Annotated in this window: 47 protein-coding genes, 1 pseudogene and 2 riboswitches (1 of these 50 running past the window's edge); of the genes and pseudogenes, 22 read left to right on the top strand and 26 right to left on the bottom strand. The window is 71.6% G+C overall.

Annotation, left to right across the window (positions count from 1 at the left end):
• The 7 genes from gatA to ACZ5Y0_RS32450 all read right to left on the bottom strand — a co-directional run.
• On the bottom strand, positions 1–642 hold the 5' portion of the coding sequence (gene gatA, locus ACZ5Y0_RS32480) for an Asp-tRNA(Asn)/Glu-tRNA(Gln) amidotransferase subunit GatA (RefSeq protein WP_469132244.1). The gene continues 852 nt to the left of window position 1, outside the view; the window shows 642 of its 1,494 coding nt (coding positions 1–642); it begins with the start codon at positions 640–642; its stop codon lies off the left edge, out of view.
• 5 nt (positions 643–647) lie between these two features.
• Complete coding sequence (gene gatC, locus ACZ5Y0_RS32475; protein WP_018531282.1) at positions 648–944, bottom strand: Asp-tRNA(Asn)/Glu-tRNA(Gln) amidotransferase subunit GatC; 297 nt, start codon at positions 942–944, stop codon at positions 648–650.
• Positions 945–1,651: 707 nt separating this feature from the next.
• Positions 1,652–3,904 (bottom strand): putative bifunctional diguanylate cyclase/phosphodiesterase, encoded by a 2,253-nt coding sequence (locus tag ACZ5Y0_RS32470; protein ID WP_469132243.1) that lies wholly within the window; start codon positions 3,902–3,904, stop codon positions 1,652–1,654.
• A gap of 257 nt (positions 3,905–4,161) precedes the next feature.
• Entirely contained in the window at positions 4,162–6,357 is a 2,196-nt protein-coding gene (gene ligA, locus ACZ5Y0_RS32465; protein ID WP_469132242.1) for an NAD-dependent DNA ligase LigA, read from the bottom strand.
• 15 nt (positions 6,358–6,372) lie between these two features.
• A complete protein-coding gene (locus ACZ5Y0_RS32460; protein ID WP_469132241.1) occupies positions 6,373–7,374 on the bottom strand; it encodes a methionine synthase in 1,002 nt (333 codons plus the stop codon).
• A gap of 140 nt (positions 7,375–7,514) precedes the next feature.
• The gene (locus ACZ5Y0_RS32455) at positions 7,515–8,213 is read right to left on the bottom strand and encodes an SDR family oxidoreductase (RefSeq protein ID WP_469132240.1); all 699 of its coding nucleotides are present in this window, start codon (positions 8,211–8,213) and stop codon (positions 7,515–7,517) included.
• An 18-nt stretch (positions 8,214–8,231) separates the two neighbouring features.
• A complete protein-coding gene (locus ACZ5Y0_RS32450) occupies positions 8,232–8,771 on the bottom strand; it encodes an LOG family protein (protein WP_469132239.1) in 540 nt (179 codons plus the stop codon).
• 50 nt (positions 8,772–8,821) lie between these two features.
• Here ACZ5Y0_RS32450 and ACZ5Y0_RS32445 point away from each other — a divergent pair, with 50 nt between their 5' ends.
• The gene (locus ACZ5Y0_RS32445) at positions 8,822–9,145 is read left to right on the top strand and encodes a DUF427 domain-containing protein (RefSeq protein WP_469132238.1); all 324 of its coding nucleotides are present in this window, start codon (positions 8,822–8,824) and stop codon (positions 9,143–9,145) included.
• Positions 9,146–9,183: 38 nt separating this feature from the next.
• Positions 9,184–9,966, top strand: coding sequence for an alpha/beta fold hydrolase (locus ACZ5Y0_RS32440; protein ID WP_469132237.1), 783 nt, complete (start codon positions 9,184–9,186; stop codon positions 9,964–9,966).
• Between the two features lie 9 nt (positions 9,967–9,975).
• Here the strand turns inward: ACZ5Y0_RS32440 and mnmA are convergent, their stop codons facing one another.
• Positions 9,976–11,100, bottom strand: a complete 1,125-nt coding sequence (mnmA, locus tag ACZ5Y0_RS32435; RefSeq protein ID WP_469132236.1) for a tRNA 2-thiouridine(34) synthase MnmA — start codon at positions 11,098–11,100, stop codon at positions 9,976–9,978.
• An 86-nt stretch (positions 11,101–11,186) separates the two neighbouring features.
• On the opposite strand from mnmA, the gene ACZ5Y0_RS32430 reads away from it, so the two are divergent.
• The gene (locus ACZ5Y0_RS32430) at positions 11,187–11,876 is read left to right on the top strand and encodes an N-acetylmuramoyl-L-alanine amidase (RefSeq protein ID WP_469132235.1); all 690 of its coding nucleotides are present in this window, start codon (positions 11,187–11,189) and stop codon (positions 11,874–11,876) included.
• Between the two features lie 72 nt (positions 11,877–11,948).
• Here ACZ5Y0_RS32430 and ACZ5Y0_RS32425 read toward each other — a convergent pair whose 3' ends face one another.
• From ACZ5Y0_RS32425 to ACZ5Y0_RS32415, 3 genes are all read right to left on the bottom strand, one after another.
• On the bottom strand, positions 11,949–13,118 hold the full coding sequence (locus ACZ5Y0_RS32425) for a cysteine desulfurase family protein (RefSeq protein WP_469132234.1): 1,170 nt from the start codon (positions 13,116–13,118) through the stop codon (positions 11,949–11,951).
• 433 nt (positions 13,119–13,551) lie between these two features.
• On the bottom strand, positions 13,552–13,818 hold the full coding sequence (locus ACZ5Y0_RS32420; protein ID WP_469132233.1) for a DUF4190 domain-containing protein: 267 nt from the start codon (positions 13,816–13,818) through the stop codon (positions 13,552–13,554).
• 17 nt (positions 13,819–13,835) lie between these two features.
• Positions 13,836–14,000, bottom strand: a complete 165-nt coding sequence (locus tag ACZ5Y0_RS32415; RefSeq protein WP_469132232.1) for a hypothetical protein — start codon at positions 13,998–14,000, stop codon at positions 13,836–13,838.
• A 146-nt stretch (positions 14,001–14,146) separates the two neighbouring features.
• Between ACZ5Y0_RS32415 and ACZ5Y0_RS32410 the strand changes: the two genes are divergently transcribed.
• The gene (locus ACZ5Y0_RS32410; RefSeq protein ID WP_469132231.1) at positions 14,147–14,794 is read left to right on the top strand and encodes a TetR family transcriptional regulator; all 648 of its coding nucleotides are present in this window, start codon (positions 14,147–14,149) and stop codon (positions 14,792–14,794) included.
• Between the two features lie 767 nt (positions 14,795–15,561).
• On the opposite strand, the gene ACZ5Y0_RS32405 is transcribed toward ACZ5Y0_RS32410, so the two are convergent.
• A complete protein-coding gene (locus ACZ5Y0_RS32405) occupies positions 15,562–16,419 on the bottom strand; it encodes a thioesterase family protein (protein ID WP_469132230.1) in 858 nt (285 codons plus the stop codon).
• Between the two features lie 144 nt (positions 16,420–16,563).
• Between ACZ5Y0_RS32405 and ACZ5Y0_RS32400 the strand changes: the two genes are divergently transcribed.
• Positions 16,564–17,793, top strand: a complete 1,230-nt coding sequence (locus ACZ5Y0_RS32400; protein ID WP_469132229.1) for an alpha/beta hydrolase — start codon at positions 16,564–16,566, stop codon at positions 17,791–17,793.
• Here the strand turns inward: ACZ5Y0_RS32400 and ACZ5Y0_RS32395 are convergent.
• From ACZ5Y0_RS32395 to ACZ5Y0_RS32355, 9 genes are all read right to left on the bottom strand, one after another.
• Positions 17,702–18,358: a trimeric intracellular cation channel family protein gene (locus tag ACZ5Y0_RS32395; RefSeq protein ID WP_469132228.1), complete on the bottom strand. Its 657-nt coding sequence runs from the start codon at positions 18,356–18,358 to the stop codon at positions 17,702–17,704. The two genes, ACZ5Y0_RS32400 and ACZ5Y0_RS32395, sit on opposite strands and share 92 nt — an antisense overlap.
• A 64-nt stretch (positions 18,359–18,422) precedes the next feature.
• Positions 18,423–19,994: an ABC transporter ATP-binding protein gene (locus ACZ5Y0_RS32390; RefSeq protein WP_469132227.1), complete on the bottom strand. Its 1,572-nt coding sequence runs from the start codon at positions 19,992–19,994 to the stop codon at positions 18,423–18,425.
• A complete protein-coding gene (locus ACZ5Y0_RS32385; RefSeq protein ID WP_469132226.1) occupies positions 19,991–21,088 on the bottom strand; it encodes an ABC transporter ATP-binding protein in 1,098 nt (365 codons plus the stop codon). Before ACZ5Y0_RS32385 ends, ACZ5Y0_RS32390 begins: the two co-directional genes overlap by 4 nt.
• Positions 21,085–22,083: an ABC transporter permease gene (locus ACZ5Y0_RS32380; protein WP_469132225.1), complete on the bottom strand. Its 999-nt coding sequence runs from the start codon at positions 22,081–22,083 to the stop codon at positions 21,085–21,087. Before ACZ5Y0_RS32380 ends, ACZ5Y0_RS32385 begins: the two co-directional genes overlap by 4 nt.
• Before the next feature lie 110 nt (positions 22,084–22,193).
• The gene (locus ACZ5Y0_RS32375) at positions 22,194–23,993 is read right to left on the bottom strand and encodes an ABC transporter substrate-binding protein (protein WP_469132224.1); all 1,800 of its coding nucleotides are present in this window, start codon (positions 23,991–23,993) and stop codon (positions 22,194–22,196) included.
• A 68-nt stretch (positions 23,994–24,061) separates the two neighbouring features.
• Complete coding sequence (locus ACZ5Y0_RS32370) at positions 24,062–25,069, bottom strand: ABC transporter permease (protein WP_469132223.1); 1,008 nt, start codon at positions 25,067–25,069, stop codon at positions 24,062–24,064.
• Between the two features lie 316 nt (positions 25,070–25,385).
• Positions 25,386–26,186, bottom strand: coding sequence for an enhanced serine sensitivity protein SseB C-terminal domain-containing protein (locus ACZ5Y0_RS32365; RefSeq protein ID WP_469132222.1), 801 nt, complete (start codon positions 26,184–26,186; stop codon positions 25,386–25,388).
• A 253-nt stretch (positions 26,187–26,439) separates the two neighbouring features.
• The gene (locus ACZ5Y0_RS32360; RefSeq protein WP_469132221.1) at positions 26,440–27,234 is read right to left on the bottom strand and encodes an enhanced serine sensitivity protein SseB; all 795 of its coding nucleotides are present in this window, start codon (positions 27,232–27,234) and stop codon (positions 26,440–26,442) included.
• A 199-nt stretch (positions 27,235–27,433) separates the two neighbouring features.
• On the bottom strand, positions 27,434–28,120 hold the full coding sequence (locus ACZ5Y0_RS32355) for an AAA family ATPase (protein ID WP_469132220.1): 687 nt from the start codon (positions 28,118–28,120) through the stop codon (positions 27,434–27,436).
• Positions 28,121–28,296: 176 nt separating this feature from the next.
• A riboswitch (glycine riboswitch) is annotated at positions 28,297–28,396 on the top strand.
• Positions 28,397–28,513: riboswitch (glycine riboswitch) on the top strand.
• Positions 28,514–28,587: 74 nt separating this feature from the next.
• Between ACZ5Y0_RS32355 and gcvT the strand changes: the two genes are divergently transcribed.
• The 5 genes from gcvT to ACZ5Y0_RS32330 all read left to right on the top strand — a co-directional run bounded on the left by gcvT (position 28,588) and on the right by ACZ5Y0_RS32330 (position 33,640).
• Positions 28,588–29,706, top strand: a complete 1,119-nt coding sequence (gene gcvT / locus ACZ5Y0_RS32350) for a glycine cleavage system aminomethyltransferase GcvT (RefSeq protein WP_469132219.1) — start codon at positions 28,588–28,590, stop codon at positions 29,704–29,706.
• Positions 29,707–29,837: 131 nt separating this feature from the next.
• Positions 29,838–30,215, top strand: coding sequence for a glycine cleavage system protein GcvH (gcvH, locus tag ACZ5Y0_RS32345; RefSeq protein ID WP_469132218.1), 378 nt, complete (start codon positions 29,838–29,840; stop codon positions 30,213–30,215).
• A 15-nt stretch (positions 30,216–30,230) separates the two neighbouring features.
• The gene (glyA, locus tag ACZ5Y0_RS32340) at positions 30,231–31,508 is read left to right on the top strand and encodes a serine hydroxymethyltransferase (protein ID WP_469132217.1); all 1,278 of its coding nucleotides are present in this window, start codon (positions 30,231–30,233) and stop codon (positions 31,506–31,508) included.
• Positions 31,509–31,610: 102 nt separating this feature from the next.
• Positions 31,611–32,978: an L-serine ammonia-lyase gene (locus tag ACZ5Y0_RS32335; protein ID WP_469132216.1), complete on the top strand. Its 1,368-nt coding sequence runs from the start codon at positions 31,611–31,613 to the stop codon at positions 32,976–32,978.
• Positions 32,979–33,082: 104 nt separating this feature from the next.
• Positions 33,083–33,640, top strand: a complete 558-nt coding sequence (locus tag ACZ5Y0_RS32330; protein ID WP_469132215.1) for a glycoside hydrolase family 25 protein — start codon at positions 33,083–33,085, stop codon at positions 33,638–33,640.
• 5 nt (positions 33,641–33,645) lie between these two features.
• On the opposite strand, the gene ACZ5Y0_RS32325 is transcribed toward ACZ5Y0_RS32330, so the two are convergent.
• The 3 genes from ACZ5Y0_RS32325 to ACZ5Y0_RS32315 form a co-directional block, all read right to left on the bottom strand.
• On the bottom strand, positions 33,646–34,386 hold the full coding sequence (locus ACZ5Y0_RS32325) for an NADPH-dependent F420 reductase (RefSeq protein ID WP_469132251.1): 741 nt from the start codon (positions 34,384–34,386) through the stop codon (positions 33,646–33,648).
• Positions 34,387–34,643: 257 nt separating this feature from the next.
• Entirely contained in the window at positions 34,644–34,856 is a 213-nt protein-coding gene (locus ACZ5Y0_RS32320) for an EF-hand domain-containing protein (RefSeq protein WP_467520199.1), read from the bottom strand.
• A gap of 63 nt (positions 34,857–34,919) precedes the next feature.
• Positions 34,920–35,834: a helix-turn-helix domain-containing protein gene (locus ACZ5Y0_RS32315; RefSeq protein ID WP_469132214.1), complete on the bottom strand. Its 915-nt coding sequence runs from the start codon at positions 35,832–35,834 to the stop codon at positions 34,920–34,922.
• Positions 35,835–35,890: 56 nt separating this feature from the next.
• Here ACZ5Y0_RS32315 and ACZ5Y0_RS32310 point away from each other — a divergent pair, with 56 nt between their 5' ends.
• Positions 35,891–36,526 (top strand): GNAT family N-acetyltransferase, encoded by a 636-nt coding sequence (locus ACZ5Y0_RS32310; protein ID WP_469132213.1) that lies wholly within the window; start codon positions 35,891–35,893, stop codon positions 36,524–36,526.
• 74 nt (positions 36,527–36,600) lie between these two features.
• On the opposite strand, the gene glgX is transcribed toward ACZ5Y0_RS32310, so the two are convergent.
• Complete coding sequence (gene glgX, locus ACZ5Y0_RS32305) at positions 36,601–38,835, bottom strand: glycogen debranching protein GlgX (RefSeq protein WP_469132212.1); 2,235 nt, start codon at positions 38,833–38,835, stop codon at positions 36,601–36,603.
• Between the two features lie 152 nt (positions 38,836–38,987).
• Between glgX and ACZ5Y0_RS32300 the strand changes: the two genes are divergently transcribed.
• The 10 genes and pseudogenes from ACZ5Y0_RS32300 (at position 38,988) to ACZ5Y0_RS32255 (ending at position 52,861) form a co-directional block, all read left to right on the top strand.
• The gene (locus ACZ5Y0_RS32300) at positions 38,988–40,232 is read left to right on the top strand and encodes a L,D-transpeptidase (protein WP_469132211.1); all 1,245 of its coding nucleotides are present in this window, start codon (positions 38,988–38,990) and stop codon (positions 40,230–40,232) included.
• Positions 40,233–40,399: 167 nt separating this feature from the next.
• On the top strand, positions 40,400–41,641 hold the full coding sequence (locus ACZ5Y0_RS32295; protein WP_469132210.1) for a L,D-transpeptidase: 1,242 nt from the start codon (positions 40,400–40,402) through the stop codon (positions 41,639–41,641).
• Positions 41,642–41,799: 158 nt separating this feature from the next.
• Positions 41,800–42,567: an enoyl-CoA hydratase/isomerase family protein gene (locus ACZ5Y0_RS32290; RefSeq protein WP_469132209.1), complete on the top strand. Its 768-nt coding sequence runs from the start codon at positions 41,800–41,802 to the stop codon at positions 42,565–42,567.
• Positions 42,568–42,928: 361 nt separating this feature from the next.
• On the top strand, positions 42,929–43,432 hold the full coding sequence (locus ACZ5Y0_RS32285) for an ATP-binding protein (RefSeq protein ID WP_469132208.1): 504 nt from the start codon (positions 42,929–42,931) through the stop codon (positions 43,430–43,432).
• A 163-nt stretch (positions 43,433–43,595) separates the two neighbouring features.
• Entirely contained in the window at positions 43,596–45,389 is a 1,794-nt protein-coding gene (locus ACZ5Y0_RS32280) for an ABC transporter ATP-binding protein (RefSeq protein WP_469132207.1), read from the top strand.
• Positions 45,386–47,245: an ABC transporter ATP-binding protein gene (locus tag ACZ5Y0_RS32275; protein WP_469132206.1), complete on the top strand. Its 1,860-nt coding sequence runs from the start codon at positions 45,386–45,388 to the stop codon at positions 47,243–47,245. The genes ACZ5Y0_RS32280 and ACZ5Y0_RS32275 overlap by 4 nt, the downstream gene beginning before the upstream one ends.
• A 20-nt stretch (positions 47,246–47,265) precedes the next feature.
• Positions 47,266–47,753 (top strand): annotated as a pseudogene (locus ACZ5Y0_RS32270) (ABC transporter ATP-binding protein); the annotation flags it as partial.
• Between the two features lie 500 nt (positions 47,754–48,253).
• Positions 48,254–50,299 (top strand): M4 family metallopeptidase, encoded by a 2,046-nt coding sequence (locus tag ACZ5Y0_RS32265; RefSeq protein WP_469132205.1) that lies wholly within the window; start codon positions 48,254–48,256, stop codon positions 50,297–50,299.
• Between the two features lie 310 nt (positions 50,300–50,609).
• The gene (locus ACZ5Y0_RS32260; RefSeq protein ID WP_469132204.1) at positions 50,610–52,274 is read left to right on the top strand and encodes a M4 family metallopeptidase; all 1,665 of its coding nucleotides are present in this window, start codon (positions 50,610–50,612) and stop codon (positions 52,272–52,274) included.
• A 68-nt stretch (positions 52,275–52,342) separates the two neighbouring features.
• Positions 52,343–52,861 carry a DUF1990 domain-containing protein gene (locus ACZ5Y0_RS32255; RefSeq protein WP_469132203.1) on the top strand — a complete coding sequence of 173 codons (519 nt, stop codon included), beginning with the start codon at positions 52,343–52,345 and terminating at the stop codon, positions 52,859–52,861.
• Between the two features lie 406 nt (positions 52,862–53,267).
• On the opposite strand, the gene ACZ5Y0_RS32250 is transcribed toward ACZ5Y0_RS32255, so the two are convergent.
• The gene (locus ACZ5Y0_RS32250) at positions 53,268–55,886 is read right to left on the bottom strand and encodes a glycosyltransferase family 1 protein (protein ID WP_469132202.1); all 2,619 of its coding nucleotides are present in this window, start codon (positions 55,884–55,886) and stop codon (positions 53,268–53,270) included.
• 1,005 nt (positions 55,887–56,891) lie between these two features.
• Here ACZ5Y0_RS32250 and ACZ5Y0_RS32245 point away from each other — a divergent pair.
• Positions 56,892–57,671: maltotransferase domain-containing protein (locus tag ACZ5Y0_RS32245; RefSeq protein ID WP_469132201.1), on the top strand; the 780-nt coding region annotated here is incomplete at its 3' end.

Here is a 57,671-nt window from a genome sequence, read left to right as displayed (position 1 = left end):
GCCCTGGTCCAGGGACGAGGAGAAGGCGACCATGCCGAACCGGGACACCGCGCCGTACGTCGGCTTCACGCCGACCGTGCCGGTGACGGCGGCCGGCTGGCGGATGGAGCCGCCGGTGTCGGTGCCGATGGCGAGGGGGGCCTCGTAGGAGGCGAGGGCGGCGGAGGAACCGCCGCCGGAGCCGCCGGGGACGCGGGTGAGGTCCCAGGGGTTGCCGGTGGGGCCGTAGGCGCTGTTCTCCGTCGAGGACCCCATGGCGAACTCGTCCATGTTGGTCTTGCCGAGGATCACCACGTCGGCGGCCTTCAGCCGCTTGGTGAGCGTCGCGTCGTACGGCGGGATCCAGCCTTCGAGGATCTTCGAGCCGACGGTCGTCGGGATGCCCTCGGTGGTGAAGATGTCCTTCAGCGCCAGGGGGACACCGGCGAGCGGGCCGAGCTTCTCGCCGCGGGCCCGCTTCTCGTCGACGGCGCGGGCCTGGGCCAGCGCGCCCTCACGGTCGACGTGCAGGAAGGCGTGCACCTTCTCGTCGACGGCCTCGATACGGGCCAGGTGGGCCTCGGTGACCTCGACGGCCGTGAGGTCGCCGGAGGCGATCCTCGCGGCGATCTCGGCCGCGGTGAGCTTGATGATGTCCGTCATTGCGGTTAGTCCTCCCCCAGGATCTGCGGCACCTTGAAACGCTGCTGCTCCTGGGCCGGGGCGCCGGAGAGCGCCTGCTCGGGGGTGAGCGACGGACGGACCTCGTCCGCGCGCATGACGTTCGTCAGCGGGAGCGGGTGCGAGGTCGGCGGTACGTCTTGGTCGGCGACTTCGCTGACGCGGGCGACCGCGCCGATGATGTCGTCCAGCTGTCCCGCGAAGTGGTCGAGCTCTTCGGGCTTCAGCTCCAGACGCGCCAGCCGGGCGAGGTGGGCGACCTCCTCGCGCGTGATGCCAGGCATGCAGCGTTCCTCTGGGGTGAGTGTGTGTGGTTCGGGGTCCAATCCTATGGGGCTGCGGCGCCTACCGGTTAAACGGTCGGCCGTGGGGCCGCGTCAGCGGCTCCCGTCCCGTGCCCCGCTGCGCGGGAAACGGCGGCGGAGTGGTTTCCCTGGAGGGTCGGGCCTCCGGCGGACTCTCGGGGCCGACGCCTTCCGGGCGGATGCGCCGGGCGAACCGAAGCGGTCGGCGCGTTCGACGCCGGGCGGGAGGACGACGAGCAGGTCGGCGGTGCTGCCGGGCCCCGCGGCTGGAGCGAGGCCGGGAACCGGGGAGTCCGGGCCCGTCCGGCGGGAACCGGCGGGACGATCACGGGGCGCGACCGGCACCGGCAGGTCCGCCACGACCGCGTGGACGATCGAGCGGCTCCGGCGCCCCACGCTCGTGATGGCGCGGTCGCCGCCGCCCGCGGTGGGGACGTCTCACCGGAGCGGACGGCCTGTGCCTCGCCGTGGAGCGGGAGGAGCGTCTCGGCCGAGTCGTGGCGCGGGGGCGGCCACGGCGGGACACCACGCGCGAGGCGATCAGGCTTCGGTCGGCCGGACAGGCGGACACGGGCAGGACACCGGCCTCGGCGAGGCCAGAACGAGCACGCGAGGACGCCGACGGCGAGGTACCCGTGCCGGAGAGGGCCGTCCCTCGACAGGCCGAACGGGCGGGCGTGGCCGGATCATTCCTCGGACGCGCCGGGCAACGCCGCCGCCGCGGGCCGTTGCCAGCCACGCGACCCACGGGCCCGCAGCCAGGCCGTGGCCTCCTCCGGAGGCATCGCCGCGGCCACCAGCCAGCCCTGCACGGCATCGCAGCCGAGGTCCCGCAGCCGCTCCCACGTCTCGTCGTCCTCGACGCCCTCCGCGACCACGAGCAGCCCGAGGGAGTGCGCGAGGTCGACGGTGCAGCGCACGATCTCCGCGTCCTCGGTGTCCACCGCCAGCCGGGCCACGAACGAGCGGTCGATCTTCAGCTCGCTCACGGGCAGGCGCCGTAGATGGACCAGTGAGGAGTAGCCGGTGCCGAAGTCGTCGAGGGACATCTTCACGCCGTGCCCGGTCAGCGCGTTGAGGGTGTCGGCGGCGCGCTGCGGGTCCTCCAGGAGGACGTGTTCCGTGATCTCGAGCTGGAGCGCCGCCGCGGGCACCCCGTGCCGTGCCAGCCGCGCCGCGACGGAGCCGGCGAAACCGGGGGTGTGCACGTCGCGCGGGGAGACGTTGACGGCCACGGGCACGTGCAGGCCCTGGGCGCGCCACCGGGCGACCTGGGCGAGGGCGGTTTCCAGAACGTACTCGGTGAGGTGGGGCATCAGCCCGGAGGACTCGGCGATCGCTATGAACTCGTCCGGCGGGACCTTGCCCCGCTCGGGGTGCACCCACCGCACCAGCGCCTCGAGCCCGGCGACCTGTCCGTCGAAACGGACCTTGGGCTGGTAGTGCAGCTGGACCTCGTGCGCGTCGAGCGCGCGGCGCAGATCGCCCAGCAGTCCGAGCCGGTCAGGTGTGTTGGAGTCGCGCTTCGACTCGTAGACCTCGACGCCCGTACGGTCCCGTTTGGCCTGGTACATGGCCACGTCCGCCCGCCGCAGCAGCCCCTCCGCGTCGAGCGCGTGGTCGGGGAAGACGGCGACCCCGGCGCTCGCCTCCAGCACGAGGGTGAGGCCGTCGAGGTCGAGTGGCGAGCCGAGGTCGGCGACCAGGCCTCGGGCGACGCGGGTCGCGGAGGTCGTGGAGTCGGCGACGGGCAGTAAGACGGCGAACTCGTCGCCGCCGAGCCGGGCGACCTCGGCTCCGCGCGGGAGGGCCAGCCGGAGCCGGTCGGCGATCTGGAGCAGCAACCGGTCCCCGGCGAGATGACCGAGCGTGTCGTTGACCGACCGGAACCGGTCGAGGTCGATCAGCATCAGGGCGGCGCGGGCGCCGATCCGGTCGGCGTCGTCGAGGGCGGTCCAGATCCGCTCGCCGAGCCACTGGCGGTTGGGCAGTCCGGTGAGCGGGTCGCGCAACTGTTCCTCGGCGCGGGCGCGGGCCATCCACAGCGTGGAGTCGAGGGCGATGAGCGGGATGGCGAACAGGGGCAGCAGGACCGGCTCGGCCACGGCGACGACGCACACCAGCGGCGTTATCCCCAGCAGGGCTACGGCGACCAGGCCCTGTCTGAGCAGGGCGGTTCGGGCGACGGTGGGCAGACTCTCGGCGCGGGGGGTGTGCAGGTACCAGAGCAGGATGCGGGTGACGGCGAGGTAGGCGACGGCGACCAGCACCACCTGGGGCGCGGTGTAGGGCGTCCAGGTGTCGGGGGTCCACGGCCGTTCGACGGACGGCACCCGCCCGCACGCGGCCAGCAGCAGCGCGCCCGCGCCGATGCCGAGGATGTCCACCGCGCCGTGCAGGAGGCCGTGCCGCCAGCGGTGGCGGCGGGCTGTGCCGACCAGGACGACGACGGTCATGCTGACCAGGCCGGCGGGCAGCCAGCCGTACAGCAGCAGGACGGCGAGGGTGAGCGCGGCTCCGGAGCCGGTACCGCCCCACCAGCGGGCCCGTCCGAGCATCACGAGGTGGCCGACGATGACGCCGGTCAGGACGGCCAGGGACCAGCCGACGGTGCCGGACGGGAACAGGGCGTGGCTCGTGGTGAAGGCCCGGTAGAAGGCGGCACCGAGGGCGAACCCGGCGACCGCGACGACCGCCGTCGGGAGCGCGGGCCAGGCCAGGTGCCGTTCCACGTCGACGTCGTACGGTCCCGAGGCGCCGGAGCCGGGCGGGAACGGGGCGGAGGCGCGTGGGCCCGTCCGGGTGAGCGGGTCACCGGCGCGGGCCGGATCGCCCGGGGGCCGCTCTGACCACGCCACCCACCGGCTGCCCCACCAGGCGTCGGTGACCCGGCGCCGGGACAGCCCAGTGTCCGGGGCGGCGCTCTCGGTCGGTTCCATTCCCGTCCCTCTCACAGCCGGCGGTGCCCACGCCACGCGGTCCGCTGCCCGACTGCCTTCAGCCGGCGCCACGTTGGCCCGTGCTCGTCAGGAGCGCGGGGATGCCCCGACCACAGCGGGGCACGGCGTGCGCACCTCTCAACAGTAGGCCGCGGAAGGCTTCCACGGGCAGCGGTCGTCGACGGTTGCCCGAATGCGCCCCTGGCTCCCGTAAGCACCCGGTATGCGCCGATCGGGTGGTCTTCCACCGCCGGTCCTCACGACTCGGGGATCGGCAGGGCGACTTCGGCGGCCGCCTCCGGTCCCTGTTCGAGGAGGACCGTGAAGCCGTCCTCGTCCAGCACCGGAACCTTGAGCTGCATCGCCTTGTCGTACTTCGATCCGGGGCTTTCACCCACCACGACGAACGAGGTCTTCTTCGACACCGACCCGGTCACCTTCGCCCCGCGGCTCTGGAGGGCGTCCTTGGCGCCGTCACGGGTGAAGTGCTCCAGGGTGCCGGTGACCACGACGGTGAGGCCCTCCAGCGGACGCGGGCCCTCGTCCTCGCCGGAGCCCTCCTCCTCCATGCGGACGCCGGCGGCCTTCCACTTGCGGAGGATCTCGCGGTGCCAGTCCTCGGCGAACCATTCCTTGAGGGAGGCCGCGATGATCGGGCCGACGCCGTCGGTGCCGGCCAGCTCCGCCTCGCTCGCCTGCTCGATGCGGTCGATGGAGCGGAACTCGCGGGCCAGCGCCTCGGCCGCGACCGGCCCCACATGCCGGATGGACAGGCCGGTGAGGATGCGGGCCAGCGGGCGTTCCTTGGCGGCCGCGATGGTGTCCAGCATGGCGAGCGCGTTCTTCTTCGGCTCTCCCTGCTGGTTGGCGAAGACGGTGGCGGTCTTCTCCTCCCCCGTCTTGGGGTCCCGCTTGGGCAGACCGCTGTCCTGGTCGAGGACGTAGGCCTTGATGGGCAGCAACTGCTCGATGGTGAGGTCGAACAGATCGCCCTCGTCGACCAAGGGCGGTTCCTCGGGCTCCAGCGGCTTGGTGAGGGCCGCGGCGGCGACGTACCCGAAGTGGTCGATGTCCAGTGCCCTGCGGCCGGCGAGGTAGAAGAGGCGTTCGCGCAACTGGGCCGGGCAGGCTCGGGCGTTGGGGCAGCGCAGATCGACGTCGCCCTCCTTCATCGGCCGCAGGGGCGTCCCGCACTCGGGGCACTCGGACGGCATCACGAACTCGCGCTCGGTGCCGTCCCGCAGGTCGGCGACGGGCCCGAGGATCTCCGGGATGACGTCACCCGCCTTGCGCAGCACCACGGTGTCGCCGATGAGGACGCCCTTGGCCTTGACGACGTCCTGGTTGTGCAGGGTCGCGAACTCGACTTCGGAACCGGCCACGGTCACCGGCTCGACCTGGGCGTACGGCGTGACGCGGCCGGTGCGGCCCACGCCCACGCGGATGTTGAGGAGCTTGGTGTTGACCTCCTCCGGGGCGTACTTGTAAGCGATCGCCCAGCGTGGCGCACGGGCCGTGGAGCCGAGCCGCCCCTGGAGCCGGATCTCGTCGAGCTTGACGACGACACCGTCGATCTCGTGCTCCACGGAGTGCCGGTTCTCGCCGTAGTACGCGATGAAATCCCTTACTCCGTCGAGATCGTCGACCACCTTGTTGTGCGCGGAGGTGGGCAGGCCCCAGGACTTGAGGAGTTCGTACGCCTCGGAGAGGCGGCCGAGGCCCTCGTACCCCTCCAGGGCGCCGATGCCGTGGACCACCATGTGCAGGGGGCGGTTGGCGGTGACGCGCGGATCCTTCTGGCGCAGTGAACCGGCCGCCGCGTTGCGCGGATTGGCGAAGGGCTTGTCACCGGCCTCGACCAGGCGGGCGTTCAGTTCCTCGAACTTCTCCATCGGGAAGTAGACCTCGCCGCGGATCTCGACGAGGGACGGGACCCCGTGGCCGGTCAACCGGTCGGGGATCTCCGCGATGGTGCGCACGTTGGGCGTGATGTCCTCGCCCGTACGGCCGTCGCCGCGGGTGGCGGCACGGGTGAGCCTGCCGTTCTCGTACGTCAGGTTGACGGCGAGGCCGTCGACCTTCAGCTCGCACAGGAAGTGGTACGCGGAGGCGCCGACGTCCTTGTGGACGCGCTCGGCCCAGGCGGCCAGCTCCAGATGGTCGAAGGCGTTGTCCAGCGAGAGCATGCGCTCGCGGTGCTGGACGGCGGTGAAGTCCGTCTCGTACGCGCCCGCGACCTTCTGGGTGGGCGAGTCGGGGGTGCGCAGCTCGGCGTACTGCTCCTCCAGCGCCTCCAGGGAGCGCAGCAGGCGGTCGAACTCCGCGTCGCTGATGACGGGGGCGTCCTTCACGTAGTACCGGAAGCGGTGCTCCTCGATCTGCTCAGCGAGCTGCGCATGCTTCTCCCGTGCCTCCGAGGGCACCGTCGTCTCCGCTTGCCTGTCGCCGGCCACCGTGTTGTCCTCCCGTTACTCTGGGTTGTCCGCGAGGGATCTCGCCGCCCGGACGCAGTGGGCGAGGGCCTGCCGCGCGTACGCGGGGGAAGCCCCTGCGAGGCCGCACGCCGGGGTGACCGTCACCGCCTCCGCGAGGAGGTCCGGTCGCAGCCCCAGCCTGCGCCACAGCGTCCTGACACCCATGACGCTACCGGCAGGGTCCGACAATGCCGTGTCCGTCCCCGGCACGACACCGACGAACAGCCGGGTACCCGCTTCCACCGCCTCGCCGATCGTGTCGTCGTCACGCTCGGTGAGGAGCGAGAAGTCGAACGACACGGCCGCCGCGCCGGCCCGGCGCAGGAGGGCGAACGGGACGTCCGGTGCGCACGAGTGCACCACGACGGGGCCGCCGTCGTGCGCCCCGGCGACCTCGCGGAGGGTGGCCTCGACGACCTGCCGGTCCACGGCGCGGTACGCGCGGTAGCCGCTGGCGGACCTGACGTGGCCGCGCAGTACGTCGGTGAGGGAGGGTTCGTCGAGCTGGAGGACGACCTGGGCGCCGGGGACACGGCGCTGTACCTCGCCGAGGTGCACGCGCAGGCCTTCCGCGAGGGAGGCCGCGAGGTCGCGGCAGGCGCCGGGGTCGGAGAGGGCGGCCTCGCCGTTCCTCAGCTCCAGGGCGGCGGCCAGCGTCCACGGGCCGACGGCCTGCACCTTCACCTGGCCCTCGTACCCCTGGGTGGCCTCCTCCAGGGCGTCGAGGTCCTCCCGCAGCCACGACCGAGCCCGCCGGGTGTCCCTGCCGGGGTGGTCGCCGAGGCGCCAGCCGCTGGGCTCCACGCGCGCGTACAGCTCGACGAGCAGGCCCGCGGTGCGGCCGATCATGTCGGCGCCGGGGCCCCTGGCGGGCAGCTCGGCGAGGAAGGGGAAGTCCTCGAAGGACCCCGTTGCCGTCCTGGCGGCCTCCCTGGCATCACCGCCGGGCAGGGAGCCGATTCCGGTGGCGGGACCGAAGTTGAGATGTACGTTCACGAGCCGAAGCCTACGTACCCCGGCGGCGGCCCCGCTCACCCACGCTCGGCCGGCGGCGACAGCCCGTCCGGCGTTCCGGGGCAGGGCTCGCCGCCCGGTGGCGCATTCGCGGCCCGTTTCCGGGCCGCTGCCGCAAGCCGCTACCGCCCCGGCCGTACCGTCAGGTCGTTGACCTCCGCGTCCCGCGGCAGATCGATCGCCATGAGGACGGTCGTCGCGACGGACTCGGGATCGATCCATTCGGCGGGGTCGTAGGCCTTCCCCTCCTGCTGGTGGACCTTGGCCTGCATGGGACTGGCCGTGCGGCCGGGGTAGACGGAGGTCACCCGCACCCCGTTCCCGTGCTCCTCCGCCCGCAACGCGTCCGCCAGCGCCTTCAGCCCGTGCTTGGACGCCGCGTACGCCGACCAGTCGGCGCTCGCCCGCAGCCCCGCCCCGGAGTTGACGAACACCACGTGTCCGCGAGCCGCCCGCAGCTGGGGCAGAAAGTGCCGGGTCAGTTCGGCGGGAGCGACCAGATTGACGTTGAGCTGGTGCCGCCACGACTTGGGCGTCAGCTCGCCGACCGGCCCGAGGTCGACCACGCCGGCGACGTGCAGCAGCGAGTCCACCCGCTCCGGCAGCGTCTGATGGGAGAAGGCCCAGCTGAGTTTGTCGGGATCCGCGAGGTCACCCACGAGCGTCCGCGCTCCCGGGAAGTCCGCCGCCAGTTCCTTCGCGCGCCCCGCGTCCCGCGCGTGCACCACGATCTCGTCCCCGCGCGCGTGGAGCCGGCGGGCGACGGCCGCGCCGATGCCGGAGCCCGCCCCGGTGATCACATGAGTAGCCATACCCGCCATGCTCGCATCACCGTGGGTTCAGGCCACGGCCTGGCTCTCCTCGAGGTAGGCGAGTGCCCCGACCGGCTCCTCCGCGAAGAACACCAGGTCGGTGAGGGGCCGGGGCAGGAATCCCTCGGCATCCATGCGCCGGAACTGCTCCTTGAGGCCGTCGTAGAAGCCGGCGCTGTTCAGCAGGACGACGGGCTTGTCGGTGTGGCCGTGCTTCTTCAGCTCGAGGATCTCGGTGGCCTCGTCCAGCGTCCCCGTGCCGCCGACCATGATGACCACCGCGTCGGCCTTCTCCAGGAGCAGCCGCTTGCGTTCGGCGAGGTCGCGGGCGATGACCATCTCGTCCGCGCCGGACCGCGCCTTGGCCGCGAGGAAACCGACGGAGACCCCGCACAGCCGGCCGCCCGCCTCCTGCACGCCGTCGGCGACCACCTTCATCAGCCCGACGTCGGAGCCGCCCCACACGAGGGTGTGCCCGCCCTTGCCGAGCAGTTCGGCGAACTCGCGGGCGGGCCGGGTGTAGCGGTCGTCGAGGTCGGCGGCGGAGAGGAAGACACAGATGCGCATGCGGCCACGGTACGCGGGAAGAACCGGCGGCCCGCGAGTGCTGTCGCGGTATGGCCTACGGACACACGATCACGATCGAGCAGGGCACCCAGCACGTACGGGTCGTCCACGGGGACCAGGTGCTGGCCGAGACGGACCGGCCCCTGGTCCTCCGGGAGACCGGCTGCCCGGTGCGGTACTACCTACCCGCCGAGGACGTACGCCTGGACCTCCTGACCCCCTCCGACACCCACACGTACTGCCCGTTCAAGGGCACGGCGTCCTACTGGTCGCTGCCGGACGCGCCCGACCTCGTCTGGACGTACCCCGACCCGAAGCCGGAGGTCGAGCAGATCAGGGATCACCTGTGCTTCTACGAACCGGAAGTGTCGTAGGCCGATAAGTCCCGCGTCCTGGGGCAGTCTGCACAGGCATGGACAAGAAGACCCTTTCCCGTGACGGCACCTCCCTCGCGTACGCCCGTGCCGGGCAGGGCCCCGCGGTCATCCTGGTGAGCGGGGCCATGTCGACGGGCGGCACGGTGGCGCCCCTGGCCGGGCTCCTCGCCCAGCACTGCACCGCCTTCTGGTACGACCGCCGGGGCCGCGGCGAGAGCGGCGACACGGCGCCGTACGCGGTGGAGCGCGAGGTCGAGGACCTGGCGGCACTCATCGAGGCGGCGGGCGGCGAGGCGGCCCTGTACGGCGTCTCCTCGGGCGGCGCGCTGGCCCTGGAGGCGGCGGCAGCCGGCCTGCCGGTGAGCCGGGTGGCGGTCTACGAGGTGCCGTTCGCGGACTTCTCCGAGGGCGGCGCCGAAGACCGCGCCGCATACACCGAACGCCTGACCAGCACACTCGCCCAGGACCGCCACGGAGACGCCGTGGAGCTGTTCCTGCGTCTGACGGGCCTCGCCGAGGAGATGATCCGGGGCGCCCGCCAGTCCCCGATGTGGCCCGCCATGGAGGAGATCGCCCCCACCCTCGCCTACGACGACGCCGTCATGGGCGACGGGCTGGTCCCGCGGGAGCGGCTGGCCTCGCTCGACGTGCCGGTACTGTCCCTGGCCGGCGCAGCCAGCCCGGACTGGCTGCGCCGGGCCGCCCGAGCGGTCGCGGAGTCGGCGTCCCGAGGCACCTACCGTGCCCTGGAGGACCAGACGCACATGGTGGATCCCAACGTGCTGGCGCCGGTCCTCGCCGAATTCCTCACGCCGTAGGGCGGACGGTCACACCGCGGCGGTCTTCGCGCGCGTGGTGGAGGCGATCGTCGCCGAGCCCACCACGCGCGTGCCGTCGTAGAGGACGATCGCCTGGCCGGGGGCGACGCCGCGGACCGGCTCGCTGAAGGCCACCTCCAGGCAGCCGCCGACCACTTCCGCGGTGACCTCGGTCTCGCCGCCGTGCGCGCGGAGCTGGGCCGTGTACGTGCCGGGGGCGGTGGGGGCGGTGCCGCACCAGCGGGGCTTGACCGCGGTGAGGGCGGTGACGTCCAGGGCGGTCGCGGGGCCCACCGTGACCGTGTTGTCCACCGGTGAGATGTCGAGGACGTAACGCGGCTTGCCGTCGGCGGCCGGGGTGCCGATGCGCAGGCCCTTGCGCTGGCCGATGGTGAAGCCGTACGCGCCCTCGTGGGTGCCGAGTTTGGCGCCGGTCTCGTCGACGATGTCGCCCTCCGCCTTGCCCAGCCGCTTCGCGAGGAAACCCTGGGTGTCGCCGTCGGCGATGAAGCAGATGTCGTGCGAGTCGGGCTTCTTGGCGACCGCGAGGCCCCGGCGCTCGGCCTCCGCGCGGATCTCGTCCTTGGTGGTGACCGTGTCGCCGAGGGGGAACAGGGCGTGGGCGAGCTGCCTGTCGTCCAGCACGCCGAGGACGTACGACTGGTCCTTGGCCATGTCGGAGGCGCGGTGCAGCTCGCGGCTGCCGTCCTCGCGGACGATCACCTTCGCGTAGTGGCCGGTGCAGACGGCGTCGAAGCCGAGGGCCAGGGCCTTGTCCAGCAGCGCCGCGAACTTGATCTTCTCGTTGCAGCGCAGGCAGGGGTTGGGGGTGCGGCCGGCCTCGTACTCGGCGACGAAGTCCTCGACGACGTCCTCGCGGAAGCGGTCGGCGAGGTCCCAGACGTAGAACGGGATGCCGATGACGTCGGCCGCGCGGCGGGCGTCGCGGGAGTCCTCGATGGTGCAACAGCCCCGCGCGCCGGTCCGGAAGGATTGGGGGTTGGCGGAGAGCGCGAGGTGGACGCCGGTGACGTCGTGGCCGGCTTCAACGGCGCGGGCGGCGGCGACGGCGGAGTCCACCCCGCCGGACATGGCGGCGAGGACGCGGAGGGGGCGCTGCGAGGTCTCAGTCATAACCCTTCCAGGGTACGGGGCGCCGGGAACCGGGGACCGCGCGTATCCGTTGTGGATCTCGAGGGGCGAGGAAGGACGGGGCGGAGATGGGCGCGGAGACGGGTGCGGGGGCGGGGTCCGGGGCGCCGCAGAAGGACGCGGACCGGCGGATCGGACGGCGTGCGCTGCTGGTCGGCGGGGTGACCGCCGCGGTGGGGACGGGGGTGCTGGCGCGGGACGAGCTGGCGAAGCTGTGGTGGCGGATGCCGGGGGTGGAGAAGGCGCGGGTGGAGGGCGCGGTCGACTTCCGGGGCGCGCGGTGGCTGGCCGCCTCGACGGGGAACTTCCGCTGGGCGGACCGTCCCGGCGACTATGAGGTGGACATGGTGGTCATCCATGTCACCCAGGGCAGTCTGGCGAGCGCCGTGAAGGTCTTCCAGGACCCGGCCCATCGGGCGGCGGCCCACTACATCGTCGGCAAGGACGGCCGGGTCACGCAGATGATCCGCGAGCTGGACGTGGCGTACCACGCGGGCAACCGCGCGTACAACGAGCGCAGTGTCGGTATAGAGCACGAGGGCTTCGTGGACCGTCCGAAGGACTTCACCGACGCGATGTACGCCGCCTCCGCGCGGCTGACGGCCGGCATCTGCCGGCGGTACGGCATACCCGTGGACCGCGAGCACGTCATCGGCCATGTGGAGGTGCCGGGGACGGATCACACCGACCCCGGTGAGCACTGGGACTGGGACCGGTACATGCGGCTGGTCCGGGAGGCACACGCGGCCGCCGCGTGACTGCCGGTGCGGCGGTGGCTCCCAGGCGGTGCGACCGCGGGTCCGGGCGACGGCTGCTCGGGGGACTCCGGCTCAGGTGAGTCCGGCCGCGCGAGCCCGTTCCACCACCGGTCCTATGGCCTGGGCGACCGCCTCCACGTCGGCCTCGGTGGAGGTGTGGCCGAGGGAGAAGCGGAGCGTGCCGCGGGCCAGGTCCGGGTCGGTACCGGTGGCGAGCAGCACGTGGCTCGGCTGGGCGACGCCGGCGGTGCAGGCGGAGCCCGTGGAGCACTCGATGCCCTGGGCGTCCAGGAGCAGCAGCAGGGAGTCGCCCTCGCAGCCCGGGAAGGTGAAGTGGGCGTTGGCGGGAAGGCGGCCCTCCGGGGCCGGGTCGCCGCCGAGGATCGCGTCCGGGACGGCGGTGCGGATCGCGGTGACGAGGGTGTCGCGCAGGGCGCCGATCTCCCGGACGAACCACTCGCGCTGCTCGGCCGCGAGGCGTCCGGCGACGGCGAAGGAGGCGATCGCGGGGACGTCGAGGGTGCCGGAGCGGACGTGCCGTTCCTGTCCGCCGCCGTGCAGGACGGGTACGGGGGTGTACTCGCGGCCCAGCAGGAGGGCTCCGATGCCGTAGGGGCCGCCGATCTTGTGGCCGGAGACGGTCATCGCGGCGAGGCCGGAGGCGGCGAAGTCGACGGGGATCTGACCGAAGGCCTGGACGGCGTCCGCGTGCAGGGGGACGCCGAACTCGGCGGCGGCCGCGGCGAGTTCGCGGACCGGCATGACCGTGCCGATCTCGTTGTTCGCCCACATGACCGTGGCGAGGGCCACGTCGTCGGGGTTGCGGGCGACGGCCTCGCGCAGTGCGTCGGGATGGACCCTGCCGTGGGCGTCCACGGGGAGGTACTCGACCGTCGCGCCCTCGTGCTCGCCCAGCCAGTGCACGGCGTCCAGGACGGCGTGGTGCTCGACGGGGCTGGCGAGAACACGGGTGCGGGCGGGGTCGGCGTCCCGGCGGGACCAGTACAGGCCCTTGACCGCGAGGTTGTCGGCCTCGGTGCCGCCGGAGGTGAAGACCACTTCGCTGGGACGGGCGCCGAGGGCTTCCGCGAGGGTTTCGCGGGCTTCCTCGACCGTACGGCGGGCCTGGCGGCCGGCCGCGTGAAGGGAGGAGGCGTTGCCGGTGACGCCCAGGTGGGCGGTCAGTGCCTCTGCCGCCTCCGGGAGCATGGGCGTGGTCGCGGCGTGGTCGAGGTATGCCATGGTGAGCCGATTCTACGGCGCTGGGTCTTCGGCCCCGGGATCAGGTGACCCTGGGCCGCATCCAGGCCGCGCGTCCTGGGCCGGGTGTGGCGGGGGTGGGTGGTGCCCCACGGTCTTCGAGCCGGGGAGCAGACGGCCCTGGGGCGAGGCCGGGTCGTACCGCTCGCACAGGGCGCGCCTGGCGGCCGCCGGACGGCGACGCACCCGGCCGCGCCCGCCCTCCCCCGCTGCCGGCCTCACGCCAAGGGGGAGAGTCCCTCACCCAGCGGTACGACCGCCCCAGCGGTGGCGCCGGCCGGCGCCACCGGAGCACCCACGGCGGTGGCGACGGCCGAGACCCCGGCTCCGCCGTGACCACCGGGCCCCGGCGTGACCGCGCACAGCGGTGGCGGCTACCCGGAGCGTCCGGCCCCCCTCCGCTGCGGGAAGCCCCTCAGAAGCTCCAGGACACCGTCGAGTCCGCCTGCATGAAGGCTGCCAGGACGACCAGGTCGGCCATGCCGAGGGTGAGGCCCAGAGCGGCTCGGCCGCGGCGCTTCGTGCCTCGCCACAGGGCCACCGAGGCCAGGACGATGGCGATCGGGCCGAGGAAGACGTTGAGGACCAGGAGGCCGACGAGGCCGAGGACGAAGGACGCGACGGCCATGCCGTCGGTGTCGCGGACGCCCGTGCGGCGCGTGGCCGGTGCGGTGAGCTGCATGTCGGTCGTTCCTTCCGTCAGCGGGTCGAGGTGTGGCGGCGGCCGTGGCGCTCGCGCAGCGCGAAGATGCCGAGCCAGGCCGCGATCACGGCGGCGGCGGCGAGGCTGAAGCCGAGCGGCGCGTGGGCCACGGTGCCCATGACGACGCCGAGCAGCAGAAGTGCGGCGACGAGGAACAGCATGGGATGAATCCCCCTCCGGGACGGTTGTCGGGTCCGTCTCTCGTGTCGTTCCGGTGAACAGTTGTAGTTACAGTTGTTCACTGACTCTTGAGTCTAGCGCGTTCCACGGCTTTCCAATTACGGAGAACAGTTGTTAACTGGATGACATGAGTCACACCCTAGGCATCCGGCAGGCCCAGAAACAGAAGACCCGACAGGCGCTCCTGGAGGCCGCGTTGGGGCTACTGGAGGACCAGAGCCTGAGCAGCCTCGGCCTGCGCGAGGTCACCCGCGCCGTCGGGGTCGCCCCGACCGCCTTCTACCGGCACTTCCGCTCCATCGCGGACTTGGGCGTGGCCCTGGTCGAGGAGGCCCTGGGCAGCCTGCACGCCATGATCCGGACCACCGTGACCGCGTCCGACTCCATCGACGAACGCATCACGCGGGCCGTCGACCTGATCGCCCGTCACGTCCACACGTACCCCGCACACGTCCGCTTTATCGCCCGAGAGCGACATGGCGGGGTTCAGCCGGTCCGGGAGGCGATCCGGGACCAACTCGGGCGCTTCGCCGAGGAGGTGAGGACCGAGCTGGCCAAGGACCCCGCGGCCGAGGGGTGGAGCCAGGACGACCTGCTGATGCTCTCGCACCTCTACGTCGACCAGATGCTCATCACCGGCTCGCTCTTCCTGGAGGCGCGTGAGGCCCGGGAGTCCGGCAGGGCCTCGGCGGAGGACCTGGACCGCGTCGTCCAGCTGGCGACCCGTCAGATGCGGCTCATCAGCATCGGCCGCCGTCACTGGCTCGACTCCTGAGACGAGCGGGACCCACAGGACGGGCCACATCGCGCGGGCAGGCGGGACACTTCGGCGGACCGGAGAAGGCGTCGGGAACGGGAAGGGCGGCCGCTCGTCGCCGAGTGGCCGCCCTTCCCGCGCGGACAGCCCGCCGGTTCAGCCCTGCCGCCGCGTCCGCTGCCTCGACTGCCCCTGACCGCCGCCGGCCTGGCCGCCGCCCGACCCGCCGGCACAACCGCCGCCCTGTCCCCACCCGGACCACCTCCCCGCCCCCGCCGGGCCCCGCCGCTCGGCACGCCCGAGGGGACAGCGGCCGGCACGCCTGTCGGGGTGCCGGTGGGGGCACCCGTCGGAGCCCCGAGGCAGTAGCCGCCGACGCCACGGCTCCCGTAGGGGTGGTTCCCGCGGGGGCGGCTCCCGCAGGCGCTCCGGACGGCGCCTCCGAGAGCATCGCGCTCGGCACCCCCGTGAGCATCCCGCTGGGCCGCCCGCACGCCTGCCGCCCGGGTGTGCCGCCGTTCGACGACGCCGAGTCGCCCGACCCGCAGGCCGCGAGAGCGGGCGGCGTGAGCGCCGGCAGGGCGGCCGCGGGGGGGAGACGTACCGGCGTCGTCGGCGCACACCTCATGAGAGACAGCTCCGGAAAGGACGAGGAAGGTCCGAGACCGCCACTCGACCGATGGTGCCCGGGTGTTGCTCGGGATCTCTCTGTCCGCCGCCTGTCGATCAGGCGAACGGGCGGCTCAAGACACCCAGGGAGAGCCGGTGGTCGACCCGGAGCGCCATCACGCGAGGCGCACGCGCGCCAGTTGCCGCGACTGGGCCACCAGCCGGTCCTCGCTGTCCCACACCTCGCCGTCCTCCTCCAGGAAACCGCCCGCGAGGTTGCGGGTGGTGAGGGAGACGCGCACGGGGCCGGGTGCCGGGCGGCAGCGGACGTGGACGGTCAGCTCGATCGTCGGTACCCAGCCGGCGATGCCGAGGTCGAAGGCGGTGGGCGGCAGGGCGTCCACCGCGAGCAGCAGGGAGAGCGGGTCGGCGTCCCGGCCGTCGGCGAGTCCGAACCAGGCCCGCATCTCACCCTTGCCGGAAGGCTGTCCGAGCGCCCATCCGACGGTCGCCGGGTCGAGCTTGAGCATCAGCCGCTCGGCGATGGGCTGCTGGTCGGCGTCAGGGGCCGGGACGGGCCCGTCCTCGGGGCCGAGGCACTGGCCGATCGGCGGGAAGGCGGGCGGCCTGGCGGAGGTGCGGACGTCGTCGGGAAGGGCGTCGAGGTCGCCGTAGGAGGCGAGGACGCGGATCCGTTCGACTTCGCGGCCCTCGCCGTCGTACTGGAAGAGCGAGGCCTGGCCGGTGGAGAGGGTACGGCCGGCGCGGACGGTCTCGGCGCGCACGACCGCCGGGCCGGGGCGCGAGGCGCTCAGATAGTGCGCCGTGACGGTGACCGGGTCGCCGTGCGGGAGGGCGTCGGCGAGCGCGCGGCCCAGCACGGCGAGCAGGTAGCCGCCGTTGACGGCACCGAAGACGGTCCAGCCGGCCGAGAGGTCGGTGTCGTACACGCCGGGCTCGCGGAGGCGCACGGCGGTGTCTCGGTCGAACTCACTGTCACCGAGGGTGGCGGGGACGATGGCTACGTCAGGCATGCGTGAACGGTACAACAGGCAATTACTAAGCGGTAGCTTTTCTGGTGGTCTCCCCATCGCGTTCAGGTGAAGGGCGGGCAATTTCCCGGTAAGTGTCCGCACTCGTCCGTAAACCTCGGGCCCGCGTTTCCCCTCTCCACAGACATGAGCCTGACCGGGACCCCGTTCCTCTACACCCTGATCGCGCTGTCCGTCGTCGCCGTCGCCCTGCCGCTGTCGCTGTGGTCGCGCCTGCGCGGACCCCGGGTGCTGCGTGCCGCGGCCCGGATGCTGATGCTGATGTTCGCCCAGGGGACGGCCGTCGCGCTGGTCTTCGTGCTGGTCAACAACGACAACAACCTCTACGACGACTGGGCCGACCTGCTGGGCACCGGCAACCATGTGCAGCAGGCCGCCGACCTCGGCGCCGACGGCACCGGCGGTATCGCCCTGGAGCGGCTGCCCCCGGTCCGGCAGACGCTCACCCGCGCCGACGGGCCCGGCATGCACGCGGCCGGCGGGGTGCGCGTCACGGAACTGAAGGGCCGCGTCTCCGGTGTGAACGCCGAGGTCTACGTGTGGCTGCCCCCGCAGTACGACGACCCCGCCTACCGGCACCGCAGGTTCCCCGTCGTGGAACTGCTGCCGGGATATCCGGGGTCACCGAAGGCGTGGTTCGGGGCGCTGGGTGTTCACGAGCAGTTGCTGCCGCTGATGCGCGACGGCAGGGTGGCGCCGTTCATCCTGGTCGCGCCGCGCACCACGCTCCTGCCCGGCGTGGACACCGGCTGCGCCAACGTGCCCGGCAGGGTCAACGCCGATTCCTGGCTGAGCCTCGACGTGCCGAAGATGGTGAAGGACAACTTCCGTGCCGAGCCGTCCCCACAGGGCTGGGCGGTCGCCGGCTACTCGGCCGGGGCGCACTGCGCGGCCAAACTGGCCGTCGCCCATCCGGACCGCTACCGGGCGGCGGTGAGCCTCTCCGGCTACAACGACCCGATCGGCGAGCGCGACTCCCTCCCCGCGCGGAACCCCGCCCTGCGCCGGGCGAACAACCCCTACCTGCTGCTGCGGGCAGCCGCCACCCCGCCCGCCGTCTCGCTGTACGTCTCCGGCCAGCCGCACGACGGCTACGAGGCGGGCCTCGCCCTCCAGGGGGCTGCGAAGGCACCGACGGTCGTCCACGTCGTCCACGTCCCGAAGAGCGCCGGCGGTCACAACATGGCGCTGTGGCGGCCGCAGGTGGTACCCGCCTTCCGCTGGCTGACCACACAGCTCGACCTGCGGGGCGTGGCCGGTGGCGCTACTCCTCCCGCACCGTCGAGCGACGGTTCCACGCACGCGGAGCTCGCCAGTGGAACCGCATCGCGAGCAGCCGCAGGACGAACGCCGTGAGCGCCGCCAGCCCACTGGCCAGCGGGGTGAGGACCTCGTAGCGGAGGCAGACCGCCACCATCGTGGCGCCGACGATCGCCGGGACCGCGTAGAGGTCGCGGTCCCAGCGCAGCAGTGAGGGCACCTCGTTCGCGAGGACGTCGCGCAGTACACCGCCGCCGACGGCGGTGGCCAGCCCCAGGGCCGCGGAGGCGGTGAGCCCCAGGCCGTGGTCGTACGCCTTCACGGTGCCCGAGACGCAGAACAGGCCGAGGCCCGCCGCGTCGAAGACGTTCACGCCGGACTGAATGCGCTCCACGTGCGGGTGCAGGAAGAAGACGAGGAGGGCGGCGAGCAGCGGGGTGAGGAAGTAGCCCAGGTCGGTGAAGGCCGCGGGCGGCACCGCCCCGATGATCACGTCCCGGAAGATACCGCCGCCCAGCGCGGTCACCTCGGCGAGGACGGCGATGCCGAAGACGTCGAAGTTCTTCCGCACGGCCAGCAGCGCGCCAGAGATCGCGAAGACGAAGATGCCGATCAGGTCGAGCGTGTGCTGGACGGACGGGCTGAAAAGTTGGTGGAGCACCCCACTATTCTCACCCAGCACAGAGCCCCTGCCTTACATTGCAAGGCAGGGGCTCGTTTACCGCTTACTTCTCCTTGGCAGGAGGCTCCTCTTCGGAGGCGGCGACCTCGGGGGCGTCCGCCTTAGCAGCCTCCACCTTGGGAGCCACCGCCTCGGGGGCGTCCACCTTGGGAGCCACCGCCTCGGGAGCCACCGTCTCGGGAGCGTCCGCCTTGGGAGCCACCGTCTCGGGAGCCACCACCTTGGCAGCCTCCACCTTGGGCGCCACCGCCTCGGGAGCCACCGCCTTGGGAGCCACCACCTTGGGAGCCACCGTCTCGGGAGCCTCCACCTTGGCAGCGTCCGCCTCGGGGGTCTTCGAGGCGTCCGCGTCGGCCTCGGGAGACTCGGCCGCGGAGGGCGCGGAAGCCTCGGGAGCCGAAGTGGCCGGGGACACCGACGCCGCCTCGACCTCCGCCGCCACCGCCGCCGACGTCTGGGCCGACTCCGCGAGCACCTCGTCGGCCACCAGCTCCGCCGCTTCCTTCGCGGCCGTCAGCAGGACGGTGTCCTGCGGAGCCTGGTCCTCGAAGTTCTCCGGGTGGTGGCAGGCGACCTGCTGGCCCGGCCGCAGTTCGACGAGCTTCGGCTCGGTCGTCCTACAGATCTCCGTCGCCTTCCAGCACCGGGTGTGGAACCGGCAGCCGCTCGGCGGGGAGATCGGCGAGGGCACGTCACCCTTGAGGAGGATGCGCTCGCTCTTGGCGTTCTTACGACTCGGGTCCGGAATCGGCACCGCCGACATCAGGGCCTTGGTGTACGGGTGCATCGGCGTCTTGTAGAGCAGGTCGCGGTCGGCCAGCTCGACGATCTTGCCGAGGTACATCACCGCGATCCGGTCCGAGACGTGCCGGACGACCGAGAGGTCGTGCGCGATGATCACATACGTCAGACCCAGCTCCTGCTGGAGGTCGTCGAGCAGGTTCACGACCTGGGCCTGGATCGACACGTCCAGCGCCGAGACCGGCTCGTCCGCCACGACCAGCTTCGGGTTCAGCGCGAGCGCGCGGGCGATGCCGATGCGCTGGCGCTGACCGCCGGAGAACTCGTGCGGGTAGCGGTTGTAGTGCTCGGGGTTGAGGCCGACGACCGACAGCAGCCGCTGCACTTCCTTCTTGACGCCGCCCTCGGGCGTCACGCCCTGGAGCTTGAAGGGAGCGCCGATGATCGTGCCGATGGTGTGCCGCGGGTTCAGCGACGAGTACGGGTCCTGGAAGATCATCTGCACGTCGCGACGCAGCGGACGCAACCCGCTGACACCGAGGTGCGTGATGTCCTTGCCCTGGAACTCGACCTTGCCGCCCGTCGGTTCGAGCAGCCTGGTGATCAGCCGGCCCATCGTGGACTTGCCGCAGCCGGACTCGCCCACCACGCCGAGCGTCTCGCCGGCGCGGACCTCGAAGTCGAGGCCGTCCACCGCGTGCACGGCGCCGACCTGCCGCTGGAGCAGGCCCTTCTTGATCGGGAAGTGTTTCTGCAGCCCGGTCACCTTCAGCAGGACCTCGCCGGGGGCGGCGTCCTTGGTGAGAGTGGCGGCGCCGCCACTCGGCTCGCCGTCGGTCTGCGCGGGAATCTTCACCGCTTTCTCGTCACTCACAGCTTCGGCGCAATCTCTTCGGTCCAGATACGCTCCCGCTGCTCCTTGCCCAGGTGGCAGGCGGCCCAGTGGCGGCTGCCGACCTCGGCCAGCTCCGGGCGGACCGTGCGGGTGACGTTGTCCTTCGGGAGGTCCGCGTACGGGCAGCGCGGGTTGAAGGCGCATCCGGACGGGACGTTGATCAGGGAGGGCGGGGAGCCCTTGACCGGGATCAGGCGCTCCTGCTGGTCGCGGTCGAGGCGCGGCATCGAGCCGAGCAGACCCCAGGTGTAGGGATGGCGGGGCTCGTAGAACACCTTCTCCGCCGGACCACGCTCGACGCACCGGCCGCCGTACATCACCAGGAGGTCGTCGGCCAGTTCGGCGACGACACCCAGGTCGTGGGTGATGACGATGACCGCGGAGCCGAACTCCTTCTGGAGATCGCGGATCAGGTCGAGGATCTGTGCCTGGACGGTCACGTCCAGGGCGGTCGTCGGCTCGTCCGCGATGAGCAGCTCGGGGTTGTTCACCAGCGACATCGCGATCATCGCGCGCTGGCGCATACCGCCGGAGAACTCGTGCGGGTAGTTGTCCACCCGCTTGTCCGGCTGCGGGATGCCCACCCGGTCGAGCATCTCGACCGCGCGACGCTTGGCGGTCTTCTTGTCGACGTCGTGGTGGATACGGTACGCCTCCACGATCTGCTGACCGATCGTGTAGTACGGGTGCAGCGCCGACAGCGGGTCCTGGAAGATCATCGCCATCTGACGGCCGCGCAGCTTGCGTACGTGGTCCGGGTCGGCGGACAGCAGCTCGGTGCCGTCCAGCCAGATCTCGCCGGAGATCTGGGCCTTGCGCTTGCCGTACTGGCCGGCGGTGTGCAGGCCCATGATGCCGAGCGAGGTCACCGACTTGCCGGAGCCCGACTCGCCCACGATGCCGAGGGTCTTGCCCTTCTCCAGCTGGAAGCTGAGCCCGTCGACGGACTTGACGAGACCGTCGTCGGTCGGGAAGTGCACTTTCAGGTCGCGCACTTCGAGGAAGGCGCTCGGCGCGGGCGAGACGGCGGTGGGTTCGCCCACGGCCGCTCCGCTCTTGCTGAGGTCGGTCATGTGAGCCTCACTCGGGGGTCGATCACGGCGTACAGGATGTCCACCACGAGGTTGGCGACGAGCACCGCGAGGGAAGTGATCAGGGTGACACCCAGGATGACGGGCAGGTCCTGGTTCTTGATGGCGTTGAGCACCGCCTGGCCGAGGCCGGGCAGGTTGAACGCCGTCTCGGTCAGGATCGCACCGCCGATGAGGGCGCCCAGGTCCATGCCCAGCATGGTCAGCAGCGGCGTCATCGTCGAGCGCATGGCGTGCTTGCCGATGACGACCCGCTCGTTGAGGCCCTTGGCGCGGGCGGTGCGGATGTAGTCCTCACCGAGGATCTCCATCATGGTGGCCCTGGTGATGCGCGCGTACATCGCCGCGTACAGGAACGCCAGGGTGACCCACGGCAGGATCATGCCGCCGAACCAGCCGGAGAGGCTGTCCTCCAGCGGGACGAACTGGCCGTCGAACAGGTCCAGCCCGTACACGAAGATCGAGAGAGCGACCATGCCGGTGAAGTAGATGGGGAGGGAGACGCCCGACAGCGCGATCACCATCGCGCCGCGGTCCCACAGGCTGCCCCGCTTGAGCGCGGAGAGCACACCCGCCGAGACGCCGAGGATCAGCCACAGCACGGCGGCGCCGAGCGCGAGGGCCAGCGTCACCGGGAAGCGGTCGGTCAGCACCGGCCAGACGGCCTGCTCACTGCGGAAGGAGTAGCCGAAGCACGGCGCGGCGCAGTTGATGGAGTCTCCGCCGCCCGTGTAGGTGCGTCCGACGAAGATCCCCTTGAAGAACTCCCAGACCTGGGCGTAGATCGGGTCGCCCAGACCCAGCTTCTCGCGCACACCCTCGACCGCGGCCGGGTCGGCCTGCTTGCCCACGAAGCTCAAGGCGATGTCGACGCCGGCCCACTTGGGGATGAGGAAGAAGATGCCGAAGACCACCATGACGATGACCACAAGCATCACTGCGGCGGCGAACAACCGCCTGATGAGGTAAGCGAGCACAGCTCTCGGCCCGCCGCGGACCGCGGGCCACCGGAGATCATCCGGTGGCCCGCGCTCACGCTGCGCCGGCCTTCACCTGCCTTTCGTGCCGTTCGGCGGGTGTGCCGGGACTACTTCTTCGGGTTCTTCAGACCGAGGTTCACGAAGTCGTACTGACCGCTGTAACCGTCGGTGGTGTAGACGTTCGCCAGGTTGTCCGAGCGCCAGTTGATGAACTTCTCGAAGACGAAGGGCAGGTAGTACGCGCCCTCCATCACCTTGTGGTTGATCTCCGTGGCGATCTTGGTCTTGCCGGCGTCGTCCAGGGTGGTGACGTACTGGGCGAACAGACCGTCGATGGTCTTGTCCTTGATGAGCGCGTAGTTGTTGTTACCGCTCTCGGAGATGTACTTGCTGTTCCACAGCGGCAGACCGAAGCCCTGGACGGAGGGGAAGTCCGGACCCCAGCCCATGATGATGATGCCGTAGCCCTTCTTCTTCACGTTCGAGGGGCTGCCGATGATGCCGGCGGTCTGCGAGCCGTCGTACTGGTCGATCTCGGCGGTGATGCCGATCTTCTTCAGCGAAGCCTGGAGGGACTGGGCCGTGGCCACCTCGACCGGCTTGTTGTTGCGGACCGCGATGGTGGTCTTGAAGCCGTTCGGCTGACCGCAGGCCTTCAGGGCCGCCTTGGCCTCGGCCACGTTGCCGCTCTTGTTGTCACCGGCGAGCTTGTACGGGTCGTACTTCTGGCCCTCGGCGCCCGGGACGGACGGCGGCAGCATGTTGGTGCCGATGTCGCCACCGGCGATCGGGCCACCACGCGCGGTCTGGAGCGACACGTGGTCGGCGCCGAGGATGACGGCCTTGCGGCACTCGATGTTGTTGAACGGCGCGACGCTCTGCGGGAAGACCGCGTAACGGACGTAGCCGGAGACCGGGTTGTCCAGGTTGGCCTTGTGCTGCTTCAGGGCGGTGGTGCGGCCCTGCGGCGACATGCCGGTCTGGTTCAGGTCCAGGTCCAGGTCACCGCTCAGCAGACGCTGGTCGAGCTGGTTGGCGTCCGAGAAGAACTTGATGGTGATCTCGTCCGGGTAGGCCTTGCGGACCGGGTCCGAGGCCTGCTTCCAGTTGGTGTTGCGGACCAGCTTGAGGTCCTTGCCCGGGCTGTAGGACGCGAACTTGTACGGGCCCGACGAGAACGGCTTCAGGCCGTACTTGGCCTTGGTGTCCTTGTCCTGGCGGACCGGCGAGGCCGAGACCAGGGCCAGCATCTCCTCGAAGTCCGAGTTGGCCACGGGGAGCTTGAAGACGATGGTCTTGTCGTCCGGCGTCTCGATGGCCTTCAGGCCGAGCTTGTCGGCGGAGGTGTCCTTGTAGGGACCCTTGTACTCGCCCTTGGGGTCGAGGACGTCCTTCAGGTACGTCGGACCGCCGGACAGCACGTCCTGCGCCCACACGCGCTCGATGCCGTACTTCACGTCCTTGGACGTGATCGGCTTGCCGTCCTCCCACGTGACGCCGTCACGCAGGGTGTACGTGTAGGTCTTGCCGTCGTCCGTGATCTTCGCGGTCGCGGTGGCCAGGTCCGGAGTGATCTCGGCACCGGCCGCGCCCGGCTCCGTCTTGTTCGTGACCAGCTGACGGCTGTAGTAGCGCGCGAAGTTCCACATCATGCCGTAGTAACCGCGCGTGGTGTCCCACGAGTCGGCGTCCTGCGCGGCACCGAACTTCAGCGTGCCGCCCTTCTTCGCGGCGGACGCCTGGGCGACCTTGTTGTTCGCGGCGTCGAAGCCGGCGGCGCCGTTCTTCGAACCGTTGTCGCCGTCGTCCGAACCGCCGCCGCACGCCGCCGTGGTCAGCAGCGCGGCGACCGCGGCAGCAGCGGCAAATGCCTGCTTCCGCCGCCCTGAGGTGCGTTGGGTAGTCACGATCTCGGATCCTCCGGATTGATGAGAGACCCCGTGTGTGTGCCACGGGACAGTTGGGGTACGGCGGTTCAGCGGGAGGCCTTCGGGTCCAGCGCGTCCCTGACGCCGTCGCCGAAGAGGTTGAAGGCGAGAACGGTGATGAAGATCGCCAGGCCCGGGACCACCATGTACATGGGGTCGGACTCGTAGTAGTCGATCGCGCTCGACAGCATCTGCCCCCACGAGGCCGTGGGCGGCTTGACGCCCACGCCCAGGAAGCTGAGCGCCGCCTCGGTGAGGATGTTGGTGGGGATCATCATCGTGGTGTAGACGACGATCGGGGCCACGAGGTTGGGCAGCAGCTCCTTGAACAGGATGTACAGCCGTCCGGCGCCCAGCGAACGGGCGGCCTCCACGTACTCGCGCTCCCGCAGGGAGAGCGTCTGACCGCGCACCACGCGCCCGATGTAGGGCCAGCCGAAGAAGCCGATGACCAGGATCATCACGAAGACCCGCACGTTGGAGCCGGTGAGGCCCAGCAGGTCGCTCGGCATGACGGAGACCAGCGCGATGATGAACAGCAGCTGGGGGAAGGCGAGCAGACCGTCCATGACCCGGCTGACGACCGAGTCGACCCAGCCGCCGAAGAAGCCGGCCAGGATGCCGAGGACGGTGCCGAGGATCACGGCGACGACGGCCGACAGGAAGCCGACCAGCAGGGAGATCCGGGCACCGTAGAGGATGCGGGCGAAGATGTCGCGGCCGTTGACCGGCTCGACGCCCAGCAGGTGGTCGCCGCTGATGCCGCCGAGGGAGCCCGTGGGGGTGCCGAACAGCGGGTCGATGAGGTTCTCGTGGTACTCGTTCGGGTCCTGGCCGAGGATCGAGGTGATCACCGGGGCCAGCAGCGCGACCACGACGAGGAAGAGCACCACGATGCCGCCGGTCAGGGCGAGCTTGTCCCGCTTCAGGCGCTCCCAGGCGATCCGACCCAGGGAACGCCCCTGTACGGCCTTCGCGTCGGCGGTGGCCACCGCCGCTTCCTCGGCCGGGCTCGGGGCCGCTTCCGCGGTCGGCTCGTGCAATGGTGCCGTCATCTGGCAGGGACCCCTCTCAACCGGCGGTAACCGGCCCACACTTGCCGCTGTAGCGGCGTGATCAGTCCGTCGTACACAAGGGCGAAAGCACCCCTGATGCGGGAGTCTTCAACGCTTTGGCGATCTGTAGCCAGACTTGAAGGGGAAAGGATGCGTAAACGTGATGCTCTCAGGAGGATTCCGTTATCCGGACGATGGGTAGCGGGGGTCGGACACGCACAAGTCGCGATAGAGCCACCCATAAAGGGACTTACCACCCTGATCTACGCGCGAAGATTCACCGTGCCCACCTCACGGAGATGAGCGGCGGGGCGCTTCAGTAGCGGCCGGCCGGCGGGAAGCCGTAGCCGCTCGCGGGGGACTGCGCGGCCGGGGCGGCGGGTGCGTGGGCCTCACGGTCGTAGAAGGGGCGGGCGTGGGCGCGCATCCACAGCACGACCGGGTCGTGGTCGTCACTCATGGTGACCGTGGAAACCGGCAGTCCGTCCGGCACGGCGCCGACGGACTGGTGCATCATCGCCCGCACCGCGTCCACGGCCTGCGGGGAGGTGTCGTACACGTCGAGCCCGAGGGCGAGGTAGGGCGCGCCGAGAGCGGGCTGGACCCAGGCACGGCGCAGGGAGCGCAGGGCGGGGGTGCGGTGCGCGTTCTGCGCGAGCAGGGCGTAGAAGTGCGGGATGTCGATGGCCGGCTCGGACAGCCGCAGCGGCCCGGCCGGCTGGCGGTCCAGGCCGGTGGCGATCCGGCGCAGGTCGAGCCAGGGGATGCCGACGCCGCCGCCGGGCGCGTGCGGGTTCAGCCAGAGGCCGTAGTGGTCGGGGTAGAGGGTGCGGGCCACGTCCAGCCCGTCGACCACCTCGTACGACCGGTTCCAGCCGCTCGCGGACAGTTCCTGGGCGGAGGTGACACAGGGGGCGTAGCCGTGTCCCTCGACGTCCATCGTGCCGTACTGGGCGTCGGGGGAGCCGGCCTGACCGTGCCACAGCAGCATCCACACCTGGCCGGTGCCCGGGGTCGCGAGGGCGCGCAGGAGCGCCTCGTAGGCGTCGTAGCGCCCGGGGGTCACCTGGCGCAGCATGTGCTCGACCTGCCCGGCCGCGATGCCGCTGGCGCTCACCTGTACCGCCCCTTCGATAAGTTGCCCCGCTTCCGGGAGACCAGCTTAGGTGTCTTCGCCGACAACGGGTGCCCCCGAGGGACCGGCTTGTCCGTCGCCGGCGAGGCCGGATCGGGACGGCCCGCGACCGGGTCGGGACGGCCCGCCGCACGCGTGCGTCGACGGCGGGGACGGGCGGGCCGGTCAGGGATCGCCCGCCTGGCCTCGCGGCGCCGCCGCGCACCGGCAGGGGCCGCCCCCGTGGCGGGTGCGTTCAGTGGATCCGGGAGTAGAAGGGCCGGACGCGTTCCTTCAGCCAGCGGGCCACCGGGTCCTCCGTCACGTCGAGGAGGACGAGGTTGACCGGCCAGGGCGCCGGGGCTCGGCCGAGCGCCTTGCCGAGGGCCTCCAGGGGAAGCGCCCGCAGATCGCCCTCCCACTGGGAGAGTTCGACGCCGACGAACATCACGGGGTCGGCCGTCTCGATCGCGGCGAGGCAGCGGCGGGCGGTGAGGACCACGCCGATCGCCTCGAACTCGGCGGAGGCGGCGGACAGGAAGTCCACCGGGTCGTCCTGCCAGTCGGGCTCGTGGAGGCGGACGCGGCCTCCGCTCGCGGGGCCGTCCAGCGGGGTACGGCCGGTCCGGCACAGCTCGGCGACGGCCATCGGGGGCAGTGGGATGCCGACCGTGCCGTCCGGGTTCACGAGGATGCCGACCTGCGGAGGCAGTCCGCGGGCGAACTCGACGGCCGGGGCGACGGTGTACGCCATGTGCGCGCCGACGACCTGCCGGAACTGTTCCTCGGAGCTGAAGACCGGCACGTACGCCTGCCCCTGTAGCTCCAGGGTGGGCAGGTCGAGAGGGCCGCTGTGCGGGCCGCCCCCGCCGGGCAGCGGCACCCACACGAAGCTGCGGCCGAGCACCTCCACGACGCGTCCGCCGGCCCCCGGCACGCCGAGGGAGGCGGAGAGCACCTCCTCCAGCTCGTTGCCTGGCCATCCGCCGTGCGAAGGGGGGTGTGCCGGTGCCGGGAAGTCCGCGGGGAAGTCCGCCGGGGGGAAATCCATCTGCCTACCGCCTGCTGGGAACCACTGGGTGTGGCTCAGAAGGCTATCGGGTACGGGGACGGGCCCTCGGCCACCGGCCGGGGCGCGCGAGCGGGCGGTCGGGCGGTCAGGCGGTCGGGCGGTCAGGCGGTCAGGCGGTCGGGCGGGCGGGGCGGTCAGGCGGTCGGGCGGGCGGGCGGTCAGGCGGTCGGTCGGGCGCTCAGCCGGTGAAGTCGATGCGGCGCAGGGTGTCGGCCGCGGCGCGGTCCAGGAGGACCGTCGAGCCGCAGCCCGCGGGAAGACGGCCCGTCTGCGCCGCGCGCAGCAGGCGGGAGGCGGCCCCGCGGTGGCGCCGGAAGGCGTACCGGGAGACGCCGCGGCCGCGCTCGCGCTGGCCCTCCAGGGCGGTGTCGACGGGGACGTCGAGCAGCACCAGGTGCAGGGTCCCGCCGCGACGGCGGGCCTCGCGGGCCAGCCAGGCCCGCACCCAGGCCTGCGTACCGCAGTCGTGGACGACGACGCCCTCGCCGGTGCGCAGGGCGCGGCGCAGACCCGCGTAGTGCGCGAGGCGGACGAGGGGGCGGTACAGGGCGTACGGCAGGGCGCTCGGCATGCGGGCGTCCCAGCGGTCGCGGGTGTCCTGGGAGTCGATGCGGACGCCCGTGACGGCGCGCCTCATCAGCGTCGACTTGCCGCTGCCGGGCAGTCCCGTGACCACGACCAGGTCGCGGGGCCCGAACGTCAGAGCGTGCGGGCTGTGGCCGGCGCGGTCACGCAGGTCGCGGAGAACCGGGGCGGGCGGTGCGCCGCACGCCACCTGGGGTGGGGCCTGTGGCTGCGCGGGCAGTGCGAGCGCCGGGCCGGTCGCGCGTGCGGAACCGGTCGCGAGTGCCGTGGTCCTGTTCACCGTCTTCGTCCTCCCCTGGGGTCAGACAAGTCTTCTCCCCGTCGAGCGTAAAGAGAAGGTAATGCGCTTCCTCTCGCGTTTTCATGCGCTTACCGCCACAGGCCGGTTACAGATGCGGCCTGCCGTGATCGGGCGCGGCGTGCGATGATGGCCGCGCCAACTGCATACCGGCCGTTTGAATCCGCGCGGGAGAGTCCCCACCGACAGCGTCGCTGGGGCGCCGAAGGAGCAAGTCCCTCCCTTGAATCTCTCAGGCCCCGTTACCGCGCGGGCGAGGCACATCTGAAAAGCGAGTCACCCCTCGGTGGCTCCACCCAAGGTGCAAGCCATGATCGACCCCGTTCGCGGGCGGTCATGGCGAACCTCTCAGGTTCCGATGACAGATGGGGAGGAACGACCTCGCTTCCCCCCACGCTCGGCTTCGCTCGCGCGGGAGGGACCCCATCGCCCTGGGAGACGAACGCCCGATGAGCAGTACCCCGCTCCGCCACACCGCCCTCGATGCCCTGCATCGTTCGCTCGGCGCCACCATGACCGACTTCGCCGGCTGGGACATGCCCCTGCGCTACGGCTCCGAGCGCGACGAGCACAACGCCGTGCGCTCCCGGGCCGGCCTCTTCGACCTCTCCCACATGGGCGAGATCACCGTCACCGGCCCGCAGGCGGGCGCGCTGCTGAACTTCGCCCTGGTCGGCAACATCGCGGCCGTGGGCGTGGGCCGTGCCCGCTACACCATGATCTGCGACGCCGACGGCGGCATCCTCGACGACCTCATCGTCTACCGGCTCGCCGACACCGAGTTCATGGTCGTCGCCAACGCCTCCAACGCCCAGGTCGTCCTGGACGCGCTGACCGCGCGCGCCGAGGGCTTCGACGCCGAGGTGCGCGACGACCGCGACGCCTACGCGCTCCTCGCCGTCCAGGGACCCGAGTCCCCCGGCATCCTGAAGTCGCTGACCGACGCCGACCTCGACAGTCTGAAGTACTACGCCGGCCTGCCCGGCACCGTCGCCGGCGTCCCCGCGCTCATCGCGCGCACCGGCTACACCGGCGAGGACGGGTTCGAGCTGTTCGTGAAGCCGGAGCACGCCGTCGAGCTGTGGCAGGCCCTGACGAAGGCCGGTCAGGGCGTCGGCCTGACCCCGTGCGGCCTGTCCTGCCGGGACACCCTCCGCCTGGAGGCGGGCATGCCGCTGTACGGGCATGAGCTGTCGACCGCGCTGACCCCCTTCGACGCCGGCCTCGGCCGGGTCGTGAAGTTCGACAAGGACGGCGACTTCGTGGGCCGCGCGGCGCTCGCCGCGGCCGCCGAGCGCGCCGAGACGGACCCGCCGCGCGTCCTCGTCGGCCTGGTCGCCGAGGGCCGCCGCGTCCCGCGCGCCGGGTACGCCGTGGTCGCGGGCGGCGAGGTGATCGGCGAGGTCACCTCCGGCGCCCCCTCCCCCACGCTGGGCAAGCCGATCGCGATGGCGTACGTCGACGCCGCCCACGCGGCTCCGGGCACGCCGGGTGTCGGCGTGGACATCCGGGGCAGCCACGAACCGTACGAGGTCGTGGCGCTGCCGTTCTACAAGCGTGAGAAGTAGAGACTGACGTTCGGCCGAAAAAGCCGGGCAGGCCCCTCGCGCGTGACCCTGCGCACATTTCCGCTGTTCACGCGCGTTCCCAGCCGTCCCCCATTCATCAGCACTCCCCCGCGTACAGGAGAATTCAGGCCATGAGCAACCCCCAGCAGCTGCGCTACAGCAAGGAGCACGAGTGGCTTTCGGGCGCCGAGGACGGCGTCTCGACGGTCGGCATCACGGAGCACGCGGCGAACGCGCTCGGCGACGTGGTCTTCGTCCAGCTCCCCGAGGTCGGTGCCACGGTGACCGCGGGCGAGTCCTGCGGCGAGCTGGAGTCGACCAAGTCGGTCAGCGAGCTGTACGCGCCGGTCACCGGCGAGATCGTCGAGGTCAACCAGGACGTCGTGGACGACCCGGCGCTGGTGAACTCGGCCCCCTTCGAAGGCGGCTGGCTGTTCAAGGTACGCGTCACGGACGAGCCGGCCGAGCTGCTCTCCGCCGACGAGTACACCGCCTACATCGCCGGCTGAGAGGTCGAAAGACGCATGTCTGTCCTGAACACGCCCCTGCACGAACTCGACCCGGAGATCGCCTCGGCGGTCGACGACGAGCTGCGCCGCCAGCAGTCCACGCTCGAGATGATCGCCTCGGAGAACTTCGCTCCGCTCGCCGTCATGGAGGCGCAGGGCTCGGTCCTGACCAACAAGTACGCCGAGGGCTATCCCGGCCGCCGCTACTACGGCGGCTGTGAGCACGTCGACGTCGCCGAGCAGATCGCGATCGACCGGGTCAAGGAGCTGTTCGGCGCCGAGTACGCCAACGTCCAGCCGCACTCGGGCGCCTCCGCCAACCAGGCCGCCCTGTTCGCGCTGGCCCAGCCGGGCGACACCATCCTGGGCCTCGACCTGGCGCACGGCGGTCACCTGACCCACGGGATGCGGCTGAACTTCTCCGGCAAGCAGTTCAACGTGGTCGCGTACCACGTGGACGAGGCCGGCCTGGTCGACATGGCCGAGGTCGAGCGGCTCGCCAAGGAGCACCGCCCGAAGGTGATCATCGCGGGCTGGTCGGCGTACCCGCGCCAGCTGGACTTCGCCGAGTTCCGCCGGATCGCCGACGAGGTCGAGGCGTACCTGTGGGTGGACATGGCGCACTTCGCCGGTCTGGTCGCGGCGGGCCTGCACCCGAACCCGGTCGAGCACGCGGACGTGGTGACCTCCACGACCCACAAGACGCTGGGCGGCCCGCGCGGCGGCATCATCCTCGCCAGGCAGAGCTTCGCGAAGAAGCTCAACTCGTCCGTGTTCCCGGGCTTCCAGGGCGGTCCCCTGGAGCACGTCATCGCGGCGAAGGCGGTGTCCTTCAAGGTCGCGGCCTCGGACGACTTCAAGGAGCGCCAGCGCCGCACCGTCGAGGGCGCGCGGATCCTCGCCGAGCGGCTGACCGCGCCGGACGCCCGTGCGGCCGGGATCAACGTCCTGTCCGGCGGCACCGACGTGCACCTGATCCTGGTCGACCTGCGCGAGTCCGAGCTGGACGGGCAGCAGGCCGAGGACCGTCTCCACGAGGTCGGCATCACCGTCAACCGCAACGCGGTCCCGAACGACCCGCGGCCCCCGATGGTCACCTCGGGTCTGCGGATCGGCACGCCCGCCCTCGCCACCCGCGGCTTCACGGCCGAGGACTTCGCCGAGGTCGCGGACGTGATCGCGGAGGCGCTCACGGCACCCTCCCCCTTCGGGGGGGCCGACGTGGAAGCCCTGAAGGCCCGGGTCGTCACCCTGGCGGAGAAGCACCCGCTGTACCCCGGTCTCAACAAGTAGTTCCCGTTCTCCGAGGGGTTTCCGGGGATGTCCCGCACACTGGTCAGTGGGCGGGGCATCCCGCCGGGAGCCCCCTGCACCACCCCGTATTGAGGAGTTCCCGTGGCCATCTCGGTCTTCGACCTGTTCTCGATCGGCATCGGCCCGTCCAGCTCCCACACGGTCGGCCCGATGCGGGCGGCGCGCATGTTCGCGCGGCGTCTGCGCAACGAGGGCCTGCTGGGCTCCGTCGCGTCCGTGCGCACGGAGCTGTACGGCTCCCTGGGCGCGACCGGCCACGGCCACGGCACGCCCAAGGCCGTCCTGCTCGGCCTCCAGGGCGAGTCGCCGCGCACGGTGGACGTGGAGGCGGCGGACGCGGAGGTGGAGCGGATCAAGGAGTCGGGCCGCATCCGGCTGCTCGGCGAGCACGAGATCCCGTTCTCCTTCGACGACGACCTCGTCCTGCACCGGCGCGAGACCCTCCCGTACCACGCGAACGGCATGACGCTCTGGGCGTACGACGCCGAGGGCGGGGAGCTGTTGTCGAAGACGTACTACTCGGTGGGCGGCGGATTCGTCGTCGACGAGGACGCCGTCGGCGCGGACCGGATCAAGCTGGACGACACGGTCCTGAAGTACCCGTTCCGCACGGGCGACGAGCTGCTGCGTCTGACGCGTGAGACGGGTCTGTCGATCTCCTCGCTGATGCTGGAGAACGAGCGGGCCTGGCGCACCGAGGAGGAGATCCGCGAGGGCCTGCTGGAGATCTGGGGCGTGATGCGGGCCTGTGTGGCCCGCGGCATGTCCCGCGAGGGCATCCTGCCGGGCGGTCTGCGCGTCCGTCGGCGCGCCGCCATGACGGCTCGTCAACTCCGGGCCGAGGGCGACCCGTTGGCCCACTCCATGGAGTGGATCACGCTGTACGCGATGGCGGTGAACGAGGAGAACGCGGCCGGCGGCAGGGTGGTCACCGCCCCCACGAACGGCGCGGCCGGCATCATTCCCGCCGTCCTGCACTACTACGTCGACTTCGTCCCCGGGGCCGACGAGGAAGGTGTTGTCCGCTTCCTCCTCGCCGCCGGCGCGATCGGCATGCTCTTCAAGGAGAACGCCTCCATCTCCGGCGCCGAGGTCGGCTGCCAGGGCGAGGTCGGGTCCGCCTGCTCCATGGCGGCGGGCGCGCTCGCGGAGGTCCTCGGCGGCTCCCCCGAACAGGTCGAGAACGCCGCGGAGATCGGCATGGAACACAACCTCGGCCTCACCTGCGACCCTGTCGGCGGTCTGGTCCAGATCCCCTGCATCGAACGCAACGGCATGGCCGCGGTGAAGGCGGTCACGGCGGCGCGGATGGCCATGCGCGGTGACGGCACGCACAAGGTGTCCCTGGACAAGGTCATCAAGACCATGAAGGAAACCGGTGCCGACATGTCGGTCAAGTACAAGGAGACGGCACGGGGCGGGCTCGCGGTGAACATCATCGAGTGCTGAACTCGCGGCGCGCCGACGGGGAATGGAAGCAGAGGTTCCGCCGTCGGCGTGTCGGGGCATAAGACAACTCCCGTCAGTTCTGCTGCACTTCCGGGAGTTGCCCCATGCTCCGTGGTGTCGACGTCAGCGCCTATCAGTCCTCCGCCTACTCCACCGAGGGTCTCTCCTTCGTCTTCGTCAAGGCGACGGAGGGGCGTACCTACGTCAATCCCAAACTCGCCGCCCAGACCAAGCGGGCGCGTGACGCCGGGCTGGTCGTGGGCTTCTACCACTTCCTGTGGCCCGGCAACCTCAGCGCCCAGGCGGAACACTTCCTCGCCAAGGCCCCGGACCGCCCCGGCGACATCCTCGCCGTCGACTGGGAGACGACCGGCGAGGGCACCCACGCGAGCAACGCGGAGAAGGACCGCTTCATCCGGAAGCTGAAGTCGCTACGGCCGCGCAACCGGGTCGTCCTGTACTGCAACAGGACGTACTGGCTGAACGTCGACGACACCTCGTACGCCGGCGACGGACTCTGGATCGCCGACTACGTCAGCGCCGGCAAGCCCCGCATCAAGGCGAAGTGGCGCTTCCACCAGTACACCGACGAGCCTCTCGACAAGAACATGGCGAACTTCGCGAGCCGGGCGGCGCTGCGGGCGTGGGTGACGGTGGACTGAGCGGCTCAGCCCCGGAAGGCCTCCGGGCGGTCCGGTGACGCCTCCGCCAGAGCCGTGGTGACCTCGTCGATCCCGCCGCGCAGGCCGTAGACGGGGGTGTCGGGCTGCTGGCGCCAGGAGTCGTCGATGCCGCCCGCGTCGACCGTGTCGAAGCCGAGTTCGTCGATCAGGGCCCGGACCTTCGCCTTGGCGGCCTCGTCGTCCCCCGCGACGGGCAGGGCCATGCGGCCGGGGGTGCCGGCCGGGAGGGGGCGGTCCAGGATGTCCTGCGCGTAGGTGCCGTTGAACGCCTTGATCACCGGGTGGCCGATGTGGCGCTCCGTCCAGCGGCTCTCCGTGATGCCCTCGTCCTCGATGGCGTCGATCCGGCCGTCGCGCTGCTGCGGGTAGTAGTTGCCCGTGTCGATGACGGCGACGCCCTCGGCGGCCTCGTCGAACAGACCCTTGGGCAGGTCCGGGACCGCCTTCAGCGGGACGGTGACCACCACGACCTCGGCTCCGCGGGCGGCCTCCTCGACCCGTACGGGCGTGGCGCCCGTCTCCTGGGCCAGCTCGGCGAGCGTGCGCGGGCCGCGGGAGTTGGCCACGGAGACGTCGTGCCCGAGGGCGGTGAGCCGTCGGGTGAGGTTGCCGCCGATGTTGCCCGCTCCGATGATGCCGATCTTCATGGCGCACCCTTCCAGGTAAGTATATGCCTGCGCATGTGTCTGACCGTCGGCGTCAACCTCGCCGGGAGGGCCGGCTATTCCTCGGTTGCGCCATCGGGATGCCGCCGGCCCGTTCGGAGCGGGTCCGCCCCGGTCGGCTCCGGTCGAAGCCGGCGTGGGATCGGGCGTCCGGAGCGGGGCGGCCCGGCGCAGGGAGCGGCCGCGCGTGGAAGAGCGGCGCGCGTCAGAAAGGGGCGCGCTGGGAGAGGCACGCGTGGAAGAGCGGCGCGCGTGAGAGAGGGGCGCCCCGGCGGACCGGGGCGCCCCTTCACCTCACCTGCCGGTGCAGGCCCTCGTCACTTGCTCAGGTAGACCCAGAACTCGTCGAACGACAGGACCTTGTCGCCGTCCAGGTCACGCGTCTTGATGACGGCCTCGGCGACCGTCTCGGTGACGTTCCAGTCGCCCCCCTGGGCGAGAGCGGTCTTGAACTCGGCCGCGGTGATGAAACCATCGCCGTCCGTGTCGATCCGCTGGAACTGCTTGCGTGCTTCTTCGATGTCCGCCACCGATCCGCCCCTCTTCGTCATACCTTGCGGTGCTGCGTTGCCGTCGTACTGACGCAGGTCAGATTAACGGTCCGGGTGAGCGCGCAGCGCCGCCACCACCCAGGCGAACTCCCGCTCGTACCCCGCGGCGGGTTCCGTACCGTTCAGGACGGCCGACAACTCCCGGTAACGGGCGACCCGGACGTTGGCAGCCGCGGTGAGCCGGTCCAGGACGGCGGCCCGGTCGGCGTCGCCGAGAAGGCCGCTCAGAACGCCGTCGGCCTCCGGGGAGCCGGGGGTGACGCCGTCGCGCAGGGCCTCACCGGCGAGCTGGATCAGCCGGCTCACGAACCACAGGGAGGTGCCCGCGGGCACCTCCGGCCCGCGGTCGGCCGCGTTGAACTCGACCATCCCGCGCATCAGGGTGCGGAACCGCGGGTCCTGGATCAGCTCCGCCAGCTCCACCCACGCGTCGACCTGTTCGGGCGTGGGGTCGTCGGGCAGCTCGGTGGCGTGGAGCCGCAGCCGGGTACGGATGTCGGGGTCGGCCGTGTCCAGGCCGTCGAAGATCTCCGCCAGGAACTCCTCGACGATCCGCCGTCGCTCGGCGGCCGACAGTCGTGCCAGCTTGTTCATCAGGGTCGTCTCCTCAGCGGTCGAGCCGCGTCGTGCCACGGTCGACAGCACCGCGCGGGTCACCTTCAGCGACCTGATCTGCGCGTCCAGGGCACTCACGTGGGTCGCCGCGACCCGCGCGACCGTGGTCTCCCCGGTCAGCACCCGGCGCACGGCGTCCAGGCCGAGGCCCAGCTCGCGCAGGGTGCGGATCAGCTCCAGGCGGGCGGCGGACCCGGCGTCGTAGAGCCGGTAGCCGCCCGCGCTGCGGGTGACGGGGGTCAGGACGCCCTCGTCGGACCAGTAACGGATGGTGCGCACGGTCAGGCCGGTGGTCCTGGCCAGCTCGCCGATGGTGAGAAGCCCGGTGCCGTCGTCGGTCATGTGTGTGAGTCTGGGCCTTCCAGCGGGTGGAGACTCAAGAAGCGGCAGGGAGCGCTGTGGAGACGTTGCGGGACATTCTCGACGCGGCGGCGCGGGGCGTGTTCCCGCCCGCGGACGGCCGTACGACGGTCGTGGCCCAGGACTGCGGGCGGGACGCGGGCGTGCTGTCCTTCACCGCGCACTCGGTCGTGTTCACCGACGAGGACCCGGAGTGGGTGCACGCGACGCTGCGCGCGACCGACTGCGACGCGCTGGCCGCGACGATGAACGCCCGCTTCCTGACGGCGTTCATGGACCGCACGGGCCGCCGGACGGACACCGTGGACGCGATGGTGGTGGGCTCCCCGCTCGCGGGCGGGCCCGAGGTGCGGCTCACGGAGATCGACGACCCGGACCATCCGCGGGTGGTCAGCTCGCGCAGGCGGCGCGACGACGTGCGGGTGTGGGCGGCGGACGGCGGGGTGCTGGTCCTGGGCCGCGGGATCGGCGGGCGGCTGGAGGTCGCCGTCGAGGTCGACGAGGACGTACGGCACCGTGGGCTGGGGCGGGCCCTGGTGACGGCGGCCCGGCAGCTGGCCGGCGGCGAGCCGGTGTGGGCGCAGATCTCGCCGGGCAACGCCCGCAGCATGCGGGCGTTCCAGGCGGCGGGATACACCCCGGTGGGGGCCGAGGCGCTCCTCACCGCCCGCTAGCGGGGTCGGTCGGTGCCGGGCCCCGACGGGCGGGTCGCTCTCGCGGCCGCTCATGTTCTCCAGGCGGGACGCCGTCAGGACGTCACCTTGAGCAGGAGGACCGAGCGGGCCGGGATCGTCACCCCGGCCCCCGCCCGGTGTATGACCGCCGGAGCGGCCCCCTGGTCCTCGCGGGAGGTGTCCACCACGACCTCGTAGCGGTCGGCCCACGGCGGGCCCGGCAGGACGAAGTCGGCAGGGCGGTCCCCCGCGTGCAGGAGGGCGAGGAAGCTGTCGTCCGTGATCGGGGCGCCCCGTTCGTCGCGGCCCGGGATGTCCCGCCCGGAGAGATACATGCCGAGCGTGGCCGCGGGCGCGTACCAGTCCCGTTCCGTCATCTCGGTGCCGCGCGCCGTGAACCAGGCCAGGTCCCGCAGGCCGTCCGCCGAGTGGGCCCGGCCGGAGAAGAACGCCCGGCGGCGCAGGACGGGATGCCGGTGGCGCAGGGCGATCAGGCGGGCGGTCAGGTCGTACAGGCCCTTCCAGCCGGGGTCCTCCAGCAGGGTCCAGTCCAGCCAGCTGATCTCGTTGTCCTGGCAGTACGCGTTGTTGTTGCCGCGCTGGGTGCGGCCCAGTTCGTCGCCCGCCACCAGCATCGGCACCCCCGTCGACAGCAGCAGCGTGGTCATGAGGTTGCGCAGCTGCCGCCGCCGTAGCGCCCGGACCCGCTCGTCGTCCGTCTCGCCCTCGGTCCCGCAGTTCCAGGCGCGGTTGTCGTCCGTGCCGTCCCGGTTGCCCTCCCCGTTCGCCTCGTTGTGCTTGCGCTCGTAGGAGACGAGGTCGCGGAGGGTGAACCCGTCGTGGGCCGTGACGAAGTTGACGGAGGCGTAGGGGCGACGGCCGCCCCAGGCGTACAGGTCGCTCGAACCCGACAGGCGGTAGCCCATCTCACGGACGTCCGGCAGGGCGTGCCGCCAGAAGTCGCGTACGGCGTTGCGGTAGCGGTCGTTCCACTCGGTCCACAGCGGGGGGAACGCGCCCACCTGGTAGCCGCCCGACCCGACGTCCCAGGGTTCCGCGATCAGCTTCACCCGCCGCAGCACCGGGTCCTGCGCGATCACCGCGAGGAACGGCGACAGCATGTCCACGTCGTGCATGGAGCGGGCCAGGGCGGCGGCCAGGTCGAAGCGGAAGCCGTCGACGCCCATCTCCGTCACCCAGTAGCGCAGCGAGTCGGTGATGAGGCGCAGCACGTGCGGCTGGACCACGTGCAGGGTGTTGCCGCAGCCCGTGTAGTCGGCGTACCGGCGGGCGTCCGACTGCAACCGGTAGTAGCCGCGGTTGTCGATTCCCTTCAACGACAGCGTCGGTCCCAGCTCGCCCGCCTCCGCGGTGTGGTTGTAGACCACGTCGAGGATGACCTCGATGCCGGCCGCGTGCAGCGCGCGCACCATCCTCTTGAACTCGCCGACCTGTCCGCCGGTCGTCCCGGCGGAGGCGTATCCGGCGTGCGGGGCGAAGTAGCCGACCGAGTTGTAGCCCCAGTAGTTGCGCAGTCCCCTGCGCAACAGGTGGTCCTCGTGGGCGAACTGGTGGACCGGGAGCAGCTCGACGGCCGTGACGCCCAGGTTCACCAGGTGCTCGACCGCCGCCGGGTGCGCCAGACCGGCGTAGGTACCGCGCAGTTCCTCCGGGACGCCGGGATGCCGCATGGTGAAGCCGCGCACGTGCAGCTCGTAGATGACCGAGTCGGCCCAGGGGGTCTTGGGCCGGCGGTCGTCGGCCCAGTCGTCGTCGTCGTGGACGACGACGCCCTTGGGGACGTGCGGCGCGGAGTCCCGTTCGTCGCGGACGGTGTCGGCGACCTGCTGCTGGGGCCAGTCGCGGACGTGCCCGTACACCTCGGGCGGCAGGCCGAACTCGCCGTCCACGGCGCGGGCGTACGGGTCGAGGAGCAGCTTCGCCGGGTTCCAGCGGGCGCCGGTCCACGGGTCCCAGCGGCCGTGCACCCGATAGCCGTAGCGCTGACCGGGCATCACGCCGGGCACGAAGCCGTGCCAGATCTCGTGCGTGAGTTCGGTCAGCCGTGCACGGGTCTCACGGCCCTGTTCGTCGAAGAGGCACAGCTCGACGGCCTCCGCGCCGCCCGCCCACAGGGCGAAGTTGGTGCCGGCGACTCCGTCGGGGCCGACCCGGAAGCGGGCGCCGAGCGGCGTGGACGCGCCCGGCCACACGGGTACGCCGGGCGTCCTGCGAGGTGCCCCGTTCACGACGGCGGACGCGGCGGGGCGCGCCTTCGCCACCGCCTCCTGTTCGGCTGCGCTGGACACCGTTCAGCCTCCCGCGGCTCATGGCACGACGCGGGTCCGGGGCGTGCGGCGGCCCGACCGCTGCTCCCCTCGGCGTCGTCCTCCCCCCTGTTCTGCCCAGCGCGTGCCTCGCACTCACGTTTCCCGGAGCGGGGCCCGTCGTTGGGCACCGCGTGAGGCACGTAACTGGGCGCGCACGGCGCGCGGTGGTCGCACTGGCCGCCGTACTGACATGGGCAGGACTGCTGGCGGGAGCCGCCGGATGCAGCGGGGACGGCAGGAACGGGCTCGACCGTGCGCCGGGCGGACCCCCGGGGTCCGGGGACGCCATCCGGGTCACCCCGCGGGACGGCAGCAGGGAGGTGCGCCCCGGCCAGGCGCTGCGGGTCCGGGTGCCGGACGGGCGCCTGGAGTCGGTGCGGGTCCGCACATCGCAGGACGCGCAGGAGGTCGCGGTGCCGGGGCGGATCTCCGCGGACGGCCGCGAGTGGGCTCCGCGGGACGACCGGCTCGCGCTCGCCGCCCGCTACACCGTCGACGCGGTCGCGGTGGACGGGGACGGGCACCGCTCGGCCCGGCACACCACGTTCACGACGTACGTCCCCGAGGAGCGCTTCATCGGGTACGTCACGCCGGAGAACCGGGCAACGGTCGGCACCGGGATGATCGTGTCCCTGGAGTTCAACCGGGAGATCGAGAACCGTGCCGCCGTCGAGCGCGCCGTGCACGTGACCGCGGAGCCGGCCGTCGAGGTCCGCCCGCACTGGTTCGGCACCTCCCGGCTCGACTTCCGCCCCGAGCACTACTGGAAGCCCGGCACCCGCGTCACCGTCTCCCTGCGCCTGCGCGACGTCGAGGGCGCGCCCGGCGTCTACGGGCTCCAGTACCGCACGTTCTCCTTCAGCGTCGGCCGCCACCAGGTCTCCCTCGTCGACGCCGCCGACCACACCATGCAGGTGAGGCGCGAGGGCGAGCTGCTCGCCACCGTGCCCATCACCGCCGGGGCCCCGAAGACGACGACGTACAACGGCAAGATGGTCGTCACGGAGATGCTCGAGCTGACCCGGATGGACGGCGCCACGGTCGGCTTCAAGAAGAAGAACGGCAAGGGCGAGTACGACATCCCGGACGTGCCCCACGCCATGCGGCTCACCGAGTCCGGCACCTTCCTGCACGGCAACTACTGGGCGTCGCCCGAGGCCTTCGGGCGGGTCAACCTCAGCCACGGCTGCGTGGGCCTCAGGGACGTGAAGGGCGGCGGCGCGGACACGCCCGCGGGCTGGTTCTTCGACCGCAGTCTCGTCGGGGACGTCGTCGAGGTGGTCCGCAGCGAGGACAAGACGGTCGCGCCCGACAACGGGCTCGGTGGCTGGAACATGAACTGGGAGGAATGGAGCGCCGGCAGCGCGGTGAACTGACCTTCGACTGTCCCTTCCCGCTCCCCTCTCCGCCCATGGTCCAAGTTGGGACTGAACGGTGACATTCCGGGGTCACCAGGGCCCCTGACCATGTGGTTAATATGCGCGCAGCGCAGCGGACGTGCCTGCGTGCGGGCCTCAAGGGCCCGGGGGAGGGGAGAACGAACTTGAACGTGCGACCGATATCGGGGGCATCGGTTGGCGGGCGCCCACGCGGCCGTGACAAGCGGGTGGCGCTGATCGCCGGAGGACTGCTGCTGGCCCTCACGGCCTGCGGCGGCGGGGCCTCCGGCTCGGAGAAGACGAAGGACGACAAGGGCGCGGGCGCCGCGACCGCGGCGAGCGGGCAGTCGGAGGCGGTCGTCTCGATCGCTCCCGAGGACGGCGCCAAGTCGGTCGACACCGACGGCGCCCTCAAGGTGACGGCCGCCAAGGGCAAGCTGACCGAGGTCGTCGTCAAGGACGCCGAGGGCGTGAAGGTCGACGGCACGATCTCGGCGGACGGCGCCGGCTGGACGCCGAGCACGCATCTGGCCGCCGCCACCAAGTACCAGGTGCACGCGGTCGCGAAGGACTCCGAGGGCCGTACGGCCGCCGAGGACGCGTCCTTCACCACGCTGACGCCGGAGAACACCTTCGTCGGGACCTTCACGCCTGAGGACGGCTCCACCGTCGGTGTCGGCATGCCGTTCTCGGTGCGCTTCACGCGGGGCATCACCGCGCCGGACGACGTCGAGAAGGCCATCAGGATCAAGACGGTCCCGGCCGTCGACGTCCAGGGCCACTGGTTCGGCAACGACCGCCTCGACTTCCGGCCCGAGAAGTACTGGAAGGCCGGCACCAAGGTGACGGTGGAACTGAACCTCGACGGCGTCGAGGGCCGCAAGGGCGTCTACGGCGAGCAGTCCAAGACGGTGTCCTTCACCATCGGCCGCGACCAGGTGTCCGTCGTGGACGCCAAGAAGCACACCATGCAGGTCATGCAGGAGGGCAAGGTCGTCAAGACCATCCCGGTCACCACCGGCAAGGCCGGCTACGCCACCTGGAACGGCCAGATGGTCATCAGTGAGAAGTTCACGGTGACCCGCATGAACGGCGACACGGTCGGCTACGACGGTGAGTACGACATCAAGGACGTCCCGCACGCCATGCGGCTCACCGACTCCGGCACCTTCGTGCACGGCAACTACTGGGGCGGCGACGCCTTCGGCAACTACAACGCCAGCCACGGCTGCATCGGCCTGCGGGACGTGCGCGGCGGCTACGACAGCGGCGTACCGGCCGCCTGGTTCTTCAACCACTCGATGACCGGTGACGTGGTGGTCGTGAAGAACTCCACCGACCCGACGGTCAACCCGGCCAACGGCCTCAACGGCTGGAACATCCCGTGGGCGGAGTGGACCAAGTAGGTTCCGCGCGCGGCGGGCCCGGTGCCGTGACCCACGGCACCGGGCCCGCCGTCGTCAGTCGCCGTGCGGCACCCCCTGGGGGGCGACCCCCACACCCCCAGCCGCCTGTGACCGACCACACCGAACCCGGTCCCGTTAGTCGCCGTTAACCTGCTGGCATGACCGTGAATCTCGAAGTCGCCGAGGGCGTCGGCACGCTGCGCCTGGACCGCCCGCCCATGAACGCGCTGAACGTCGCCACGCAGGACCGGCTCAAGGAACTCGCCGAGGAGGCGGGCCGCCGTGACGACGTGCGGGCCGTCGTCGTGTACGGCGGCGAGAAGGTGTTCGCGGCGGGCGCGGACATCAAGGAGATGCAGCCCATGGACCACACGGCGATGGTCCTGCGCGCCCGAGCCCTCCAGGACGCCTTCACGGCGGTGGCCCGCATCCCCAAGCCGGTGGTGGCGGCCGTGACCGGATACGCGCTGGGCGGCGGCTGCGAGCTGGCGCTCTGCGCGGACTTCCGGATCGCCGCCGACGACGCGAAGCTGGGCCAGCCGGAGATCCTGCTCGGTCTGATCCCGGGCGCGGGTGGCACCCAGCGGCTGTCCCGGCTCATCGGCCCGTCCAAGGCGAAGGACCTGATCTTCACCGGACGGACGGTGAAGGCGGACGAGGCGCTGAGGCTGGGCCTGGTGGACCGGGTGGTCCCGGCCGCCGAGGTGTACGCGCAGGCGCACGCGTGGGCGGCGAAGCTGGCGCAGGGTCCGGCGATCGCGCTGCGGGCGGCCAAGGAGTCGATCGACACCGGTCTGGAGACGGACATCGAGACCGGCCTCGCGGTGGAGCGGAACTGGTTCGCGGGCCTGTTCGCGACCCCCGACCGGGAGATCGGCATGCGCAGCTTCGTGAAGGAAGGGCCGGGCAAGGCGAAGTTCCAGTAGGCCGCGTTTCCGGCGCGTTCGGGACGAGGCCGTTGTGAGACTCGTCCCGTCGAATCCCGCTGCGACTGCTTGCGATTGACGGGGTGTCTCGTCCCGGCCCGCCTCCGGGGCTCGTCCCGGTCGCGGGCCGGGTCCCTCGATGGGGCGGTTCACGGGGGGCTTGAGGCGACCTTGAGCCTGCCGCGGCGAGGGACCTCGGCAATCACCTGCGGATGAGACGTCGACGCTGCTCAGCGAGGCTGCACCAGGCCCCTGACCGCCTCTGGCGCAGGGTTGCCGATGAGGGCGGAATGAGGGCTTCCGGGGGGCGCATTCCCCCGGAACGGCCCCGCGCGACGCCTTGGGCCGCCATGATGGGGCAATGGCGGGGCTGGAGGGTATCGAACCGCCGCGGGGGCACGGGCGTGTGGCCGCGGCACGCTGGTCGCCTGCGGTCGAGGACGAACAGGCGCTCAAGGCACTCGAGTTGTTCGGCGATCCCACGGACGCCGAGGTCCAGCTGCCGTCCCGCCCCGAATCCGCCGCCACGGCCCGGCGCCTCACCCAGGTCGTCGTCCTCCGGCGCTGGCAGCTCACCCCCAAGATGACCGAGGACGCCGTCCTGCTCGTCTCGGAACTCGTCGGCAACGCCGTCCGCCACACCGGTGCCCGCGTCTTCGGGCTGCGCATGCGCAGGCGGCGCGGCTGGATCCGCGTCGAAGTCCGAGACCCCTCACGAGGGCTGCCCTGCCTGATGCCGGTCCAGGAGACGGACGTCAGCGGCCGGGGACTGTTCCTCGTCGACAAGCTGTCCGACCGCTGGGGCGTCGACCTGCTGCCGCGCGGCAAGACGACCTGGTTCGAGATGCGGGTGGCCGACCGCTGACCGGCCGGTCCTTTCGGCCGATGGGATGACGTCGGCCCTGCGACCGGTCCCCGCCCCGCCCGGTTCGCGGGCTCGAACGCGCAGGTCGTAGGTCTGAAGACCGAGCCCGGTCCGGCCGAAACTCGGTGGGCGTCGTCAGTGGCGATCCGTAGGCTCGCCACTGATGCCCACGACACATGCACCCACCAAGGATCGTTCCGCCGTACGGACGCTGCTGCGCCTGTGGCCGTATGTGCGGCCCGTCCGGGTGCGGTTGTTCACCGCCGCGGCCGTCGCGGTCGTCGCCTCCTGCACGGGACTGGTGATCCCGCTGGTGCTGAAGTGGTTGGTGGACGGGCCGGTCGCGGACCGGGACCCGGCGGGCGTCCGGCTCGGCGCGTCGTACCTGCTGCTGCTCGGGATCGCCGAGGCGGTCCTGTTCGGGTTGCGGCGCTGGCTGGTGGCTCGACCGCTGTCACATGTCGAGGCGGAGATGCGGGCCGATCTGTACCGGCATCTGCAACGGCTGCCGGTGGCCTTCCACGACCGGTGGGCGTCCGGGCAGCTGCTGTCGCGGGGCACCACCGATCTGATGCTGCTGCGCATGTTCCTCGCCTTCCCGCTGACGTTCCTGCTGGTCAACGGAGTGACGATCCTCGTCGGCGTGACGATCATGCTGCTTCAGGACTGGTCGCTCGGGCTGGTCGTCCTCGGACCCGCGATCCCCGTGATGGTCATGTGCGTGATCTTCGAGAACCGGTACGCGCGCGTGGCGCGAAGCGCCCAGGACCAGGTGGGCGACCTGACGACGGTCGTCGAGGAGAGCGTCCTCGGCATCCGGATCATCAAGGGATTCGGCCGGCACCGCAGCCAGGCGCGGGCGTTCCGCGAGCTGTCCTCCGCGCTGCGCGGGACGGAACTGCACAAGGCGCGGCTGCTGGCGACGATCTGGGCGGTCATCGTGACCCTGCCCGAGCTGGCGATCGGCGCCGCGCTGGTGCTGGGAACGGTGCAGGTGGCGGACGGCGAGCTGTCCGCGGGAACGCTGGTCGCCTTCCTCTCCACGGCACTGGCCCTGCGCTGGCCGGTGGACTCCATCGGCTTCCTGCTGGCGATGAGCCAGGAGGCGGCGACGGCGACGGAACGGTACTTCGAGGTGATGGACGCGGAGCCGGAATCGTCCGTCGACACGAAGCAGCGTGCGGCGGCACCGGACCCGGCACCGGGAGGCGACGGCCTGCGCTTCCACGGTGTCACCTTCCGTTACCCCGACGCAGAGCCCGGTTCCCCTCCCGTTCTGGACCGGGTCGACCTGCACATCCGGCCCGGGGAGTCCATGGCACTCGTGGGGGCCACCGGGAGTGGGAAGACGACGCTCACCGCGCTCGTGCCCCGACTGCACGAGGTGACCTCCGGGCGCATCACGCTCGACGGGGAGGACATCACCGCGATGCCCCGCGAGGAGCTGCGCGCGAGGGTCGCCGTCGCGTTCGAGGAGCCGACGCTGTTCTCCGCGAGCGTCGGGGAGAACGTGCTGATGGGCGCCGGCGGTCACGCGGACGACGGCGACCTGGAGCGGGCCCTGGCCGTCGCGCAGGCCGAGTTCGTGCACGCCCTGCCACAGGGCACCCGGACCCAGGTCGGTGAGCAGGGGCTGAGCCTGTCCGGCGGGCAGCGGCAGCGCCTCGCGCTGGCGCGGGCGGTCGTGGGCCGGCCCCGGTTCCTCGTGCTCGACGACCCGCTGTCCGCACTGGACGTCCACACGGAGGCCGCCGTGGAGGCCGCGCTGCGCCGCGTCCTCGCCGACACGACCGCGCTGATCGTGGCCCACCGGCCGTCCACCGTGCTGCTCGCCGACCGCGTCGCCCTGCTGTCCGGCGGCCGCGTCACCGCCGTGGGCACGCACCACGAGCTGCTCCGCACCAGCGCCGAGTACGCCCATCTGATGTCCGGGGACCAGGAGGCCGACCGCCGATGACCGCGCCCACGACCGCCTCCCCCACCGCCGCGGCCGACCAGGACCTGACGGCCGAAAAGGAGCAGGCCGACGCCTTCGACCGGGACGTCCTGCCCACCCCGCCGGGCGCCACCGGCACACTGCTGCGCTCACTGCTCGCGCCGATGAAGGGCCGCGTCGCCCTCACCACGTTCCTGCTGCTGCTCCAGCAGGCGGCCGTGCAGGCGGGCCCGCTGCTGGTGGCGTACGCCATCGACCGTGCCGTGCCGGCGTTCCGGGAGGACGACCTGGGGCCGCTGGTCGCGGTGGGCGTCGGCTATCTGGGGTGCGCGCTGGCCGGCGGCGGGCTCCAGTACGCGTTCCTGATCGCGTCCGCCCGCGTCAACCAGGACGTACTGCTGGATCTGCGCGGGCGGATCTTCCGGCACGCGCAGGCACTGAGCATCGACTTCCACGAGCGCTACACCTCGGGCCGGCTCATCTCCCGTTCCACCACCGATGTGGAGTCGCTGCGCGAACTGCTCAGCGAGGGCCTCCAGGAGCTGGTGACGGTCGTCCTGTCCTTCCTGTTCATCTCGGCGATGCTGCTCTGGCTGGACCTGGGTCTCGGCGCGGTGGCGGTGGCGTCGTTCGGGCCGCTGTACCTCCTCGTCCGCGCGTACCAGCGGCGCGCGGGGCGGGTGTTCACGGCGCGGTCGAGCGCCATCGCGGCGGTGATCGTGAAGTTCGTGGAGACGGTGAACGGCATCCGGCCGGTGCGTGCCTTCCGCCGCGAGGCCGCCAACGAGGCCGATTTCCGGGTCCTCAACCAGCGCCACGAGCGGACCAACGGCGACGCGCTCCTGGAGATGGCCCGGTACGTCGTCGGCTCCCGGCTGGTCGCCAACACCGCCGTCGCGCTGATCGTGCTGTGGGGCGCCCAGCGGGTGGCGGACGGCTCGCTGGCGCTGGGCGTGCTGGCCGCGGCGGTGCTGTATCTGCGGCGGCTGTACGACCCCATCGACCGGCTCGGCATGTTCCTCAACTCCTACCAGTCGGCGGCGGCCTCCCTGGAGAAGATCGCGGGGCTGCTGGCCCAGGAGCCGTCCGTGCCCGAGCCGACCGCGCCCCGGGAGCTTCCGGCCCGCCGGTCGGGCATGCCGGGCCGCGAGGTCGTCTTCGACGGTGTCGGCTTCGGCTACCGCACCGGCGGCGAGGTGCTGCCCCGCCTCGACCTCACCCTGCCCGCCGGGCAGACCGTCGCCGTGGTCGGCACGACCGGCGCCGGGAAGTCCACCCTGGCCAAGCTCCTCGCCCGCTTCTACGACCCGACGGCGGGCCGGGTCCTCCTCGACGGCGTCGACCTGCGCGACCTGGCGACGGCCGAACTGCGGCGCGGGGTGGTCATGGTGACGCAGGAGGCGTTCCTGTTCTCCGGCACGGTCGCCGAGAACATCGCGATCGGGCGGCCGGACGCGAGCCGGGAGGACATCGAGCGGGCGGCGAAGGCGCTCGGCGCGCACGAGTTCATCAGCGCCCTGCCCGACGGCTATGACACGGACGTCCGCAGGCGCGGCGGCCGCATCTCCGCCGGACAGCGCCAACTCGTGGCGTTCGCACGGGCGTTGCTCGCGGATCCGGCGGTGTTGATCCTCGACGAGGCGACCAGCTCGCTCGACGTGCCCGGCGAACGGGCCGTGCAGGCGGCGATGGCGACGGTGCTGAAGGGCCGTACGGCGGTGGTGATCGCGCACCGGCTGTCGACCGTGGAGGTCGCCGACCGGGTGCTCGTGATGGAGCACGGACGGATCGTGGAGGACGGCACCCCGGACGAACTCGTCGCGGGTGCCGGCCGGTTCGCCGACCTGCACCGCGCCTGGCGGGACAGTCTCGCCTGAGGGCCGGACGGACGCGGAGGCTGCCGATCGACGTCCACGCCGACCCCGGCACGCCCGACTGCCGGGGAGGCTGGTCGTACCTGTGGTGGCTGACCTGTCGGCAGCCTGGTCGGGCGCTGGCGGGAGCGGTGCCGGCCAGCGTCTGGATGGTGCTGATGGCGGTCGTGCCCTACCTGATGTCGAAGGCGGTCGACGACGACCTGGAACGCGGTGACACCGCCGCGCTGGCGGGCTGGACGGCCGCGTTCTTCCTGGTGGGGCGTTCAACTCCTGGGTGAGCATCATGCGGCACCGCACGATGACCCGGCTGCGCATGGACGCCGACTTCCGCACGGTGAAGGTGGTCGTCAGGCACGCGGTCCGGCTGGGCGCCGCGCTGCCGCGCCGGATCGGGGCCGGGGAGGTCGTCACGATCGGCGTCGGCGACGTGCGGACCATCGCCACGTCCTGCACCGCCGACGCGCCCGCGGGTCCTGCGGCGCTGTGCGTGGGCCGCGCGCCGGCCGGCACGGTCAGCCCGCCCGGCGCGACCCGCACACCGGATGCCGGTCCCCGTGGCCGCACAGGGCCGCACGGTCATCGCCATCGCCCACCGGCTGACACCGCGCACGACGCGGACCGGGTGGCCGTGATGGAGAACGGCCGGGTGACCGAACTCGGCACGCCCGAGGAGCTGGTGCACACGGGCGGGGGGTACGCGGCGCTGTGGGGCACGTGGCACGGGGAGCGGCGGGACGTGGAGGACCTCCCGTACGGCAGCGGGGCGACCCGCCGTGATCGGATCCGTATATCGAACATGAACTCCCGGACAACGAACCGTTTTCCGGCCAACTTCCTGACGCGCTCCTGACAGATAGCGCTGTCGGCTGCCACTCTTCCCACTGCTACTGCACAGCAACCCCACAGCTTCACCCGTTCTGCGTACGGCCCTAGTTGTGCCCGCGCGGCCCACCCGCCGTGCGGTCTCCCCCGGCCGCGTGACCCGCGGCCGCGCAGAAGGAGTCAGTGTTGAGCAGCAGTCCCTCTCGCAGACGCACCTCCCACACCCCCTCCCGGAGAGCCGCGGCCTTCGCCCTCGTCGGCGTCTCCGCGCTCATCGCCGCCGCCGTGCAGTCCGGCGCCGCGACGGCCGCCCCCGAGCAGTCACCGCGCGCGGTCGGCCAGGCGATACCGGGCTCCGAGTCGGTCCGCCTCACCCCCGCCCAGCGCGCCGAGCTGATCCGCGACGCGAACGCCGGCAAGGCGCAGCAGGCCAGGGAACTGGGCCTGGGCGCCAAGGAGGCGCTCGTCGTCCGGGACGTCGTCAAGGACGCCGACGGCACGGTCCACACCCGCTACGAGCGCACCTACGCGGGCCTGCCGGTCCTCGGCGGCGACCTGGTGGTCGAGAGCACCCCGGCCGGTGCGACGGAGTCCGTGGTCAAGGCCACTCGCGCGGCCATCAAGCCGGCCACCACCACGGCCAAGGTGCCCGCGGCCAAGGCCGAGGCCCAGGCGCTGTCGGCGGCGAAGGCGGAGGGCGCCAAGAACCCCGACGTCAACCGCGCGCCCCGGAAGGTGATCTGGGCCGCGAACGGCACGCCGACCGTGGCCTACGAGACGGTCGTCGGCGGGTTCCAGCACGACGGCACCCCGCAGGAACTGCACGTCGTCACGGACGCCACCACGGGCGCCAAGCTGTACGAGTGGGAAGCCATCGAGACCGGGACCGGCAACACGGTGTACAGCGGCCAGGTCACCATCGGCAGCACGCAGTCCGGGTCGACGTACAACCTCACCGACGGCACCCGCGGCGGTCACAAGACCTACAACCTCAACCGCGGCACCTCCGGCACCGGCACCCTCTTCTCCGGCCCCGACGACGTCTGGGGCAACGGCAGCCCGTCGAACCTGGAGTCGGCCGGCGCCGACGCCGCCTACGGCGCCCAGCTGACCTGGGACTACTACAAGAACGTGCACGGGCGTTCCGGCATCCGCGGCGACGGGGTCGGCGCGTACTCCCGCGTCCACTACGGCAACAACTACGTGAACGCGTTCTGGTCGGACAGCTGCTTCTGCATGACGTACGGCGACGGCTCCGGCAACGCCAACCCGCTGACGTCGATCGACGTGGCCGCGCACGAGATGACCCACGGGCTCACCTCCAACACGGCCGGGCTCAACTACAGCGGCGAGTCCGGCGGACTGAACGAGGCGACGTCGGACATCTTCGGCTCGACCGTCGAGTTCTACGCCAACAACTCCTCCGACATCGGTGACTACCTCATCGGCGAGGAGATCAACATCAACGGCGACGGCACGCCGCTGCGCTACATGGACAAGCCGAGCAAGGACGGCTCGTCCAAGGACAGCTGGTACTCCGGCCTCGGCTCGATCGACGTGCACTACTCCTCGGGCCCGGCGAACCACTTCTTCTACCTGCTGAGCGAGGGCAGCGGCACCAAGACCATCAACGGTGTCACGTACAACTCGCCCACCTCGGACGGGCTGCCGGTGACCGGCATCGGCCGGGCCAAGGCGGAGAAGATCTGGTTCCGCGCGCTGACCACGAAGTTCACCTCGACCACCAACTACGCCGCGGCCCGCACCGGCACGCTCGCGGCGACCGGTGAGCTGTACGGCACGACGAGCGCCGAGTACACGGCGGTGCAGAACGCGTGGGCGGCCATCGCGGTCGGCGCGCGGCCCGGTGGCGGCGGTGGCGGCACCTCCTTCGAGAGCACCACCGACGTATCGATTCCGGACAACGGCGCGGCGGTCACCTCGCCGATCACCGTCTCCGGCCGGACGGGCAACGCGCCGTCGAACCTCGCGGTGGCGGTCGACATCGTCCACACCTACATCGGTGACCTCCAGGTGCAGCTGCTCGCCCCCGACGGCACGGCGTACACGCTGAAGGCGTACGGCACCGGCGGGAGCGCGGACAACATCAACACCACGTACACGGTGAACGCGTCGTCCGAAGTCGCCAACGGTGTCTGGACCTTGCGGGTCCAGGACAACGCGGCCGCGGACACCGGCTACATCAACAGCTGGAAGCTGACCTTCCCGTAGGTCGCCGCCAGGGGGCCGCACCCGAGCCCACCCCCCACCCGCAGGACGCCGCCCCGGAGCTTCGGCCCCGGGGCGGCGTCCTCTTTTTGCCGGCGGATTACCCGCTCCCTGTCGGCCTTTGACCGAGGTCACGTCCGTTCACATGGCGGCAATGTTCACTGGTTGGTCGATTTTCGGCCAACATCACTTTGGGGTCCTGACATGTACGCGACCCGGATGCCACTCTTCCTGTCACCCGCCGCACAACTTCACAGCCGTCACGGCCGGCACCCCAAGCCGCCCGGACACCCCCCACACCCAAGGAGCTTGTGTGACCTCCCTCTACGCGCGTCACAAGCGCACCACCCTGGCCATCGCGACCGCCGTCGCGGCCGGAGCCCTCGTCACGACCGGACTCACCTCCGGCAGCGCCGCCGCCCAGACCCCCACCGACGCGACGGCCGCGAAGCCTCTCGCCGTCCCGACCACGCTGGCCCCGGCCGTCCGTACCGCCCTGATCCAGGACAAGCAGGCGGACGCCGGCTCGACCGCGCAGGAGATAGGCCTCGGCGCCCAGGAGAAGCTGGTCGTCCGCGACGTCGTCAAGGACGCCGACGGCACGGTCCACACCCGCTACGAGCGCACCTACGCGGGCCTGCCGGTCCTCGGCGGCGACCTGGTCGTCCACGAGTCGGCCACCGGCGCGAGCAAGGGCGTCACCAAGGCGACGAACGCCACCATCAAGGTCGCCTCGACCACCCCGGCCGTCGCCGCCGGCAAGGCCGAGAGCCAGGCGCTGTCGCTGGCGAAGGCGGCGGGCTCCGACGACACGGAGGCCTCTCAGGCACCCCGCAAGGTGATCTGGGCGGGCAACGGCAGCAAGCCGGTCCTGGCCTACGAGACCGTCGTCGGCGGCCTCCAGGAGGACGGCACCCCCAACGAGCTGCACGTCATCACCGACGCGGCCTCCGGCGAGAAGCTGTACGAGTACCAGGGCATCGAGACCGGCACCGGCAAGAGCCTCTACTCCGGCACGGTCACCCTCGGCACGGCTCTGTCCGGCTCGACGTACCAGCTGTACGACACCTCGCGCGGCGGCCACAAGACGTACAACAAGGCGCGCAGCACGACCAGTTCGGCGGGCACGCTGTTCACCGACGCCGACAACGCCTGGGGCACCGGCGCGGCCTCGAGCTCCACCTCGGACCAGACGGCGGCGGTCGACGCGGCCTACGGCGCCCAGACCACCTGGGACTTCTACAAGAACACCTTCAACCGCAACGGCATCAAGAACAACGGCGTGGCCGCGTACTCCCGCGTCCACTACGGCAACGCCTACGTCAACGCCTTCTGGGACGACAGCTGCTTCTGCATGACGTACGGCGACGGCACGAGCAACACGCACCCGCTGACCTCGCTGGACGTGGCCGGCCACGAGATGACCCACGGCGTCACCTCGAACACGGCGGGCCTGAACTACTCCGGCGAGTCCGGCGGCCTGAACGAGGCCACGTCCGACATCTTCGGCACGGCGGTCGAGTTCTACGCGGCGAACTCCTCGGACCCCGGTGACTACCTCATCGGCGAGAAGATCAACATCAACGGCGACGGCACCCCGCTGCGCTACATGGACCAGCCGAGCAAGGACGGCGGCTCGGCCAACTACTGGTCCTCGTCGCTGAAGAACCTGGACGTGCACTACTCGTCCGGGCCCGCGAACCACTTCTTCTACCTCCTCTCCGAGGGCAGCGGCTCGAAGACGATCAACGGGGTGAGCTACAACTCCCCGACCTACAACGGCTCGACGGTCACCGGCATCGGCCGCGCCAAGGCGGTCCAGATCTGGTACAAGGCGCTGACGTCGTACATGACGTCGACGACCACGTACGCGGGCGCCCGCACGGCGACCCTGAGCGCGGCGTCCGCGCTGTACGGCTCCACCAGCACGGAGTACAAGGCGGTCGCGGCCGCCTGGACGGCGGTCAACGTCGCCTGATCGCTCGACGGACATGGGGCGGCACCCGGGAGGAAGGCGTTCCGGGTGCCGCCCTACTCTTGGGTCCCATGTCAGTTGGGGACTTCACGTACGAGGACGTCGGCGCCACGCGCGAGCCCGGCTTCTGCCCGCCCGGCTTCCACGCCCTGCGCGTGCGCACGCGCCTCGGCGAGGGCGAGCAGGTCTTCCGCCGCGCCGCCGAGGCGGTCCTCACCTGGGAGATGCACCGCACCCTCGGCGTCGGCATCGAGGCGAGCGCCGACCGCGCGGCCCCCGATGTGGATGTCACGGTCACCCTGGGCGGCGTCATCAAGGCGCCCTGCCGCGTCGTCTGGACGATGGAGGAACGCCGCCGCGCCGGCTGGGCGTACGGCACACTGGCGGGCCACCCGGAATCCGGCGAGGAGTCCTTCGTCGTCGACCGCACGGGCGACGGCACGGTCTGGCTGACGGTGTCGGCGTTCAGCCGACCGGCCAAGTGGTACGCCCGAGCGGGCGGCCCCGCGACACGGCAGTTGCAGCAGGCCTACGCCCGCAGGTGCGGGGCGGTGCTGCGGGGGCTGGTCACGGCGGGCCCGAAGGAGTAGCAGGGAGGGGCGTCCGGCGGCTCACCTGTTTGCATTCGATCAGGTGCAGTGATGTACACCTGCGCATACATGCCACTTCCCGCCTTCCGCCGAGCCTGCCGCCCTCGAGCGGAAGTGCGCGGCGCGACCCTGCGGCCCGTGGCACTTCCGCACCTCCCCGTGGCCACTGAGGACACGTCGCGCAGTGACTTCGCCAGATGGGCGGTCGTCCTTCCGGTCACGAAAGGGCTCGACCGCGGGCTCCTCGGTGGTCTTGCGGGCTCCGTCGATGTCGTGGGACGTCTCGAAGGCCGGCGCCGAAGTGCTCACCCTGCGCGAACACACCGTAGGCATCCAGGCAGTACGGAACGGGCCCCACGGCGACCACACGCACCGTAGGACCCGCCCTCACCTCACGTCACCCCCCTTACCGCATCAGCACCCCCGCCCCCTCCACCAGCTCCTCCGAAGGCCCCGCGACCAACCCCAACTCCGCCCCCGAGGCGAGCAGCGGGTGGTCCGGCAGGATGCGGACCGTGTAGCCGTAGGGGCCCGTGCGGTCGAGGGAGAGGGGGCCCTCGTAGACCCAGCGGCCCTCCAGGTCGGGGCCGCCCAGGGGTTTCAGGGGGACCGCCGTGCCGTCCGTGATCCGGTCCTCCGCGTCGACGCGGCCGGAGACGGCCTGGACCTCGACGTCGTCGGGAGTGAGTTCCCCCAGCCGCAGGCGGACCCGCAGGGCCAGCGTCGTGCCGAGTTCGGCGGTCGGGGCGGCCGCGGAGGTCTCGACGTGGTCGACGGCGACGGCGTGCCAGGCGGCGCGCACCCTCGCCTTCCAGGTCGCCAGGTCGCGGGCCGTGTCCGGGTCGAGTGCGCGGTGGGCCTGGGCCGCCGGGGTGTAGAGCCGTTCGACGTACTCGCGGACCATACGGCCGGCCAGCACCTTCGGGCCGAGGAGGGTGATGGTCTGGCGGACCATCTCGATCCAGCGGTCGGGCAGCCCGCCTTGGCCGCGCTCGTAGAAGCGCGGGGTGACGCGCTGTTCCAGCAGGTCGTACAGCGCCGCCGCCTCGATGTCGTCACGGTGGTCGGCGTCGGTGCCGGAGCCGTCGGCGGTGGGGATGGCCCAGCCGAAGTCGGGCTGGAACCACTCGTCCCACCAGCCGTCCAGGACGGAGAGGTTGAGGCAGCCGTTGAGCGCCGCCTTCATGCCGGAGGTGCCGCAGGCCTCCAGCGGGCGCAGCGGATTGTTCAGCCAGATGTCGCAGCCGGGGTACAGCTTCTGCGCCATGGCCATGCCGTAGTCGGGGAGGAAGACGATGCGGTGGCGGACGCGGGGGTCGTCGGCGAACCGGACGAGTTCCTGGACGAGGCGCTTGCCGCCGTCGTCCGCGGGGTGCGCCTTGCCGGCGACGACGATCTGGACGGGCCGCTCGGGGTGCAGGAGCAGGTCCATCAGCCGGTCCCGGTCCCGCAGCATCAGGGTGAGCCGCTTGTACGACGGGACGCGGCGCGCGAACCCGATGGTGAGGACGTCGGGGTCGAGCACGCCGTCGATCCAGCCCAGCTCGGCCGTGCCCGCGCCGCGCTGCCGCCAGGAGGCGCGCAGCCGCCGCCGTACCTCCACGACGAGCTGTTCGCGCAGGTCGCGGCGGAGGTCCCAGATGTCCTGGTCGGCGATCCCGGCGACGGAGTTCCAGCGGTCGGAGTCGCCGGCGCTCAGCGCGTCCTCGGCGCGCGGGGCGCCGGTCTCCCGGGCGCCCAGCCGGAGCACCTCGGGGGCCACCCAGGTCGGGGCGTGCACGCCGTTGGTGACGGAGGTGATCGGGACTTCCTCGGGGTCGAACCCGGGCCACAGGCCGGCGAACATCTCCCGGCTGACCTGGCCGTGCAGGAGGGAGACGCCGTTGGCGCGCTGGGCGAGGCGCAGGCCCATCACGGCCATGTTGAAGAGGTTGGGTTGGCCGCCCGGATAGGTCTCCATGCCCAGGTCGAGGATGCGGCCGACGTCGATGCGCGGGAGTTCCGCGCCGGGTCCGAAGTGCCGGGCGACCAGTTCGCGGTCGAAGCGGTCGATGCCGGCCGGTACGGGGGTGTGCGTGGTGAAGACCGTTCCGCCGCGGACCGCCTCCAGGGCGGAGTCGAAGTCGAGCCCCTCGTCGCACAGCTCGGCGATCCGTTCCACGCCGAGGAACCCGGCGTGCCCCTCGTTGGTGTGGAAGACCTCGGGCGCGGCGTGTCCGGTCAGCCGGCAGTACGTGCGTACCGCCCGGACACCCCCTATGCCGAGGAGCATCTCCTGGAGCAGCCGGTGTTCGCTGCCGCCGCCGTAGAGCCGGTCGGTCACCCCGCGTTCGCCGAGGTCGTTCTCCTCGACGTCGGAGTCGAGCATCAGCAGCGGTACCCGGCCGACCTGGGCCAGCCAGATCCGGGCGTGCAGTTGTTTTCCGCCGGGAAGGGCGAGGGAGACCTGGGCGGGCGTGCCGTCGTCCTCCTTCAGCTGGGTCACCGGCAGTTCGTTGGGGTCGAGGACGGGATAGTGCTCCTGCTGCCAGCCGTCGCGGGAGAGCGTCTGGCGGAAGTATCCGTGCCGGTAGAGCAGCCCGACCCCGATGAGGGGGACGCCCAGGTCGCTGGCGGCCTTCAGGTGGTCGCCGGCGAGGATGCCGAGGCCGCCGGAGTACTGGGGCAGGGCGGCGGTGACGCCGAACTCCGGGGAGAAGTAGGCGACGGCGGAGGGCAGGTCGGCGGACTGTTCCTGGTACCAGCGGTCGCCGGTCACATAGGCGTGCAGGTCGTCGGCGGCGGCGGTCAGCCGGCTCAGGAAGTGGCGGTCCTCGGCCAGTTCCCGGAGGCGTGCGGCACGTACGCCGCCGAGCAGCCGTACGGGGTCGCCGCCCGCGGCCGCCCAGTGTTCGGGGTCGACGGACCGGAAGAGTTCACGGGTTTCCGCGTGCCATGACCAGCGCAGATTGCGCGCGAGGTCACTGAGCGGCCGGAGGGGTTCGGGGAGAAGGGGTCGGACAGTGAATCGACGGATCGCCTTCACATTCCACCTCGGCGTGCGTGAGGAGTGGGCGCACGGCAGTGTGCGTCAACGTCTCTCATGACGGTACCGGCGTCGGCGCCGGACTTGCTGGAGGCCGCCGCCGCCGGGCCCGTACTTCGGCCCTCGACGGGGCTTCCCACGCCCCGCCGTACGATCCGGTCGCCCCGCCCGGCTCACCCGGACGCCCTGACCGGCGCCCCGGAGCCCCCGAGTGCGCCCCTTTATGGCCGATTCCACCCCCGCGGGCCACCTTGTGACACTTCGCGCCGCAGGAGAGGCTGCGAGGGGCGCACCCGGCACCGTCGTCGTGCGCCGAGTCGAGGAGGGGAACTCGGACCATGGCCCGGACGTGTGATCGGCGTAGGTGTCGTCTCGGCAGGCGATCACCGCCGGCGCGACCGACCGCGAAGAGGCCCGCGTCGCCTCCTCCCCGCACGGCTCGGGGCTCGGTCCGTTCGCCCCAGGTGCGTCCAGCACGTCGCGGGCCGCACGAGCGGTACGGGGCGCGCGACCTCTTCCGGTGCGTCGTGGCGGCGCCGCGCGCGGCCGGCGCGGTCGCGCCGTACCGTGCCGCACAGCCGAGGGCCCTGTCCGCTCACGATGGAACGAGCGCTGGTCGGAGGGCCACGAACGGCAAGATGTCCGGCCGGGGCGCCGGTTCACCGGACAGGTTCCCGCGGGTCCCGCGCCCCGCGGAACTGCCGCCCGGACGAGGTCGGACTTTGTGAATTCATACGCGCGAGCAGTTAACAACGGGCCGGATTGCTCACCCGAATAGGGTGGGAAGGCTCCTCCGGTACAACGATCCGTACGACCAGAGCGCGCCGTACGACGAGAGCACGCCGTGCGACGCGCCCGACCCCGGCATCCGCCCGCCGGGCCGCGCCCCGGCGCGCCCGGCTCCCGGCAGGCCCCGCAGTACCCGGCACCATCCACCCCGTAAGTCGCAGGACCCACCTCCCCACATCCATCCGCCCACCCTCGTTGATGCGGACAGGAGCGGTCATGCCCGCCACGCACCACTCGTCAGCACCCCCGACACCCCCTCGCACCGCAGCACCACCCTCCGTGCGTCCCAGCGCCGGACCGCCGGCCCCGGAGCGATCCTCCGCGGGTGACGGGACCGCCGTGGGGCGCATACCCGTACTCGACGTCCGGCCTGTCGTCCAGGGCGGCCGCCGGCCCGCCAAGGCGGTCACCGGGGAGACCTTCCAGGTCTCGGCCACGGTGTTCCGCGAGGGCCACGACGCCGTCGCCGCCAACGTCGTGCTGCGCGATCCCGACGGCCGTCCCGGCCCCTGGACGCCGATGCGCGAGCTGGCCCCCGGCACCGACCGCTGGGGCGCCGACGTCACCCCGGACGCGCCGGGCCGCTGGACGTACACCGTTCAGGCCTGGGGCGACCCGGTCAGCACCTGGCGGCACCACGCGCGCATCAAGATCCCGGCGGGCATCGACACCGATCTGGTGCTGGAGGAGGGCGCCCGGCTCTACGAGCGCGCCGCCGCCGCACTGCCCGAGGCGGACGCCGGGACCCGGGCGAAACGGGACGTCCTGCTCGCCGCCGTCGACGCCCTGCGCGACGAGTCCCGCCCGGCCGCCTCCCGGCTGGCGGCCGCCCTGGACCCCGACGTGGACACCGTCCTGGCCCGCCATCCGGTGCGGGAGCTGGTGACCGAGTCGGAGACGCTGCCCCTGCTGGTGGAGCGGGAGCGGGCGCTGTACGGCTCCTGGTACGAGTTCTTCCCGCGCTCGGAGGGGACGCCGGAGCGTCCGCACGGCACG

This window comes from Streptomyces sp. NPDC033216 (assembly GCF_055577115.1).
Note: the sequence above shows the minus strand (reverse complement) of the source record. Positions and strands in the feature narration are given on the sequence as shown.

Coding starts and splice junctions, on each gene's coding strand:
- gatC (WP_018531282.1), bottom strand. CDS start 944: ATGCCTGGCATCACGCGCGAGGAGGTCGCCCACCTCGCCCGGCTGGCG.
- ACZ5Y0_RS32470 (WP_469132243.1), bottom strand. CDS start 3,904: ATGGAACCGACCGAGAGCGCCGCCCCGGACACTGGGCTGTCCCGGCGC.
- ACZ5Y0_RS32455 (WP_469132240.1), bottom strand. CDS start 8,213: ATGGCGGGTATGGCTACTCATGTGATCACCGGGGCGGGCTCCGGCATC.
- ACZ5Y0_RS32450 (WP_469132239.1), bottom strand. CDS start 8,771: ATGCGCATCTGTGTCTTCCTCTCCGCCGCCGACCTCGACGACCGCTAC.
- ACZ5Y0_RS32445 (WP_469132238.1), top strand. CDS start 8,822: ATGGCCTACGGACACACGATCACGATCGAGCAGGGCACCCAGCACGTA.
- ACZ5Y0_RS32440 (WP_469132237.1), top strand. CDS start 9,184: ATGGACAAGAAGACCCTTTCCCGTGACGGCACCTCCCTCGCGTACGCC.
- mnmA (WP_469132236.1), bottom strand. CDS start 11,100: ATGACTGAGACCTCGCAGCGCCCCCTCCGCGTCCTCGCCGCCATGTCC.
- ACZ5Y0_RS32430 (WP_469132235.1), top strand. CDS start 11,187: ATGGGCGCGGAGACGGGTGCGGGGGCGGGGTCCGGGGCGCCGCAGAAG.
- ACZ5Y0_RS32425 (WP_469132234.1), bottom strand. CDS start 13,118: ATGGCATACCTCGACCACGCCGCGACCACGCCCATGCTCCCGGAGGCG.
- ACZ5Y0_RS32420 (WP_469132233.1), bottom strand. CDS start 13,818: ATGCAGCTCACCGCACCGGCCACGCGCCGCACGGGCGTCCGCGACACC.
- ACZ5Y0_RS32415 (WP_469132232.1), bottom strand. CDS start 14,000: ATGCTGTTCCTCGTCGCCGCACTTCTGCTGCTCGGCGTCGTCATGGGC.
- ACZ5Y0_RS32410 (WP_469132231.1), top strand. CDS start 14,147: ATGAGTCACACCCTAGGCATCCGGCAGGCCCAGAAACAGAAGACCCGA.
- ACZ5Y0_RS32405 (WP_469132230.1), bottom strand. CDS start 16,419: ATGCCTGACGTAGCCATCGTCCCCGCCACCCTCGGTGACAGTGAGTTC.
- ACZ5Y0_RS32400 (WP_469132229.1), top strand. CDS start 16,564: ATGAGCCTGACCGGGACCCCGTTCCTCTACACCCTGATCGCGCTGTCC.
- ACZ5Y0_RS32385 (WP_469132226.1), bottom strand. CDS start 21,088: ATGACCGACCTCAGCAAGAGCGGAGCGGCCGTGGGCGAACCCACCGCC.
- ACZ5Y0_RS32370 (WP_469132223.1), bottom strand. CDS start 25,069: ATGACGGCACCATTGCACGAGCCGACCGCGGAAGCGGCCCCGAGCCCG.
- ACZ5Y0_RS32360 (WP_469132221.1), bottom strand. CDS start 27,234: ATGGATTTCCCCCCGGCGGACTTCCCCGCGGACTTCCCGGCACCGGCA.
- gcvT (WP_469132219.1), top strand. CDS start 28,588: ATGAGCAGTACCCCGCTCCGCCACACCGCCCTCGATGCCCTGCATCGT.
- gcvH (WP_469132218.1), top strand. CDS start 29,838: ATGAGCAACCCCCAGCAGCTGCGCTACAGCAAGGAGCACGAGTGGCTT.
- glyA (WP_469132217.1), top strand. CDS start 30,231: ATGTCTGTCCTGAACACGCCCCTGCACGAACTCGACCCGGAGATCGCC.
- ACZ5Y0_RS32330 (WP_469132215.1), top strand. CDS start 33,083: ATGCTCCGTGGTGTCGACGTCAGCGCCTATCAGTCCTCCGCCTACTCC.
- ACZ5Y0_RS32315 (WP_469132214.1), bottom strand. CDS start 35,834: ATGACCGACGACGGCACCGGGCTTCTCACCATCGGCGAGCTGGCCAGG.
- ACZ5Y0_RS32290 (WP_469132209.1), top strand. CDS start 41,800: ATGACCGTGAATCTCGAAGTCGCCGAGGGCGTCGGCACGCTGCGCCTG.
- ACZ5Y0_RS32285 (WP_469132208.1), top strand. CDS start 42,929: ATGGCGGGGCTGGAGGGTATCGAACCGCCGCGGGGGCACGGGCGTGTG.
- ACZ5Y0_RS32280 (WP_469132207.1), top strand. CDS start 43,596: ATGCCCACGACACATGCACCCACCAAGGATCGTTCCGCCGTACGGACG.
- ACZ5Y0_RS32275 (WP_469132206.1), top strand. CDS start 45,386: ATGACCGCGCCCACGACCGCCTCCCCCACCGCCGCGGCCGACCAGGAC.
- ACZ5Y0_RS32255 (WP_469132203.1), top strand. CDS start 52,343: ATGTCAGTTGGGGACTTCACGTACGAGGACGTCGGCGCCACGCGCGAG.